The following is a 57,671-nucleotide window of genomic DNA, read 5'->3' as shown; positions in this document are numbered from 1 at the left end:
TTTGATATATAATTTTTCTAACCGCAAAAACAGAAAGGCAAAACGAATTAGCAATCTCCTCAATTGAAGAACCGGAAGCGTGTGCCTGCAAAATTTCAAGATTTCGCTTGTCAATTTCTTCCCGATAACCGGAGCGCTGCCCCCAGCGTTTGTGCTGATCTTTTTTTGCTGGAATATAAAGATATTCGCCTTGCACAAAATCCTGCAGCTTTTCGACTAAATCCATTGGTAAAATGGTCTCGGCATTAACATATTTCATACAAACTTCCTCCTCTTGAAAATTGAAATAATCAAGAAGCAAAGTCAGCATGGGTGGTGATTGCTTTATATTACTCCATGCAAAGGTTACCAACCACTTCTAACTCTGCATGGAGGCTATCATGTGTGATAGCGTTAGTTGCATTACTCATATCTTTTACCTCGCTTGGTTTCATGAATATAGGGGTAGCCAATATGGATACTACTAAATTTTTGCTTCGCATATAAATAATTATTTATTTATTTTTCAACATACCACAATGGTTAAGTAAATTCAATAAATACTCAGCCCAATAAGCCCCAATATATCTTAAGCCAGCCCCTTATCTAACTTTAGTTCGGGTAAATGTGGCTTGTAATTACTACTTCTTTACCAGCGACACACAGCACCCAACATGGTTCGAAAATGGAAACATTAATGTAAAAAAAGAAAAACGGCATCTTTGCCGTTTGTATTTCATATATGGTGAACCCTATCGGGATCGAACCGACAACCTCTTGACTGCCAGTGTAGCGCTCTCCCTTAGTGGTTAGTTTAATAGCTCAAATAAGAACTATATTTAAATAAATTCAATATCCGTTTTTTACCAATTTATCAACTACCTGACCAAGGGCCTCTAGATTATGGCTAATCTCATTAAAATTGAAATGTTTCGCGAAATCAGCTCGGTGATACGTGAGGTGAATGTCATATGCTGAATCGCATTTGCGGTAGAAATCCGGGGACAAAGGCGTGCCGCTTGCGCTTCTCCAGAACGATTCCGCCCTCTCCGCTATTTTTTCACCGGACTTCTAATGCTTCGCTTAAGGCAGCATGTGTGAATATATAAAAACAGCAGTTCAAAGTTGCCTTTGAGCTGCTGTTTTTATTAACTCATATTTTCGCATAATGAAATCCATCACTTTTTGCCGTTTCAGGCATGTTCCTTATACTGTTCATCGATGATTTCATAGAGCTTCGCCTGCTCCAAATAATGCTTTGGCGCTTGAAAGGTTACGGTGACGACGCCAGGGTGGCGGCCAATCTCAATCGAGCCGGTAATCGTGGCGCGGTTCATAATCTCGGGCACCGTTACGTTAAACAGCCTCGCGGCGCGGGCGAGCCCGTTTTCGGTAGCTGCATTCAAATTTGGAGCCGTTCCGACTATAGACAGCGGAAGCGAGGTTTCAATCTCCTTCAAGCCCCACTTGGCCGCGAGGTTTCCGGCAATGCGCTTCTCTGCAGCGGACAGCGGTTTGGCCGTGTAGGGCAAATCTTCCACGTTCGGCAGCAGAATCGGCCCTTCAAGTTTAACGTTCTTCAGCACTTTGACCTGGAGATGGACGATCCCCGCAACGTCGGCCGTGTGACCCGCAATTTCTCCGTCGCCTTGCAGCGCATGCATGTCGCCCAGATAGACACCGCCACCCGGAACTTTGACCGGACAGATTAGTGCTGCGCCTGCACGAACACGGCTGATATCCATGTGCCCATCCGTACAATGCTCGTCCAGTTCCTCTTGGGTCACGGCATACGAATGCGGCGCCCCGATCAGGAACGTGCCGTAATCGCCGGCATTGTGCGAATCGGGCAACGCTTTGGAAGGAGTAGTGCCGAGTTGGCCCAGAAACGGCCGCATGCGCGCGACGACGCCGACCAGATCATGCGGGGCAAACGTCACAATCGGATTCTGCACCGACGCATCCGGTGTCCGCATATAATGGCGGCCTTCATGCGCAATTTGTTCGGCTGCTTCCTTCGGCAAGGTGAGTCCCACTTGACCATCTTCATCAAACGTAATAGTATAACCATTCGTAAAAATAAAAGGAGTGATGTCGACACCGCAGTTGGCACAGCGGATCGCTTCTTGTCCGATGCCTTTAATGACCGTATCCGGGTTCAGCGTGCTGCACTCGGGGCATTTCACGGCTACGAAAGGATCACCAAGGAAACGGCCTTCAACCGGCTTGTCATTCCCCGAGGAAGTTGCGATAGAGGTTACGTCGATTGATTTGATTTGAATAACAATTGCATCGCCTATTTCCGCTCCTTCCACAAAGATCGGCTTCGTAACCTCATGCCCGCCTTTCAGGCAAGGCGTAATCATCGGTCCCCAACAGCCGGGTGCCGTATTGGCGACAATATGACCGCCATCCTTGACAGGGCCAAGCATTTCTATGTCCGGGTCCAAAATTCCATCCGTAAAGGTATTGACGAACAACGTTTCAACAGCTTGTTTCATAGTTGATTCCCATCCTTTATATATGTTTTTTATTAAATGCACATTGTAGTTACAATATTTTCGGCCTGTCATATATTCCGTACACTTAGAATATCAAATACCTTCGTAACTCACTTTACACAAAATGCCTCTGTATCGTTTTGTATAAACAAAATAATCCGAGGGAACGACTCTATGTTGTTCCCTCGGATTATTCATCTTTGTTATATAATTTTTCTAAATATAGGAAAGGACCGGATTCCGGTCCTTTTTTTCATATAAGGGCATGGATAGAAAAACGGCTTCAGGCGAACTCCACATGTGTTGTACTGGTTTCACAGTCACAATACACAAAACGAACAACCTATCATTTCGATGTGTGTATCAAAACTAAACTTCAATCTCCATTAATGCTTCTGCACATTTTATGCCGTCAACAGCACTAGACGTGATACCGCCAGCATAACCCGCACCTTCTCCACAAGGGTATAGCCCTTTTATGTTCGACTCAAAGGTCAGCGGATTTCGCTTAATTGTAACTGGTGATGAACTTCGGCTTTCTACAGCTGTTAAAACTGCATCATGTTTGATAAAGCCAGCTAGTTTTTTATCCATTGATCGCAACCCGTCTTTTAAACTATCAACGATAAAATCATCAAGACATTCTCTTAAGTCCGTTGGTGTAACACCCGGGCTATAAGTTGGTACAACATCTCCAAGTTGTTTACTGCCCTTATCCGCTAAGAAATCGCCAACCAATTGTACGGGTGCAAAATAATTTCTTCCACCTAGTTCAAATGCTTTTCGCTCAAGTTTTCTTTGAAACTCTACTGCCGCCAATACATCCCCATTCATATCATTTGGAGTTATAGAGACAAGTATGGCACTATTCGCATTTTCACCACTCCTTGCGCTATAGCTCATACCATTTGAAACTACCGAATTTTTTTCCGATGCGGCAGCAACGACATGACCTCCAGGGCACATACAAAAAGAGTATACACCTCGACCGTTTGGAAGATGCGCGTTCAACTTATATTCAGCTGCACCAAGGAGTGGATTAATTGTACAACTGCCGAATTGCTGTAAATCGATGTCTTTTTGATGATGTTCTATGCGCACACCTACAGCAAATGCTTTCGGTGTCATTTCAACCCCTAGATCCTTTAGCATATAAAAAGTATCTCGAGCACTATGTCCAATCGCCAATACTACAGCATCAGTTTCAATTGTCTCTGTTTTTCCTTGTCCTTCTAACAACACGCCTCTAACTTCACTATTTTCGATGATAAGTTCCTTCATTTTCGTTTCGAAACGTACTTCCCCACCAAGTCGTTCTATTTTTTTACGAATATTTCTAACAACTGTTATCAAAATGTCAGTTCCTATATGCGGTTTTGATAAATAAGCTATCTCCTTAGGAGCGCCAGCCTCTACTAATTCCTTTAACACTTTCGGAATTCGGGTATTTTTTATGCCAGTTGTTAATTTTCCATCTGAAAACGTACCTGCTCCACCTTCACCAAATTGGACATTGGTATTGGTATCGAGATCACCGTATTTCCAAAATTTTTCAACAGCTAATTTTCTCCGATCGACGTCCATTCCTTGCTCTACTACAATTGGGTTTAAACCATGCTCTGCCAATAGCAACGCACAGAAAAGACCAGCAGGCCCACTGCCTACTACTACAGGACGAGTGGTTCTTTGAGCCTTCTTAATTACATATTCTATTGGTTCACAGAAAGAAACATCCTTAATTCCTAAATAGGACTTCTCGTTTTCAATTTCAACATCAACTGAATAAACAAGTAAGACATTATTCTTTTCCCTTGCGTCGATCGACTTCTTAGAAATACTAAAAGACATTATTTTGTTCTGTTTGACCCTTAATATTTTTTGGATTTTCTGAGCTAAAAGTTCATTTTCCTTACCTAGGTCAAAATCAGCACGAAGCTTAATATTACTTATTCTTAACATGTGACATTCCATCCTAAATTTATTTTGTTGTATCAAGTAAAAAGCCCAGCCCAGACCACATGAGGTCGGGCTTTTGTCACATCTCATCTATTCTTTACGAACCATCAATATTATACACTCCACATGTGTTGAATACGAAACATAAATTCAAAACAAAAAAACGACATCTCTGCCGTTTCCTTGGTGGTTAGTTTCACTGCCTATTCAAATATTAAGGATTATCATCATTAAGGTAAATGTGTTAGGTTAAGCCCAAATCGGCATTCTTAACTCAGCTTCATTCTTATGCTCGTTATTTAGCGTCCAAATCCATTGTTGCTGTTTCCAGCATAGATTTCCAATCAGCAAAATCCGTCTCCCTTGCAACATGCCGATTAAAAAGCTCGTCAGGAATGTTAGTAATATCTTCTTGCGTCTTTATTTGAAAGTTGCCTTTCTGAACAAACTCTCCAAAGCTCTTAAAGTTGGAATGCTTACTCATAAATGCTTCATTAAACAACTTCTCTAATGAAATTTGAGTCGGATCTTCTTGAATCTTTCTCTGGCCTTGTAAGTCCTTCAGCAGTTCATCAAACGACATTGGCTTTTGCTTTCTCAGAATACCACCCCTATATCTGTTTTATCGATTCCTTGCTACCTTGTCGACAACGATGCCCACGTGTTTTCAAGCCACTTCTCAAAGTCAGCGCCTTTTTCACCTTCGTAGCTATCATATACATCGAGTCTCATCTTTTTTAATTTCTCTTTAAACTCTTCAAAGGAATGACCTTCTGGCAAGCTCTTCTTAATTCTTACCATGGCTTTAGTATCTCCTTTAATCAAGTCGCCTTTTTTCCTTGGCGGTAGTTGAATATCTTCGCCAAATTCTTTGAGCTTACGGAATGCAGCTTCTTGAACTTTATACACGGCATCGTTCTTCATTCTATTCGTGAGTACAGCGATGGTTTGTTTGTTTTTCCACTGACCCAACTCTTCTACAGCATCTAAACGTTCTCTCCAATTGGATGCTCGACTCGCAGATACTTTTAATTGCTCATAATTTGAAGGTAACTCATTTTTAAATTCATTTTTATCCAAATGATCCCATCCTGTTCTGTTTTTATTGCCTACATTTCAGGCTTTTCCGCCTTTTTGATTACCGGAAGTGGTTCCGCCATCCTGATTCGTGCCTTTGCTTTTATAGGGTTTTGGTGCGTTTTTTGCTCTTTTGTCACTAGCTTGCCAACGGTTCCAGCCTTTTTTGTCTGTTCCCCTGCCTGTTCCCTTGCCTGTTCCACTCTTGGCCTTAGCTTTACTCAATTAATCACCCCATTATGGTTTATGGTTAACTTCTCACTACTAACATACGGCACTCCACATGCGTGATATACATGAAGGAAACCATAGCGACTTCTTCGACTCAGAAGAGTACAATTTAAATATTAAAAAAAACGACATCTCTGCCGTTTCCGTAATTGTTCTTATGGTGGACCCTATCGGGATCGAACCGACGACCTCTTGACTGCCAGTCAAGCGCTCTCCCAGCTGAGCTAAGGGCCCATAAAATTGTAGTGACAAGTATTAGAATAGCATACTTGCCACCAAATATCAATACCCTATTCCCCACCAAACTCCCAGCAGGTCAAGCTAAGCGAACCCAGCTGATAGCTTTGGTACAGTTTCCTTGCAGTCCGCTTGTCATCTGCAGCTCCCATGGCCAGTAGCAAGGGCACAAAATGCTCAGGCGTCGGTACAGCTTCTCGGGCGTACGGCGCCAGTGTCTCATACTGCCAAAGCTCTTCCACATCCCACTTCTCAATTCTTTCACCCAACCAGCCGTCAAACTCCTTCGCCCAGCTAACCGCTGTCGTGCTGTCCCAATCCAATCGTCTCAGGTTGTGGACAGTCCCTCCGCTTCCAATGACTAGAATATCCTTTTCACGCAAGGAGGCTAGTGCTCGGCCAAGTTGATATTGTTGTTCTGCTGTTAAGAAGCGATTGACGGATAAAGCAATAACGGGGATGTTGGATTCAGGATAAACCAGATGAAGCGGAACCCACGTGCCATGATCGATCCCCCGCTCTGTATCAATAGAAGCCTGAATTCCTTGGGCTTCGAATAATTGCTGAATCTCCTGCGCCAACGTCGGGTCTCCCTTTGCCGGATACTCGACTTGGTACAGCTCTTCCGGAAAACCGTAGAAATCATAGATCATGCTATGTGACGGTGCACCGCTAATGAGCTGCTTCTGCGCTTCCCAGTGGGCCGAGAATACGACGATGGCACGCGGAGTTGGATAGTTGGCGGCCAGTTGTTTCAAGAAATCGACATATGTCCCTGTCTCAATCGCCAAGGTTGGCGCACCGTGAGCAATAAATAGTGATGGTAGCATGCGAATTCCTCCATTATTGTACCTATTTTCATATGATAAACGGCTTATTTAACTACCACCGTGTCGTTCTGTCCTTTGCCAAACAATTTCGCAAGAGTAATTTGTCCGCCACCGACTAAACCTAAGAAGACCGTCACAGCCAATAGAACAAGATCATATTCGTACCCAGCCATTTGACCATTGCCCATAAAGCCTACCGCCAGTTTCACTTTGACGATGGCACCTACCAAGATACAAGTTAACAGCCAAGCAATGAACCGAGTGCCTACTCCCAGTATTAACAGGATACCACCAAACAGTTCTATTGTTCCTACAATATAGGCCATGAATCCCGGAAGCCCGATGCTTTCGAACCAACCTGCAATGTTTCCAAGTCCGCTTTGATATTTATCCAATCCATGGATGAAAAATACGAGACCAACAACCAGTCGAAGAAGCAATGCTCCTGTTTCTACTTTCTTACTCATTATTAATAACCTCCTGATGTTTTTGTTATTAACTTACTTTATGTAAGACTAAAACAACAACTTACTTTTGTCAAGTAGCTATGTTACAATGTAGGTATGGAGATGATGTAAAAATGAGTAATCACCATTTGTGCCCTAAATTTGAATCTGCCTTTGAACTGCTTGGCAAACGTTGGACTGGCTTGATTATTCACGTATTGCAGGAGGGTCCGAAGCGTTTTAAAGATATCTCTTCTGTGATCCCCGGCATGAGTGATCGAATGCTGACAGAGCGGTTTAAGGAGCTGGAAGCGGCAGGAATTATCCACCGACATGTTTATCCGGAAACTCCTGTACGTATCGAATACGAACTGTCAGAAAAAGGAAAAGCGTTAGAACCAGTCATGGCAGAAGTCCAGAAGTGGGCGGAAACCTGGGTCAAAGGATGTTAAAAGCGAAACGACACAACACATGGATTCGAGCCCTTCTGCTGATTGCTGTCGCAGGGCTGATCTGGAGTGCGTATGTCGTTCAACACATCTGGAAGGTAGCCCATTCAGCCGTTCCTCACAAAGCAGACGTCGCGATTGTGCTCGGTGCTGCTGTCTGGGGAGATCAACCAAGCCCTGGGTTAAAAGAGCGATTGAACAAAAGCTTATGGCTCTATCAACAAAAATTCGTTCCAAAGATTTTGGTGAGTGGCGGCCTTGGCAATGGGAAACCGATCTCAGAAGCTGCCGCTATGAAGCAGTATTTGTTGGCTAAAGGTGTTCCTGAGGAAGCCATTCTTATCGAAGACCAATCACACGATACCTATCAGAACTTGTTGAACTCCAAGCAAATTATGGAGCGGCACCAGCTACAAACGGCGCTCATTGTGAGTCATGAATTCCATCTGGCTCGGGCCGTGGATATCGCCAGGACACTTCAGATGAAAGCTGATCCGGTTCTGGTCGACAGCCAGGTTCTGTCCATTCCTTACTATTACGCGCGAGAAGTACTAGCTTATACCTATTGGCAGTTTAACAAGACAATAAAAGGCACCCTTCAAGCAGATAACTCGCTTCAGGGTGCCTTTTATGTGTTTCAACTCATTGCGTATAGGAAAGCTGATTAAGCGTTTAGCGCAGCGCGTCTGGCATCTTCCTGGGCCACGTCACGTGCTATCGCCGCTTTTTCTTCGTCCGTCAGAATAGCTGTGAACATCGGGAACAGGTAGTGATCCTCTTTTTCAATGTGTTTTTTCAACAGGTAGGCAAGCAGGTTAATTTTTTGCACCAGTTCTTTGGACGGAGCAGCCGGATCATGCTCGGCGAACAAATAAATCGTCTCTTGATGGTGCTTGCGAATCAATTGATGCTCTTGAATCAACTTGGCGGCAGGACCCACTTGACCTTCTGCGATATGAGAGCGAAGTCTCGGCAGAATGAAGTCCTCCTCATAAAGAAAATGATGATCCAGCTCTGTTCCAATCACATTGAGGGCTTGCTGGTAAATGGCTTGATTGTATCCTTCTCTAACAATATCCATCAGCATAGCGACGTCTGCGTGCTCATCAATAAAGGAATGCAGCTCAGGGGCTACAATTCGCTTGATTTGGTCTACTTCGTATCGATTGGCTTTTTGCCAGTCTGTTAAATCGAGCTTGGGTTGGTAGGTTGGTTTGTTCATCTTCTTCTCTCCTCGTCGCACAGGTAACTAATTCTTTCCTCATTGTACCTATTACGACGAAAACAGCTTGTGCGCAAAGTCACATCAGTCGTATTTTCTGCGATTATCTCCCTCGATCAGATAAACCTCTACGAAATGGTGAATGCGCTCCATGATCCGTCTAGCCTTGGTCACTTCAATCCGATTCCCATTACTGATCGACAGATGTTCTTCCAGCTCTTCGAATGAATAGTTAGAGGTAAAAAGTGTCGGAAGATGATTGTTAATCCGCTGATTGAGGATAACCCCCAATACCTCGTCTCGAATCCATGGGGTCAAACTCTCTGCTCCAATGTCATCGAGAATGAGCACCGGCACTTCTTGCAGCAATTGAAGCTTGTTGGTATACGAACGATCAGCAATCGAATCCTTCATTTCGCGAATAAAATCGGGAACATATACCATCAAAGACGCCACTCCACGATTTGAAAGCTCACGCGCAAGTGCTCCCATCAGATAGCTTTTGCCAACACCGAACGGGCCGTGCAGATAAAGCCCCTTAATCTTCTCGCCCACTTGATATTCACGACAAAAGCGCATCGCCGCCGCAACCGCCGAACGATTGACATCATCAATGTTCATCGATTCAAAGGATGCCTGGAACGTCTCTTCAGACACGTAGTAGCTGCGCATCAGCTTGCGTGTTTTGGTCTCTTCCTCGTAGGCCATCTGTTTGGCGCACGGTGAGATCGCGCTGACAATCTGTTCATTTTGGACGTCCAGTTTGGCTACATGTCCTTTTACCAGGTTCGGACATTCCTTGAGCCCCGGACAGTTCTGACACCAATAATGGTCTTTAACCGCCTCGTACACCGTTGAGAGCGAGCGTAAATAATCCTCTCGGGTCATTTCAGGATTCGCTTGTTGAAAGTTCTTGAGATAGGCGGAAGAGCGCATCATTTTATCCAGCTGTTCATCCAAGCTAAGCAATTGCTTGGGTCGGCGCTTCGCTAATTCATCCATAAACTGTGAAATTGGCTCCATCTATTGATCCTCTCCCCCCGGTGATTTGCGTAGCGACTCGAGCAACGCACGCAATTCTGGATCATCCATTACGGTTTTCTTCGGTTTCTTGTTCGTATCTTGAACAGTCTCGGTCGACTCTGTTTCTTGTTCGCGTTTTAACTGCCGTTCGATCGACGCAGGCAGTTTGTCTTGCAGAATTCCTCGTCCCGTCTTCCGAGTGGCCGGTACCGTTTCTCTTTTGGCTGTTTTCGTTTTTTCCTGTGCCTGGGTTTTGGCTTCCGAGCGCTCCAGTATGACTTTTACCGCATCATCCACCGTGGAGATCTGCTTGGCTTTCCAGCTGTCGCGAACCGTCTCCACATAGGATTTGGGCAGCTCCATCTTGGTCTCCTTAAGAGCATACAAGAGCAGCGCGTTCACCACCTCAGGAGATAGTCGATCGGTAAAAATCAGCGATTCAGCCCGCTCCAAATACGTCTTGTTAATTCTGCCGCCAATGGCTTTCTCCAATAGATCAAGCGGGGAAAGCATCTGACAAATCCGCCTGAACGAGGCATTTCCCGGCTCTGGCAGAACAGATGGCCCCAGCTCTTCTTGCGGGATTTCGATGGCTTGTCTGGTGAGACGTCCATCCACGTATTTTTCACGGAAACGTTTGCGAACCGCTTGCCTGTCCAAATTGCCCTGTGTATCGTAAAGACTCCAATCGTTCAGCTCTTGTCCCAACAGCCAGCTGCTGATCTGATAGAAATGGAGAATCACAAAGAAAAACTCCACATTTTCCTTGGTCAACACGAGCGAAGCGTCTACGTGTTTGGGCAAATTCAAGCGAATAAAGGATAAATCCAGCGCGGGATTGGCTTCCGCTTCAAACTCGCTAACCAGCGGATTCGCCGGATATTGCTGGCTGGTCCGTTGCATAAACTGCTCCGTCTCAGTCCCTTGACGCACTTGAATTTCGGATTGGGAAAGCGAAGAGAACACTTCATAGAAACGCTTCGTCAAATTCTCCTCATACGGGTACTGCTCATCCAGCTCGTGAAAGGCGGTGTCCGCGTAACGTCGGCGAATCTGCTCATACTTGGGCTTTCCTACTTGATTCAACAACATGACCGGCCAGATATCTTCTTGAAAAAACTGATAAGGCGACAAGGGCGGCCTCACGATATATTCATAGAAGGAGTCTCCATCCCGATTCTCGCGGCGGCGCACATCCAGCAATCCCATCGCTTCCAGCCGTTCTCTAGCTGCCAAAAGCCGATCCAAAGGAAGCGAAGTCACTCCCATCAAGCTGCGATGCGTTCCTTCCGCTGCCGCACTGCTGACTTCCTGTATATCATGAATAAAATATTGATAGAGAGTATAAGAGGCAATTCCGATCAACGGCAAATAGAGATGGGCCACATACCCCATCTCGGCAATACTAATTGGTCGAATGGTACGAACCAAATATCGATCGTTAGGTGTAAGCTCGTTCCATACTACACGCATCCTAGATAATTCCTTCCTGCTTCGTAATCGTCCCTCTATTATACCATCACAGGCGATTCGGAAGTAGGGAAGCCTCTGGAAGAATCATAAACTCTTTATTCCAGAAACCATTGATGGATGTTGTCAAAAGGCTGCGCCCCAAGCGGCTCAACTACTCCCTTCAGCTTGCCTTTCGCAACATAATAGGGGTTAGCGGCCTCCACAAGCGGAAAAATTGGCAAATCTGTCGAGAATCGCTGCTGCCACTTTGTGAGGAGACGTTTACGTTCTTCATCTGGTAGAAACGCCTGACTCTTTTCCAGCAATTGATCCGCTTCCTGATTGACATAACGGGAGGCGTTCAACCCCAATTCCCCTACCTTCTCTCCACTGTGAAAAAGAGCCCGAAACTCTGAGGGGTTACGCGGGTACCGCCAAGCGTACAGATAAAGATCAACCGGATTTCCGCCAAAAACATGTTCTGTGAATTGCTCGGCTGGCAAAGATTTCGTCACGATATTCACAGGAAGAGCCTCCCAGGATTTCACGACAAACTCTGCCATTCGCTTGCGTACGGGATCATCCGGGTAATGAAGCGTGAGCACAAGCCGCTTCTGACGGGTATAGCCGTGCTGCGCCAAGATTTTCTTCGCTGTATTCGGATCGTAACTCGGAAGCTGATCTGTCGGATAAGTTGACAACTTTCGTGGTGAAAGACTCTTGGCTTGGACAGCAAAACCGTAGAAAACCTGCTCGGCCATTTGCTTGACGGGTATCGCTTGAGCCAATGCTCGTCGAACCGACACGTCCTTTAATTGAGCGCTCGCGGTATTAAATCCGAGAAAGTGATAGCCATTCCCTCTCGCCATCAGGATCGCCGCATTGGAAAAAGGCGCAAGTGAACGGGCCAAGTTAGGCGGAATCCAGCTAAACAGGATTGCCGGATTCTGATTGTTACCCGGTTCTAGATGTCCCTGATCAATCTGAACAACCCGTAAATAATCAATGTGCGGCTTCCCTTGGTAGTAGTTTGAATTGGCTTCAAACTCCCACTTCTTCTCGTCTAATCGCTCTGCTTGATAAGGGCCCGCTCCGACCAGTTTGCCGGTTTGAGACAATCGCGTGATCTCTTCCAGCGATTTATCCGCTACTTGATGCTGGGGAAGAAGTGGCGCGCTTAAAGCATCCAGAAACGAAATTCGTTCCTCTGTAAGCGAAATCTGTACTTTTCGTTTACTTTTGTCACAGGTTATCCCTGCAATCCCTGGCGCTTTTCCGCTGCGATAGTCGGAGACGCCAGCAATTAGGAACATCTGGTTTCTCCAGACTCCATAATAATCAGGTCGCGCATACATCTGGTACGTAAAAAGCACGTCATCCGTTGTAATCGGTTGCCCGTCGGACCAGCGCATCTCAGGTCTCAGGGTCAGTGTAATCATTGGTTTTCCTTGATTTCGATTGATTTGAACATCCGAAGCCAGACTCGGGTCAAACAGCCGCTTCGATCCGTAGGTGACAAGTCCCCGGTAGCTTAGCGATTCATAAGCTGTGAGCAATGCCTCCTGTTTGGAAGTGCCAAACGGATCAAAGGTGGGCATCCGATCCAGACTGCCGATAGTCAGCTCATTTGAAGGATACGAGGTTAGATTTCTTACTTGTTCTGTTGGATGGGAAGATAAAGGGTCTGGTGCATCAATCGTTTGCTGCCGAATGGAGGCGCATCCACTTAGTACGCTGAATAGGCTAAGTACACAGATTGCCAACAAAGACAGCATTCGCCTTATCATTCTTCTTCCATTCCTCCCTTAAAGGTGAACTTGTGAGGATGGCTGCGCGCTTGTCCCAACAATTCTTCCAATTCCTTCATGAACACGTTGATATCACGGAATTGTCGGTACACGGAGGCAAAGCGTACATAAGCCACTTCGTCTACGTAGTATAACCTCTCCATTACCATTTCTCCCACATCTTTGCTGGGAACTTCTGATTTGGCTAAGCTTTTGAGTTCCTTCTCAATTTCGCCAACGACATTTTCCAATACTTCAAGCGATACAGGGCGTTTCTCGCAGGCCCTGATCAGTCCACGCAAAATTTTATCACGGCTAAATTCTTCCCGTGTTCCGTCTTTTTTTATGATCAGCAAGGGAGTTTCTTCCACCACTTCAAAAGTCGTGAATCTTCGACCACATTCTTCGCACTCTCTTCTGCGACGAATGGACCGATTATTATTAAAAGGTCTCGAATCTAGGACTCTAGTCCCGTTATACTCACAAAATGGACATAACATATACCATCAGCTCCAGTAAAGTCAATGCTTTTTTTCAGTCTCGCTCATCTTAAATGCCTAGTCAAGTCAAATCCTTGTGCCTATTCTCTTTAATTTGCGAAAATCCTACAATATAACTAAGAAAGGTTTGTTAATTTTTCCAACACGGTGAACATAAACGAGGAGGGACTTGCTATGCGCTTAGTTTCAATCAGACAAGTCCAATCTGGGATGAAGCTGGGGAAAACCATTTTTACCCCGGATGGAAAAGTTCTCCTTGGTCAAGGAATGGTTCTTAACGACCGCTTGATTCAAGGTCTGATAAAAAGCAACATCGATTCCATCTACATTGAAGACGACCGTACTAGTGATATTATTGTAAAAGACGTCATTCGTCCACAAACTCGTCAAACCGCTATAGAAACGATCCAGTCAACGATCAAACAAATCACCAACACCAATAAGCTGGCGCGACGGATTTCCGTGAAGGATATGGGTCTTCACTTCCAACAGGTTTTTCATGCGATCCTTGGCGACATTATGGGCAATGAAGAAATCCTGACCCATTTATCTACGATCTCCACCTATTCTGGCGGCATGTATCATCACTCGGTCAACGTGGCCGTATTGTCAACCGCTGTCGGGATGTCGCTCGGCTACAACAAGCAGCAGCTCACGGAGCTGGGTATCGGCGCTCTATTGCACGACATCGGAAAAATAGACTTGCCCAAAGAAATGCTGGACAAAGAGACCCAATGGACCGCTGAAGAAAAAGAAATTGCCAAACAGCATTGCATGAATGGATTCAACATTTTGCGTAAGCAACACGATCTCTCCCTGCTCTCCGCTCACGTAGCCCTTCAACATCACGAGCGTCTGGATGGTAGCGGTTATCCGCAAGCCCTGAAGAAAAGTCAGATTCACGAGTACGCCCAGATTGTTGGCATCTGTGACATCTATGATTCCTTGACTACTCCTCGACCATGGCGCAAACGCTTCATGCCACAGGACGCGTTGGAGTATCTGCTCGGATCAGGCGGACATCTTTTCTCGCATCATCTCATTGACTCTTTCCGCCGTCACATCGCCATTTTCCCGTTAGGAAGCGGGGTTGTCTTGAATACCGGAGAGACCGGTGTTATCTGTAAGGTGGATCCCGATTATTGTCACCGTCCAACCGTACGCGTTTTAAGAGACGGTCGCGGGAATGATGTACGATTGCCGTATGAGATCGATCTGAAGCAAGAATTAAGAATGTTCATTATTGGCTTTGAAGATGAAGATTTGTTCAACTATAAACAAACAGCCGCGAACCAATAATCTCATAGAATGAGAAGCCCCCCTTTCATTTTGGAAGGGGGGTCTTCGTTCTTATATTTAGCGTCTACCAAACGTTTTAAACAGTTGCTGATACATCACAGCGACGTCTGCGCGGGTCATGGCTTGCTTTGGTTTAAATTCATGCTGATTCGCTTTTACCGGGAACAATCCACACGAGTAGGCAAGGGCTACCGATGGGATATCGGCTGGGGCTAAATCCGTGAAAGGAACCTTGAAAACCTCTTCATGTTTAAGGACTGGGCTTAAACCAAGGAAACGAATGACCATCTGGGCAGCTTCTACGCGAGTAATCGGTTGGTCTGGATTTAGCTTGCCACCGTTAGCAATAAGGTCATATTTCACCGCTTGCTGGATTGCGCCATAATAAGGATGCTTCTCGGTTACATCCTGATAATTGACCTTCACAGGTTCTTCATTATCACGATATTCATCAAACCTGAAGGATCGTAGCTCGTACTGACCACTCATTTTTATAAGTGAATCGATGAACTCCGCTTTGGTTACAGATTTATCGGGTTCCAGTTTTCCGTCCTGGACGTCGAGAAGGTTTTTGGAGATCGCAAAAGAAAGCGCCTCTTTATCAGGGTGATTGGCAATGTCCTGCGGTACCTTCATCTTACTTAACTCGTCAAAATTGATCCATTTCCCGGAAGCTGCATCGACCACTCCATTACTTCCCACTAAACGGTAGACAAGAATCGGAGTCGATTGCTTAACATCCATTGGGCCATACCGATAATCAAAACCTGGCTGGAAATAGGTGAGCAAGACTTTCTTCTCCTGAAGTTCTACCTCGACAGCCTGCTTTGCGTCTAATTTCGGTTTTATTGGGTTTATTACTGGTGAATTCCCTTCAATAAAATTGTGCATGCCGATGACTTCCCCATCTTTGGGATCCACCTCTACTTCGACTCCACCAAATGGACCTTCAACAGGAATCCCGTCGCATAACCAACCAAAGGAAATCGAATAGCCTCGACTGTTATTCTCCAGCATGGATTGGAGCATCTCTTTGGATGGCTCCTTGCTTAGGAGGTATAGCTCTCCTAACCGGTCAGGATACATTTTTTTCACCAGGTCGATGGCGTTCTCTTTTGCTTTACTCCAAGGAATCGGGGAATCAATTTTTTCTGCTGTTCCACCGAATCGATAATTTTGTTTCGCTTGATTGTCATACCCGATCTTTTCTCCTCGATCACTAATCGTCAGCCTAATTCCGGATTCATACCCTGATTTCTTAGAATCAAGAGGGACAAAAGAAAATGACCAAGACCGGCTCACGGTTCCATCCGGGTCAGTGGATGTTCCGCTACCCTGGTTGCCCTCAGATCGGAATTGCCCAGGGAACTTTTTGATCCATTCTTCCGCGATCTTTTGTGCTTCATCCATTCCAATCAGCTTGGCTGCTCCCGATTGGGCATGTACTGTGCTTCCCAGTGGTTGGATCGGGGTCCCTTGGGTAACGGTTTTTCCTGCCGAGTTCATTATTTCACCCGAATTGGCGTCTACCATGCTCGGGTCGTCCTGTGTGTATTTATAGACAAGTGAAAAAGATGCTCTGCCTGCGCCCGGTCTGGGGATTACATCACCGACTCGAGAGTATTGGAGAGAAGGTTTGATCCCTTCCTGCAGCTTTTTCTTGGCATCTTCAATTGAAAGTTTCGCCTTTCCATCCAGCAAAGGCTCTTCCGTCCAATTTCGACTGAAGCTAATAATGTTCAGGGAAGAATCGACTGTAATGTCAAACCCATTCTCCAGGAAAGGGATTCCATTCTCCACTCGTGTGTAATGAAAACCGATTTGCCCCAGTTCGTTCGCGCCGGAGTAGCTATTCCCTGTGAATTCATTCGCCTTGGACAGCTTGCCCACTTCATCCTTCGCTACCTTGTTCAGGAATGCTTCAGCTGCCTTTTGCGCAGCTTCAGGGGTCAGTTTTTGAGCTCCTGCTTTCAGAGCTTGATCTCTATTCCACAAGTAGTAATTGATAAGCTTGCCCGTCTTCGCATCTAACGAAACGTTCATTCCGTCATCCGCAGAGATGTTCCACCCCAGATTCCAAGTCGAATTTCTCTGGCCCCATTCCGGATGTGCGGGTTCGTATCGGATCTGTTCTTTTTTAGCCGATGCTGGTATAGCAATCAGCGATTTGGCGATTTTCACCGCTTCCTCCTGAGTAATTTCATTCTGCTTTTGTTCCGCGGCGTGAGCCACATGACTTGTCATCACACTAGATGGCGCCAAGCATCCCCCCATCAGCACAAATAGCGCGAGACTGACTTTAGCCGCATGGCTTGTTCTCTTTTTCATCATTTACACCTTCCCTCTCCCTTTGTCCTAAATATTGGACTTCTTTTATTCTACCAAAATTTTCAAAATGGTCAAAACTGGGAGAGAAGGGCTTCAAACTTATGCGTTGGTATCCAACATCGCTGGCATTTGAATTTCTTTTACACAAGATGCCTTGGAAAGGTTCATGACACACTTAACGATTGAAACGACATCGTGAAGTGGAATCTGTGTGCCCTGATGATCTGCCAAGACTTTTTCGATCCCGTCTTCATAGGGAATTTGGGTGGCAATTTCCCCTGGATGGATGCACGTAACGCCTATTCCATACTTCTTTACATGCTCCCGTAACGAATTGCAAATCCCGCGCAAGCCAAATTTGGAAGCCGCAAATGAAACCTGCGTAAATTCATTATGATCAAGGCCTGCTGTAGAACCGATTAAAAAGATTTTGGCATTGTTCGATTGTTTCAGATTGGGCAACAGCTTCTGGATACACGTAATAGTTGATGTTACATTCACCTGAATTATTGTAGAAATTTCGTTGGGATCATCTTTCTCAAAGTCGTAATCATCGCGAAAGCCTTTGCTCTCCCAGATGCCCACATTATAGATCAGAACATCAACGGTAACTCCCTGTAATGCGTCTGCGATTCTTTCACCTGCGTCAGCCAACGATAGATCCGCTTCGATCCAATGACGATGGACGCCGTCGGTAAGCGTTACGCTCGTGGGGCAGCTTCTGGAAACCATCCAAACGTGATCACCTACATCAGGCAAACCTTTGACAAATGCGTCACCCAATCCCTTGCTAGCTCCAAAGATCACAATGTTTCGCATCAATTCCTCCAAGCTGTTTTGTCATTTCTTACATTATAATTCTAAACTTTATAAAATAATATATATAATAACTAAAACTGGAATTTCCATGAAATCATGCAAACAAAACAAGGAGCCCTATTGCATACAGAATGACGGCAGAAAAAAAGCCGAAATTCCTCCTTCGTTGGTTGAAGGAATCTCCGGCTTTGATCGTTTTACGCTTCGTATTTATTCCAGGATAAAACATCGTCGAGCGGCAAGCGGTTCTTCTCGAAGCCTGCTTTGGTTCCTTTACCGAGGGCGATCAACATCAAAATAAAAACCCCCCAATCGAGCCTATACTCGATCAGAGGGTTAATCATACGTTTATGCGCGCACAGCTTCTGCGGTTACTGCTTTTTTGCTATTGGTTTGCTCGGATACATGGCGAACCAAGTCAACAACACGGCAGGAATAGCCCCACTCGTTATCGTACCAAGCCAGTACTTTGATTTGCTTCTCACCCATAACCAGAGTGGACAAACCATCTACGATGGAAGAATTGTCATCGCCGTTGAAATCACTGGATACGAGAGGTTCTTCACAGAATTCCAGGTATCCTTTCATTGAACCTTCCGCAGCGTTTTTCAATACATTGTTTACTTCTTCCATGGTCACTTTCTTGGATACATTCACAACCAAATCTACTAATGACACATTCGGTGTTGGTACACGAAGCGCGAAACCGTTGAGGAGGCCGTTCAATTCAGGAAGTACTTTTCCTACTGCACGAGCAGCTCCTGTGGAGGTTGGAATAATCGACATTCCGCATGCGCGGGCACGTCTGATGTCTTTATGTGGGTTATCTAGATTCTTCTGATCATTCGTGTAAGAGTGAATTGTTGTCATCAAACCATGTTCGATGCCAAATGCTTCATGCAGAACTTTGGCTACTGGTGCCAAGCAGTTGGTTGTACAAGATGCGTTGGAGACGATATGGTGCTTCTCATGATCGTAAATTTGATCATTCACGCCCATTACGATTGTCGCGTCTTCGCCTGTTGCTGGAGCGGTAATGACTACTTTTTTAGCACCGCTTGTCAGATGCTTGCTTGCGCCTTCACGATCCTTGAACTTGCCAGTTGCTTCTACAACGATCTCTACACCCAGTTCTCCCCACGGAAGTTTCAACGGGTCACGGTCGGAGAGCACCACAGTTGGTTTGCCATCGACCAAAATTTTGTTGCCATCTACTTCAACTTTATTCGAAATACGCCCATGTATGGTGTCATGTTTCAATAAATGCGCCAACGTCTCAGGAGGATAACTAGCATTTATCGCAACGATTTCCATATTGGGGTCTTGGATAGCCCGTCGGAATACCATACGGCCAATTCGTCCAAATCCATTAATTCCGATTTTGATAGTCATATATTTATGCCCCTCTCAGCAAATGAGTTATCCTTTATCGCTTATCTATATTATAATAAGTATAACACAATTATCAATGTGTTTTACTAAAAAATAAATATTTGGACTTTTCAACGGTAATTATAGTTTTTTACGTTAGAAAACTTGGTTATTACCCTAAGCCTTAACCGCCCCCCACTAAAAAAAGCACCCTAATTGCAAGGATGCTTCCCATCATTCTTATCAACATTCTTCTGCGTCATCCTGATACCAGAAAAGAGCGTATTCGGTCATCGTAGAAGCGTGACCCAATTGGCGTAGCATAGCTGATACGTTCCCCCGGTGATAGGTTCCATGATTGACCACTTGCATAAGCATCTCCGCCAAAGAGGTAACCCTTTTTCTCGTGTAGGGATTATCAAGGATGACCTTTCTCTCGATATCCGGTTCCTGGCTGAAGAACGCTTGATACTTCTTGGACAAGTCGTCAAACATCGCTTGCAATTCCTCAATGCTTGCGGACTCCGCTGCTTCCTTCACTTGATTCGACAATGGAAATGCTTCTGTAAGGCTCTTCCCACAGAGAACCTCAATCCAAAGGGTATCCACCATGTAAATGTGCGCCATTGCTTTAGATATGGAAGGAAAAACGCTTTGAACCTCTTGCTTGTATGTATCGGGCGGCAGCTCCTTCAAATAATTCAGCATCGTTTGGTTCGCCCAGACGTGATAATCGTACATTTTGATAGGAGTGGTCATTGATCATCTTCTCCTTTTTTATTTTGTGAATAGTGAATAAATTCAAAGAAGCCTGCTTTCCTATTTTTATTCATGCTTGGTTTTGGTATAACACTTTTCGCAGTACTGCGTGTTGAAACAGTGAAATATTTGCAATCACAATACTTATTCCATAGCTTAACTTTCTTTCCTTCTAGAAAAGGTTCCCAGGACAAATAAAGCAAAAAAGGAATAGATCTGTCCTTTGCAGCGGAAGATCTATTCCTTTTCTTTAAGAGCAGTGATAGCTTTGCCTAAACCGCGCTAACCTCAACGCTTATTCCCCAGAGACAAGAGCTGCGACGTCCTTGATCGCTTGTCTCCCTGCTTGGCTGATCCCGGCAAGCTGAAAGAAACCGTGGTTCACACCGAGGTACCGACGGCATTGCGCCTCCACTCCAGCTTCCAACAATCGGCGGTAAAACGTTTCTCCCTCGTCAACCAGCGGATCAAACTCAGCAGTCAGGATGTACGTCTCAGGAAGACCTTGCAGATCATCCCGGAATAACGGACTTGCTTCTGGATGATCGTTTGATAGGTCAGCTAAATAAGCCTCGAAGCCGCTCTGAAGCGTTTCCCGAGTAATTACGTAATCATCGCCGTATTTCTGATAGCTTTCACTTGAACCGCTCGCATCCAGCATCGGATAAATGAGAATTTGTCGTTTGGGAATCCAATTCCCTTCCGCCTTGAGCCTCAAACAAGTAACGAGCGTCAGATGTCCCCCTGCACTATCTCCTGCAAGTGTAATATCATCCGGGTTGCCACCCCAAGACAAGGCATGTTCTTGAACGATATGAGCAGCTTTGAGCGCATCATCATGTGCCGCTGGATATACATGCTCCGGTGCCAAACGGTAATCAACCGCGATGACGAGTGAGCCACTTAAATTCGCTATTTGTCGTAATTGACGATCATGCGTTTCGAAATCACCGCTTACAAAGCAGCCCCCGTGATAATAGAGGAAAACAGGCAGATTCTGTTGATCCAGAGGCTTATAGACCCGTAGCCGTATGCCGTCAATTGTCTCATCAACAACCTTCCATACAGGTTCTGACTCTCCTGCTAGAGCAATCGAGTTCAGGTATCCCTCACGACGCTCTTGAAAGCTCTGAAGTCTTGCGGAGGGACGTCCCGCCTCAATGAACTCGACAACCAATTTTCGAATGCCTGGTTCCAATTGGCTTAGATCCTTCACGAATATTTCCCCTTCCTTGTGACCTGTTGAATATCAAGTAATCCACCGCCAAAATTATATCATTTTCGCTAAGGATTTACGTTTCCCTTGAACTTTTTTCTGTAAATGTATACCACAGTGGAGTATGCTAATAGTTGAAATTATCCAACAAAACGGTGGTGTGCTTGTGGCTATTTTTCGTGAGTGGGTGGATTATCTTCATGGTTACAGCCGTAACGTCAAGCTGTTTTTTTGGTTTAATATCCTGTGGAACACGGGATTGGGTATGTTTGGCGTTATTTATAATTTGTATATCAAGTCACTGGGGTACGGGCAGGAAGCAGTCGGTAATGTTGTCGCGATGACGGCATTGGGGTCAGCCATTAGCTTGATTCCCGTTGGTATCCTAAGTGATCGTTATGGCCCAAAAAGAGTGGCTCAGATTGGCCTCTTGTTCGCCATCGCTGCCCTTGGACTTCGTGCTTGTGTTTCGAATATCCATAATCTTGGGACAACTGCTTTCATTAGTGGACTTTTTCTCGCCATGGTTCAGGTAACCGGTATTCCTTTTCTGGCTGCTAATTCCCGGATGGATCAGCGGGTTCATCTCTTCAGCTTCAACATGGCTCTCATGATGATTGCCAACTTTGTTGGTAATATCGGCGGGGGAATCCTTACTGACTTTTTGAACGGTTCCATCGGCTTTTCGGAGGTGGCTAGTTTACGTATTACGCTTTTGATTGGTGTGGGGTGTGCCGCGATTGGACTTATTCCCGTCACTATGTTTCAACCATCTGTAGGTGATGGGATAGAAAAACAGACCAAACAGCCCTTGCGTGTACTCTTGAACCATCATCGAAAATCCCTTGCCGTAATTGGCTGGTTTACCTTGTTGTCTCTTCTGACAAGTTCAGCGGGTGGCCTAATTGTTCCATATTTGAACGTCTATTTCGCTGATCGATTTCATTCCTCCAAAACATCGATAGGAATTATCGTATCTCTGGGACAGGCGGCTACAGCAATTGCTTATCTGATCGGACCGGCAATCGCCAGAAAGCTCGGGGAGGTACGCGCGGTGATCGTGCTGCAGCTTTCCTCTATCCCGTTCTTACTGCTCACCGCCTTCACGATGAACTTTCCTCTCGCCTGTGGCGGATATCTGTTCCGGCAAGCGTTGATGAATGCCGCCAATCCGTTCCAGACATCGATTAAAATGGCGCGTGTTGATCACTCTCTGCGTGGATTGGCTAACAGTATGGGAGATGCTGCCTTCAATCTTGGATGGTTCCTGGTTGCTCCGGTGAACACATTTCTTGTCCACACGTATGGCGCGTACTGGGGTTACGCCTACGCCTTTAGTTTGACGGCGATTATGTATTGCATGGTTTCAGTGCTATTTTATATCCTGTTCCGAAAAGGAGCTTCCTCCCCACAGGAACAGTCTTAATCACAAAAAGCAAGCAAGAGTCGAGCTCCTGCTTGCTTTTTTCAGTAAGTAAATTCTGATTGATAAATCTCTTGGTAGCGCTTGTGATAATAGAGGACACGCTGTACATAATGTCGGGTCTCACCGAATGGAATATCTTCAAGTGTCTCTTTTCTGCCATCCCACCGCTGATTCTTGATCCACGTATTCACACTGCCGGGACCGGCGTTGTAGGCGGCGATCGTTAGCACGAGATCCCCATCGTACCTCTTCATTAGATAGGACACATACCAGGTTCCAATGTCGATGTTTACTTTTGGAGTGTCCAAGTATTCTTTCGCCATGGGATCAAAAGACGCTTGTGAAATCACCCAGTCCGCCGTTTTGGGCATGACCTGCATGAGGCCAATTGCGCCTTTTTTGGAGGTTAGATTACTATTAAAGTTACTCTCTGTACGGATAATGGCCAACAATAAGAAAGGATCCACTTGAAAACGTTTGGCAGCCGTTTGAACCTCCGCCTCATACTTAATCGGATATACCCACTTCCAGATGTACGGCGTGCTCATAAGCAAAAATACTCCCATCAGAATCAAGAGAAGTATCGCTGCTGTTTTCCGCTTTTTCATTGATTCAACTCCGCCTGCAAAGTAGCAAGCAACCGATCGACTTGCTCTCTAGTCTGTTCACGTGAACCCGAATTATCGATGAGATAAGTCGCTTCCGCTTTCTTCGTTTCTATCGGGAATTGTGCTCGAATTCGCTTCATGGCCTGCTGCTCGTCAACCTCGTCCCGCTCAATCAACCTGGCTAATTGAACATCAGATGGAACGTAAACCAGCACAATGCGATCCACCATATACTGTAGCCTGCTCTCAAACAAAAGAGGAATATCCATGACAACCAGCTTGTTTCCCGCCTTTCCAGCATCACTGGCTCGCTCCACCATTTCTTTGCGTATCTGGGGATGAACGATTGTGTTCAACACATGCCGTTTCTCGTCATCACTAAAAACGATGTCACCCAACTTCTTGCGATCAAGTTGTCCGTCCCAATGAAGAATCTCTTGACCGAAGTACTGGACAATCTGCTCATAAGCAGGCTTGCCTGGCTCCACTACCTCGCGAGCGATTAAATCGGCATCGATAACAGGAATGTGGTGCTCTTTGAATAGCGAAGAAACAGTGCTTTTACCAGTGGCGATCCCGCCTGTAAGTCCAATAATCATGTCTTCCCTCCTTTCTACAGCTTCTGGCATTTCGGGCAAATATGAGTACCTCTTCCCCCCACCACGAAACGGATGATTTCTGTATGGCAGCTCGGACAGGCCTCTCCTTTTCGCCCGTACACATTCAAAGATTGCTGGAACATGCCCATCTCTCCTTGGCCGTTCACATACGATTTTACGGAGCTGCCGCCTTGCTCAATCGCCTCATGCAGCGTGGTGACAATCGCTTCATGCAGACGATTCATCTGTCTTGGCGTCAAATCGCCCGCGCTCTGCTCTGGATGAATGCGCGCTTTAAATAGTGCCTCGTCCACATAGATATTCCCCAAGCCCACCAGAAATTCTTGATTTAACAAGAGCGGCTTGATTTTCGTTTTCTTGCCGGAAAGCATTCGCCTTAACATCGCAGGCGTAAATTCTTGGTCTAATGGCTCAGGCCCTAAATTCTTTAACGGTTCGTTGTGATGCTCTTCTCCCAAAGGAAGGACATCCATGGTCCCAAACTGTCGCACATCTTTATAGCGCAGCTCAGTGCCATCCGTAAAATGAAAAATGACGTGCGTATGCTTCTCAACCTCTTCCTCAGACTGATACAGGCCATATCGACCTTCCATGCGCAGATGAGAAATCAGGACGTCTCGATCCAGCACGAATTTGATGAATTTGGCTCTGCGCTGGATTTGGTGAATGGTTTGTCCGATTAATTGGGCTTTGAACTCCTCGACATCATCGGGACGTCGGATAATCCGTGGGAGTAAAACACTGACTCGCTCGATGGTTTTCCCGATGACGAGCTGACGTAACGTGCGGACGACCGTTTCAACCTCTGGTAATTCAGGCATGGTGATCCTCCCTATTTGGCTTCGTTCCAGGTCCGTCCATAATGAACGTCTACCTTGAGTGGAACGTCTAGTTGCAAGGCTTCTTCCATCACTTCTGGCACGATTTGCTGCATGGTCGCAAGCTCATCCTCCGGTACTTCAAAGACCAGTTCGTCATGCACCTGCAGAAGCATTTTACTTCTCAGCTTTAGCTCTTCCATTCGCTCCTGCATACGGATCATCGCAAGCTTGATGATATCGGCGGCAGTACCTTGAATCGGCGTATTCATTGCCGTACGCTCAGCAAACGAACGAAGATTAAAGTTACTGCTCTTGATATCCGGCAGATAGCGGCGGCGATGCAGCAAAGTGGTGACATAGCCATCTTTTTTGGCTTGCTCCACAATCTCTTCCATGTATCGTTTCACGCCGGAGAAGACAGAGAAATACCGTTCAATGAATTCTCCCGCTTCTTTACGTGTGATGTTCAGGTTTTGCGAAAGTCCGTAGTCACTGATCCCGTACACAATCCCGAAGTTAACCGCTTTGGCTTGGCGACGCATCAGAGAGGTTACTTCGCCCTCTTCTACACCAAATACGTCCATTGCCGTGCGCGTATGAATATCCATACCCTTCTGGAAGGCGTCAATCAGGTTGGCATCCTGCGAGATATGGGCAAGAATTCTCAGCTCAATCTGTGAATAGTCGGACGCCAGCATGTACCAGCCTTCCTCAGATGGGACAAAGGCTTCACGTATTTTGCGCCCTTCCTCCAAGCGAATCGGGATATTCTGCAAGTTTGGCTCTGTACTGCTCAAGCGCCCTGTTGCGGTGGTTGCCTGATTAAAACGCGTATGGATCTTGCTTGTTCTCGGGTGAATCTCTTTTAACAAGCCTTCAATATAAGTAGAGCGCAGCTTGCCAAGTTGACGGAAGTGCAGGATTGTTTCAATGATCGGATGATAAGGCGCTAGTTTCTCCAGAACATCAGCACTGGTAGACGGTCCTGTTTTGGTCTTTTTGAGTACGGGTAAAGCCAGCTTGTCGTAGAGAATCTCCCCTAATTGCTTTGGTGAATTAATGTTAAATTCCTGTCCAGCCAGCGTGTAGATCTTTTGGGTCAAATCTTCCAGCTGAAGATCCAGTGATTCGCCCATTGCGACTAATCGGTGGCTATCTACCTTCACGCCGGTATATTCCATTTGGGCCAACACAAGACTAAGCGGCTCCTCAATCTGAGACAACAGCTCATCCAGCTGATTGGCTTCAATTTCATGTTTCATGACCGTCACACTTTGCCAGATCGCTTTGGCTTTGCGAGCCACATGTTCAGAGAGCACCGTTAACTCAGGCAGTGTACGTTTCGCGCCTTTGCCGTACAAATCCTCGTCGCTGGCTAATTGAACGGAAGCATACTGAGCGGCAACATCATGCAGACTCGGATTGCTTTCCGTCGCATTTAAAAGGTAGGAAGCCAGATAGCTGTCAAAGCGGATTCCTTTGATCTCAAAGCCATGCCAGGCAAGTCCGGCAAACGCCCGCTTCCCGTCGAACACCCACTTGTCTTGCTTGTCGTCTGATAACCAAGCCTGGAACTCCTTCCATTCCTTCGCCACTTCATACGACACGAAGAAGGTTTGTTCCCCACTAGCGAAGCCGAATCCAAGCAGTGGAGCATGGTGGTAGTTATCACCGTCAAATTCCAAGCTAAGTCCCATCGGGGAAGTAAGTTTATCGTTGTATGCTCCGGTTTGATCCGCCTCTATCACTTCAAAAGAAAACGCTTCTTTTGGCTGATCCTCCCCATGCTCTTTGGAGTCTGAAGAAGATGTCTTTACTTTAGGAATAAGCGATTTGAACTCCATCTTCTTGAAAAACTCGACCAATGCGGAGGAATCGTAGCCATTGTACACGGTGTCGTTCAATTCAACTTCAACTGGAGCATCCCGCAGGATCGTCGCCAATGATTTGCTCATCTTGGCTTGCTCCACGTTGTTGCGCAGGTTTTCTTGTAGCTTTTTGCCTGAGACCTTGTCGATATTAGCCAGCACTTCTTCCACAGTGCCATACTCGTGAAGCAGCTTAAGAGCGGTCTTCTCGCCAACTCCCGGCACCCCCGGAATATTATCCGAGGTATCGCCCATCAAGCCTTTGAGATCGATGATTTGAGTAGGCGTAAGTCCATATTTCTCAGAGATTTCCTTGGTCGTGTACAACTCAATCTCACTTACCCCTTTACGAGTAAGCGCGACAGAAACCCGATCCGAGACAAGCTGAAGCATATCCTTGTCTCCCGTAATCACCGTAACCTTCCATTCATCCGCTTGATCTGCGCGAAGCGTCAACGTTCCGATAATATCATCCGCTTCATAGCCTTCCAATTCAAAGCGTTGGATCGAAAAGGCATCCAACAACTCACGAATCACCGGAAATTGCTCAGACAGCTCTGGTGGAGTTTTTGCCCGTTTCCCTTTATATTCCACAAATTCACTGTGACGAAACACCACCTTGCCAAAATCAAAGGCAACAAATAGGTGGGTCGGTTTCATTTCTTCCATTACTTTTAACAGCATAGTCGTAAAGCCTAAGACGGCATTCGTATGTAAGCCCTGTGACGTTGACAGGAGTGGCAAAGCGTAAAACGCACGATTAGCAATACTATTTCCATCGATAAGTATCAAATGATTCATGGTCCGATCCCTCTCTTACTTTCACTAACTTTCATCATACCATAGGCTTGTCGAGAGTAGCAAAAATCACTGGAGTTAAACATTTCTTCATTGTAGATTGACCGAAAGCTGGTACAATAAAACGATAGTGTCAAATATTCTGCAAAAATATTAAGGGAGATTCACATGGAAAAGCCGACATTTCCACCGTATCTGGCGTTATTTATTGGTGTCGCCGCGGTGTCAACTTCTGCAATTTTTGTCAAACTGGCTTCTGCTCCACCTGCGATTATTGCGACGTATCGACTGATTTTCTCCGTGCTGTTGACACTTCCCTTCCTCTTTTTCACCAAGGGTGTGTTTCAAGAAATAAGACGCTTGCAATGGCAGCAATGGGCATGGGGCTCCTTATCAGGCGCATTTCTGGCAAGCCACTTTGTCCTGTGGTTTGAGTCGCTTAATTATACGTCGGTTGCCAGCTCTACTGTGCTCGTCACACTTCAGCCGTTATTCGCCTTCATCGGCGGGTACTTCTTTTTCAAAGAAAGAGTGAACATAATTGGAATACTGGGCGGATTGTTAGCGATAGGGGGTAGCTGCGTCATCGGCTGGGGAGACTTACAGGTAGGGGGTAAAGCCCTGTTTGGAGATATTCTGGCGCTGCTTGGAGCATTAACGGTCACAGCCTATTGGCTCATCGGCCAGCACATTCGTCGGGATGTTTCTATGCTGACGTACACCTTGCTAGTCTACAGCACCAGCAGCTTCTTCCTGCTGCTCTATGATGGTTTCATGGGATATCCTTTGCAAGGCTATCCGGCAAGCGATTGGGGCTGGTTCTTCTGTCTCGCGCTCATTCCAACCTTGCTTGGCCACACGATCTTCAACTGGGTGATCAAGTGGTTGAATACCTCAACGATCTCGATGAGTATCCTGGGTGAACCTGTTGGAACTTCGATTCTGGCTTACTTTATCCTTGGCGAAAAAGTAACCCTTCCACAGTACCTAGGTGGTGCTATCATTCTGTCGGGCATTTATCTGTTTATCCGCTTCAACTCCCATTCGAAAGGAGAAGAAACTGATGAATCCGCAACCTATGAAACGTAAAACGATCAAGGAGTATATCACAGGTCTCACGGTCTGGGGCAAAATCGGCTGGGTGATCGTACTTGGCTATATCGTTGGTCGATTGATTTATTGGGTTTCCAAACTGTAGAAGAGTAATCTTAATTAAAACGTGTCTGTAAGAAGGAGGTATTATGAACTCCCATTTTGTTCACCATATCTGTATCCAAACCAATCATTATGAAGAATCCTTACAATTTTATACGAAATTTCTTGGCTTTGAACTGATTTCGGAATGTCCTAATTTCCACAATCGTCATTATAATACTTGGTTGAAGTTAGGGAATTTTCATATTGAGCTACAAACTGGAAAAATAGGAGAGAGCCTTAGTAACTTCAATCCCAATTCGCAGGGAATCGCCCATCTTTGCCTTTGGGTAGAAGACTTGGTTAACGAGGTTGAGAAATTGAAACCATTAGGCGTTCGTTTCCTGTTAAAAAACGGAAAAGAAATATATCAGGTTGAAAATGGGAGTTTGTGTAAATTAATAGCTCCCGAAGGTACAATTATAGAACTGCGAGATAATCGAGGGATATAGAAACTTAAACGTCCATGAAAAGGCCATGCCTTCTTCTGTGAACAGCGCATTCCTGCCATAACAGGATAGCGCTGTTTTTTATGTCATCACAATACCAAATCGCTCTTTCAAAGCTTCGATTCCTTTTTCTGTGAGGTGAACGGCTCGATTCTTCTCATTTTTGGTGACCCATCCTTGTTCGAAAAAACGAGCTGCGATTGCTGAACCTAACCACCCGGAAATATGGTAACGTCTTTCACTCCAATCAAGACACGGCTTGGCAAATATCCTCCTTTTCGAATTGGCCTCTTCGGTATTGATTCCAAGTTGGAACAACCACTCTTTCCCTTGTTCCGTTACGACATATTCCCCATCTTCTAGGGTGAATACATTCTTTTGAAGCAGTGCTTCGGTCATTTTTACTCCGAGTTCCCCTGCCAGATGATCGTAGCAGGTTCGAGCATGGCGAACTTGCTTCAGCTGATCTGACTGTCGTAATGAACGCACTTGAACAGGGGGAGCAATTGTCCCTAGTGCTTCAAGAACCTCCGCGATCTCTGCGTTCGCCAGTCGATAATAGCGATGCCTTCCGTATTGTTCCGCTATCAGGAGGTTGCCTTCAACCAATTTAGCGAGATGGGAACTGATTGTCGCGTTCGAAACCTTGGCCACATAAGCCAGTTCACTTGCCGGTACGGCTTGGCCATTCATTAAGTAGTCCAGAATGATTGCTCTTGTCGGATCGGCGATTAGTTTTGCGATATATGAAATATTTGGGTATACATTCATATTTCGATGATAACCTAAATGTATTTTTATTACAATTGCCTTGATACTAGTCGCAAGGAGGCAATTCCTATTGAACGCAATTGATCTTAGCATTTTGAATTTAAAAGAAACCCGTCGCCGCTCCATCAAGTTATGGAGGTCTCTTCCTGATAGTTGGTTGACTTGGCGGCCTGACAAAGAAGCGATGTCCTTCGGAGAAATGATCCGTCACGTTTGGAGTGGGAGCTATTACTATCACATGGTGTTAATAAACAACGGGTCACTCCAAACACAGATCCCTCCCCCGTTTGAAGAAGAACCGATTCTTTCGGTTGAGAGTGAAATCGAATTAGCGGAACCGTACTTCGATGATTTTATCGCCTATGTTCAATCTCTCACAGCAGAAGAATTAGAGTCTCGGCTAATTGACCAAAGTGATGTTGACTATCAACGATATGTAGGAGACATGCTTTTGCGAATCGCTTACCATGATGCGGTTCATGCGGGTCAATTTTTACAGCACATGCGTATGGTCAATCTGGAAAGACCTCTGATATGGGACTGAAATGGAAATCCTCCAGTTCTTCTGTTATCTCTTCCACCTCTTGTGGCAACAGCTTGGTCGCTTCAGGTACAATTCTTGGTTCATACTCCAGTTCCTCAAACGAATAGACAGAAATGACGATCTGTCCCTGGCGTGAAAATGATCGGATGAGAACGGGGTGCGAGTACTCATTGCGAAACGAAAAATCGGGACCGCCCCAGCTCACCGTCGCATCACGTCCCGGGGGAACATAGGGCACTTCACGACTGTGGGAGTAGCGGTTGATGATCTTTAGCCCTGCGCGATCTACAGCATTAAACAAGGTGGAGGATACCTGACAAATTCCTCCCCCTATGTCTTCGGAGAACTCTCCTTTTACAATAATCGGCGCTGGCTTATACCCTTTGGCAGGGGTACGCCTGCCAACCACCTGATTAAACGAGAATGTCTCTCCTGGAAAGACCACGTGACTGTTAATCGCTTGTGAAGCGAGATGAATATTATGCGCTCGATTCTCGTTGTGTTGCCGATAATACGTCACGTACGACCCAATTTGTTTTTGCCCCAGCTGCCGAAGCAACGAACGATCCACCTTGGGATAAATCGGCGTCACAGGTGCTTGAATCTCTTGGTTGCTTTGCCCGTAATAGAAGGCAAGCACCCGTTGGAGCATCGCTTTTTGATTGAGCTTCAAACCCGCCTGTTCAGGGATTACGATTCCCATCTTGTCAAAACGCGCGTTCCTAGGAGCCTTATACATCCTTTGGGCTAATCGGTTCAGCCGTTTCAGGAGCTTGTCTTCATCATAATGAGGCCACCCTAACACAGATAAAGTGATTTCTTCTCGGCTCAGCTTGCCAACAGGCTGTTGATTCGCATAGATCACCAATTCATCTCTAGACGGAACAACCGGAGCCGTTTGCGTGTACAATAAGGCAGCCAACATCATCTCAAGCATACCAGACTCACCTCCCCGAATAGTATGGGCGAAGAGGCAGAATTACTTTCAGAAAAAAAGAGCAGGTCACAAGACCCACTCTTCTGCTGGCTTATACGGAGCACTTTCAATTTCCTGGCGTTTTTGTTCCGCCAATTCACTTGTCCACTGGAAAAAGTAAAGCTGGCTGTTCACGGCTTCCTGGCCTTCTTCCGGAGATATCCGGTGATAGGTTCCTGTTGAATCAAGCACTCTTGCTTTGGTGTTGTCTCTCAGATAGACACGCAGAATTTGAGTGACTCGTTCCACCAGGTTAGGCTGCTCGATCGGGAAAAGAAGCTCTACGCGACGATCCAGATTACGAGTCATCCAATCCGCGCTGGACAGATACACCTCAGGTTCTCCACCGTTTCCAAAATAAAAGATTCGGCTATGTTCGAGGAACCGATCAATAATACTGCGAACCTGAATGTTTTCGCTAACACCGGGGATGCCAGGCCGCAAGCAACAAATTCCTCTAATAATCAAATCAATCTGAACACCTGCACATGAAGCCTCATACAGCGAAGAGATGATTTTCTCGTCCGTCAGTGAATTCATCTTGGCGATGATGCGCCCCGGTTTCTCTGGTGTGTGCTTCTCGATTTCGCGACGGATCATTTCGCGGAACTTGCGGCGAAGCCCTTTAGGCGCAGCCTCCAGCTTATGCCATTCCGGCGGCTCTGAGTAGCCGGACAAGTCATTAAATAACGCCGACGCATCTACACCAATCTGCGGGTTGCTCGTAAAGAGTCCAAGGTCGGTATACAATCTAGCGGTACTATTATTGTAATTTCCCGTGCTTAAATGCACATACCGGCGAATGTGATCCCCTTCTTTACGGACCACAAGCGTAATTTTACAATGCGTTTTCAACCCAACTAAACCGTAAATGACCTGACAACCGGACTTCTCCAGTTGACGGGCCCAATGAATATTATTTTCTTCGTCGAATCGAGCCTTCAGTTCAACCAAGACCGTCACTTGTTTGCCGTTCTCGGCGGCTGTCGCAAGCGCCTTCACAATTGGTGAATCTCCACTGACTCGATACAGTGTCTGCTTGATGGCCATCACTGAAGGATCTACCGCCGCCTTGGTAACAAAATCAACCACACTATCGAACGATTCGAACGGCAAATGGACGAGAATATCCCGTTCAGCAATTGCTTCAAAAATATCCTCTTCCCCGATTAAATCGGCGGCAGGCTGCGGCACCATGGTCTCATTACGCAAATGGTCATAGCCTTCTAATTGGGTGAAACTCATGAATTTAGTCAAATCTAGCGGGCCATCAATCGGGTAAATATCACGGGGGTGAATCTCCATCGCCTCTTGGAGAATCTTCCGTACATCGTCATCCATTTGCGCGTCGATTTCCAAGCGGACAGCCGCTCCCCATTTGCGTTTCTTCAATTCTTTTTCAATTTCCTTCAGAAGGTCTTCTGCCCCTTCTTCATCCAGCGTCATATCCGCGTTGCGGGTAATTCGGAATGGATGGACGGAACAAACATCATTTCCTTTAAACAGACGATTGCTGTACATCTTGATGACATTTTCCAGCAAGATAAATTCTTTTTCGTTCTTGCTCGGAAGCTCAATATATCGGGAGAGCACGGCAGGCACTTGCACGACCGCAAACACCTTTTTGCTAGACTTCGACTTCTTACGCTCCAGCATAACCGCTAGATTCAAGCTTTTGTTCAACAATAAAGGAAAGGGTCGGCTTTGATCGACAGCCAACGGAGTAAGGACCGGATAAATATGATAATCAAAATAATCGCTTAAAAATAACTCCTGCTCTGCCGTCAGCTGATCAGCACCTAGGAAATGAATTCCTTTTTCTGAAAGAAGCGGGATAATCTCACGGTTGAAACATTGATATTGTCTTTGTACCATCTGATGTCCCCGTGAGTTGATCATGCGCAGCTGTTCTTTCGGTGTATATCCTGAGGAATCATGCTTGTTGAAATTCACTTTTACCTGATCCTTCAAACCAGCGACACGAACCATAAAGAACTCATCCAGGTTAGAGGAGACGATTGCCAAGAATTTCAATCGCTCCAGTACTGGATTGGACTCATCTAAGCCTTCCTCCAACACGCGAGCATTAAACGCGAGCCAGCTCAATTCCCGATTAATAAAATAGTCCGGATGAAGAAGATCTCTTCCTTCCACCGGTTCTCCCCCTTTTTCCGTACCATATGTGTCCTACTATATATAATACCCTTCTGCGAATTTTGATCAAACACCTTCTTTTTTCACTCAATTCGTACACGCTATTGGAGAAATAAGCAAAAATAGGCATCCCGATTCACGGTTAGCCTATTTGCTTCGCTCGCTACTTATTCAGATCTGTCATTTTCCCTGTGTCCAAGTAGATTATTCGCTCACAAATGTTGGTAACATGATCAGCGATTCGTTCTAGATATTGCGCTACCAAAAGCAGATGGGTTCCTTGCGAAATCGTCTGCTGCTGTTTGGTCATGACCGAGATTAGATCGGAAAAAATCTTGGAGTAAAATTTATCCACGATGTCATCTCGAAGAGCAACGACTTCTGCTAATTGCCTGTCCTTTGCAATGTAAGCATTCAAACTATCACGCACCATCGCTTTTACGTGATTGGCCATCTCAGGAATATCGATCAATGGTTTAGGATAGGCTTCATTCATTAGTCTACGAGTCGTTTTTGCGATAGAGACGGCGTGATCACCCATTCTCTCCAGATCGGTTACCAACTTCAGCATGGTACCCAATCGACGCAAGTCAGAACCGACTGGTTGCTGTAGCGCGATTAGTTGCATGCAGCCTGTTTCAATTTCTTGCTCCAGCTGATTTATTACGCCATCATGGCTAATAACTTCTTCCGCAAGCGTCAAATCGCGATCAACAAGGCTCTTTATGGCTTTATGAATCGCTTCTTCCACGAGTGTACCCATCGAAAGAAGCTTACGATGCAAACTGTCTACTTGAACCTCAAACGCATGTCTAGCCATGTAAAGGCCTCCTCTCGATGCTACTTTGAATTCACCAAACAATCTTACATCGTTTATATGTACCTATTTTTAATATAATGTTATCTTTTTGTAAAATTTGCTTAGAACCGGTGATCCAGATAGTTCATTGGTAGACGTACGGTAAAGGTTGTTCCCTCTCCCTCGACGCTTTGCACGCTGATATGCCCGCGCAGCAGCTCACATAGATGTTTGACGATCGCAAGACCCAGTCCGGTCCCCCCAGAATCTCTGGACCTTGCCTTGTCTACTCTGTAGAATCGCTCAAAAATCCGCGAGAGGTCCTTCTCTGGAATCCCAATCCCTGAATCGCGAATGATAATCTCCACCTCATCCTCACGCTTGTTAACCTCAATGGCGATCAGACCATTCTCAGGCGTATAGGCGACCGCATTGGCCACCAGATTTAATAGAATCTGCCTGAGACAATCTTTATCTGTGGTAATGAGTACAGGGTCTTTCATCGGAAGCTCTACGGTGTGTTCTTTTCGCTGAATTTGCTCTTGGACAAGAGCCACTACCTCTCTCGCTACCTCTGTCACATCTACCTTGCCCTGAGATAAAGAGACTCGCTTCTGCTCAATTTTGGACAAGTCCAGAATATCGACAATTAAGCGGAACAATCGTTCACTCTCATCATAGATAATTTGTAAAAAGTTGCGGCAGACTTCTTCATCCTGCATCGCCCCATCCAACAAAGTCTCTGTAAAGCCTTTAATGGATGTAATCGGAGTTCGCAGCTCGTGCGACACATTGGCGACGAAATCACTTCGCATCTTCTCTAAACGACGGATTTCTGTGATATCGTGAAGGACCGTGACAACCCCTTTGGCTTCTCCTTTGATATTGATATAAGGGGCAATATTGACGTCGAGTATGCGTTCCTGCGGATAATAGATGTGTACTTCCTCACGTACTTTTTGACCGGTATCGATACATTTATCAATGTATTGGCTCAGTCCAAAGTTGCGCCCCGCTTCAATATGAAGTTTACCTACCAATTCACTTTGATGAGTACCTAACAGCTGCTCCACTGCCGGATTCACCAGCATGATTCGCCGGTTCTCGGTCACAACCAGTACACCGCTCACCATATTGGTTAAAACCCCAGTCAGCCGCTGTTGATTCTCCGAAATCTCGTACATTTGCTGTTCCAAGCTGGATGCCATAAAATTGATCGCGGCCGCCAATTGGCCGATCTCATCCTTAGCTTTCAGTCTCACACGGCTCTCGTATTGACGCTGGGTAATGTTTCGCGCAACCCGTGTAATCTCTTCAATCGGCCTTGTAATACTTTTTGCGATTTGAGAACTTACCAGTGTGCCGAGGATCAACGTGATGAACAGTCCGGTTGCCAAGCTGTACCACATATGGTGGATCGTCTGGACAATGTATTCCACAGACATAGCCGAGCGTACAGCACCGATAACTTCGCCATTCGAAAGAACCGGGACCGCTATATACATCATATCGTAGCCCAATGTTTCGCTAAATCGAATAGACGTGCCTTTGTGTCCGCTAAGCGCACTCTCAAACTCCGGTCGATTCCGGTGGTTCTCCATATGTCCAGGATCGCTATTCGTATCCAGCTTCACTTCCCCAAGTCGATTAATAATCGTGATTCTCGATTCGGAGGTTTGGGCTATGCTTTGCACTCTCCCATGTAATGCAACCTGATTGTTAAAAATCTCGGGATCATGTACCACTTCCGAAACCATTTGAGCTTCCTTGCCAAGCAGATCGGATAGATTTTGCATGTAGGATTGTTCCAGGATCTTGGCAAAGTAGACGCCCATCAGCAATAGGACAACAGAGATTAGACCGAGAATAGTCAAATTAAGCTTTAGCCGAAATCGGTACATATCTCTCCTCCAGACAAATTAACCTTCCAATTTGTATCCTAAGCCACGTACCGTTTTAATATAATGCGGGTTCTTGGTGTCTTCTTCAAGTTTTTCACGCAGATGACTGATATGCACGTCCACAATCCGAGAATCTCCAATGAAGTCATAATTCCATACCGCATTCAGCAATTGGTCACGAGTCATGACTCTTCCTTGATTGGAAGCAAGATGCTGCAGGAGTTCAAATTCTTTAGGAGTAAGCTCTACTTTATCCTCGCCGCGGTAAACTTCGTATTTCTCTGGGAACAGACGAATCTTACCGAATGAAATCATAACCTCTTCGTCTACCGCGCTTTTCTGAGGCATCGGCTGAATGCGTCGTAAAATGGCTTTAACGCGAGCCACCACCTCACGAGGACTAAATGGCTTCGTCAAATAGTCATCGGCTCCCAGTTCCAGTCCTAAAATCTTGTCCAATTCATCATCTTTTGCTGTAAGAATGAGAATCGGCGTTTGAACCTTTTCCTGTCGAAGGGTTTTACAAACATCCATGCCATCCATTTTCGGAAGCATCAGATCAAGAACAATAAAGTCGGGCTTTTCCCGATGGGCCATTTCTAGCGCCTGAAGTCCATCGTGAGCAACAATACACTCATATCCTGCTTTTTCCAAGTTAAACTGGAGTAGTTTGGAGATAGACAGTTCATCATCAACCACTAAAATTTTTGTCACGTCAGAGGTTCCCCCTACTTACGAAATGGATCAATATCTTTTTGAATTTTGCGCAAATCCTCAATAGACTCCGCTATTTTAGCATCCGCCGCAGGCTCTTTGCTCGGATCGTTCTTATCGAACGCGTCAAATAATGCTTGATAACCCTCTTTCCGTTTATCCAAAGCCTTCATTAATCGGTCACGGAACGGTTCGAGTTCTGATGGAATATGAGCGGATACCACATCGGCATAGATATTATCGTTAATACCCATTCCATTCGAAATGGTATTTTGTACCTTCGTCCGTTTTACTTCTCCTTTTTTGTACATGTCGCGGACATCTGTCAACACCTTGATGCCGTTAGGAGCTTCTACGTTCACTTGATCAACTATTTCGATGAAATCTTTCTTCGCTTGAGCCACTTCCTCAGAGCTTGCTTGCAAACTACAACCGCTTGCAACCATAAGCAAAATGGCAAAGAAAAATGGCAATAATCCCAGCTTCATATACTGCTTCAAATTGAAAGGCCCCTTTCCCCATCCTATCAATAGTTTGTTCAATTGACAGAATTCTACTATTTTAGTCTGCCAGAAGCAAATATGTGTGACAAGTAATTTTTCTGTTAAGAAAAGACTTCGTCCCTTCCCGCTCTGTTTAAGCTCGCTTGAAGTATCTACTGTCCGCTCCGTTCACTTCGCTATGTTTCGCTTAAAATGAGCTTCGAGCGGACGAAGTCTTTTCTTCGGTGGGCTTACGCGAGTGGACGGAATGTTTAACTGCTTTATCTCTGTAATGCATTAAACATTCCGATATTAAAAAAAGGTGTCCTGCTTTAAGCAGAACACCTTTGAAGTTGTTAACTTACGCCAAAACTTTCATGACGTTGCGTACGGAGTCAGCGGATTTATCAAGCGCCGCTTTTTCTTCTGGAAGCAATTCAAGTTCCATAATTTTCTCGATACCGTTAGCACCCAACAAAGTTGGAACGCCAAGGTAAAGATCGCTATAGCCGTATTCTCCTTCAAGGTAAGCGATGGAAGGCAAGATGCGTTTCTTGTCCTTCAAGATCGCTTCAGCCATTTGAACGAGAGAAGCCGCTGGAGCGTAGTAAGCAGAACCATTACCCAACAAGTTAACGATTTCGCCGCCGCCTTTGCGGGTACGTTCTACGATGGCATCCAAACGATCTTGTGGGATCAAGCTTTGGAGAGGAATACCGCCAGCATAGGAGTAGCGTACTAGTGGAACCATGTCATCACCGTGTCCACCCAATACGAAGCCAGTTACGTCCTCTACAGACACCTTCAACTCTTCTGCTACGAACGTACGGAAACGCGCAGTATCCAATACGCCGGATTGTCCGATTACGCGCTCTTTTGGGAAGCCGGACGTTTTGAAGAATGTGTAGGTCATAGCGTCTACTGGGTTAGAGAGAACAAGAACGATGGAGTTTGGCGCATAGGTTTTTACTTGCTCAGCTACAGAACGCATGATGCCAGCGTTGGTGTTAACCAAATCGTCGCGGGACATACCAGGTTTACGGGCGATACCTGCTGTGATGATAACAAGGGCAGCATCTTTGATATCCTCGTAGTTTGCAGTACCTGTGATGTTCGCGTCAAAGCCAAGAACTGGGGAAGATTCCATCATGTCAAGAGCTTTACCTTTGGTTGGGTTTTCCAATTGCGGAATATCAACCAATACTACATCGCCAAGCTCTTTTTGTCCGAGGATGAACGCAGTTGTTGCACCAGTGAATCCACTACCGATAACCGCGATTTTTTTACGAGCGTTTGTCATCGTAATTCCCCTCCAATTTTTACTTGTTTATTCTATTCAATTAGGTGATTCTTACAGGTTTTTGATCAAAGCGTCGCCGAACTCAGAGCATTTGAGTTCAGTTGCACCGTCCATCAAACGAGCGAAATCGTAAGTAACGGTTTTATCGGAGATGGTTTTCTCCATTGCGTTGATCAACAAATCAGCCGCTTCATTCCATCCAAGGTGACGAAGCATCATTTCACCAGAAAGGATCACAGAAGATGGGTTTACTTTATCCAAACCAGCATATTTCGGAGCTGTACCATGAGTTGCTTCGAAAATTGCGTGACCAGTCAAGTAGTTAATGTTTGCTCCTGGAGCGATACCGATACCGCCAACTTGAGCAGCAAGCGCGTCGGAGATATAGTCACCGTTCAGGTTAAGTGTCGCTACTACATCGTATTCAGCTGGACGAGTCAAAATTTGTTGCAAGAACGCATCCGCAATGACATCTTTCACGATGATTTTGCCTGCTGCTTCCGCTTCTTTTTGTGCTTTGTCAGCGTCGCCGCCTTCAGCTTTAATGCGATCGTATTGTGCCCAAGTGAATACTTTATCACCGTATTCAGCTTCAGCTACTGCATAACCCCAAGTTTTGAACGCACCTTCAGTAAACTTCATGATGTTTCCTTTGTGTACAAGGGTTACAGATTTACGCTTGTTGTCGATCGCATATTCAATCGCCGCACGAACAAGGCGCTCAGTACCATCTTTGGAAACAGGCTTGATACCGATACCGGAAGTCTCAGGGAAGCGGATTTTCTTAACGCCCATTTCTTTTTGCAAGAACTCGATTACTTTTTTCACTTCAGGTGTACCTTCTTGCCACTCAACACCCGCATAGATATCTTCAGTATTCTCACGGAAAATAACCATGTCAGTCAGTTCAGGGTGTTTAACAGGAGATGGAACGCCATCGAAGTATTGAACTGGACGTACGCAAGCATACAAGTCCAACTCTTGACGAAGAGCTACGTTGATGGAACGGATACCGCCGCCAACTGGAGTAGTCAAAGGACCTTTGATTGCGATCAGGTATTCGCGAATTGCGGTTAATGTATCTTCAGGAAGCCATTCACCATATTGGTTGAACGCTTTTTCACCAGCAAAAACTTCAAACCAAGCGATTTTTTTCTCACCTTTGTAAGCTTTTTCTACAGCAGCGTCCAATACACGAACAGATGAGTTCCAGATGTCTGGTCCTGTACCGTCTCCTTCAATGAAAGGAATAATCGGGTTATTAGGTACGATCATTTTACCATTATCTACTGTAATTTTTTCGCCAGTTGTTGGCAAGGACAAGTTCTTAAACAAAGTAATCACTCCAGACGGTTAGTATATTACTGCTAAGTATATAGTGATAACCTCGGTAACAGCAGAAGGAGAACTACTATGAAGCGCCAAGAGTCCAGCGCTACAGTAGTAGTTCACCTTACTTTCTGCAATGAAGTTTATCGTTGATCGATTGGAACATAATGTTTATTAACCGGTCCTGTATAATCTGCGCGTGGACGGATCAAACGGTTATTTTCATATTGTTCCATAATGTGAGCTGTCCAACCCGACATGCGGCTGATGGCGAAAATCGGAGTGAACAAATCAATTTCTAATCCAAGAGAGATGTAAACAGATGCGGAGTAGAAATCAACATTTGGTTTCAAACCTTTTTCACCTGTTACCATTTCTTCGATTTTAACGGACATTTCATAAAGCTCTTCGCGCCCGATTTGCTTAGTCAATTCTTTAGACATTTGACGAAGCCATTTTGCGCGAGGATCACCGTCTTTATACACGCGGTGACCGAAGCCCATGATTTTCACTTTGTTGTCAAGCGCTTCACGAACCCAAGATTCTACACGATCCATAGAACCGATTTCGGTAAGCATTTTGGCAACCGCTTCGTTAGCTCCCCCGTGAAGTGGACCTTTCAACGTTCCGATTGCGGATACAACACCAGAGTACATGTCAGTCAACGTAGCAACCGTTACGCGGGCAGCGAAGGTAGACGCGTTGAATTCATGGTCAGCGTGTAAAATGAGAGCGGTGTCAAAAGCTTTTACTGCTGTTGCGGTTGGCTCTTGGCCTGTTAGCATGTAAAGGAAATTTTGAGCAACCGTAAAGTTAGGATTTGGAGCTACTGGCTGCAATCCTTTGCGGATACGCTCAAATGCCGCTACAATTGTTGGGGTTTGAGCCAACAAACGGATGGCTTTGCGATAGTTCGCTTCTGACGACATATCTTGTGCTTCCGAGTCGTAGAGAGCTAGCGAAGAGACAGCTGTACGCAGGGCTGCCATTGGATGCACTCCATGCGGATAAGAACGGATGCTATCAATTACTTCTTGTGGAACAACGGCGTTGGCACCTAACTCTTTTTGTAGCTTTTCCAGCTGATCGCGCTTCGGTAGCGCTCCATGCCACAGTAAATACACCACTTCTTCAAAGGTAGCGTTTTCAGCTAATTCATCTACATTGATACCGCCATAGCTTAATACACCGTCAACGATAGCGCAGATAGATGATTGAGCAGCGACGACTCCTTCTAGTCCTCGAGTTGCTGTCATAAGAACTCTCTCCTTTTCCGTAAAATGGTCTCTCTAGTAGGTTGTGAGGCCATCTTCCTTTTACCACCAATTCGTATGTTACGCGCTTTATAAAGGCATCTTTCGATATTTCATCTGTATGGTGGAAGAAGGGATGAAAGCGAGAGACACCTTTTCTTGCAGCAAGGGAGAAGATACATCGGATAAATGTATTCTCTTTTCACATGGGATAAAAAGAAGAATTAAAACGTTATTTCGACAATAATTATAAAAGATATTTACGATTTTGTGAATAAAAATCGTATAAACTGTCACATTTATACCTGATCTTGCCTATGCAACTAAGCTTACGGCATAATAGTTACAATAAGGTTACACAACTTATGCGTTAAAAATTTTGCTTAAGTGGCGTTTTTTACCAAGATGGGAGTGGTTACCCTGGCTCAAGAAATGTTGGTACGTTTACTTCAACGTATCTTCCAAATCTCAAGGTTGTTGTTCGTCATCCTAATTACGTATGCTTCGTTCAAGCTCATCCATTTTCTAACACCATTACTGTTCCCATTTCTCATTGGGTTAATCATTGCGGTCATGGTCAATCGGCCCGTTACCTTTCTCTCCAAAAAGGGACGAATTCCAAGGTGGCTATCTGTTCTGATTGTTCTTCTATTATTATTGGGGATTATCGGCGGTTTGCTTACACTCGTGATTACGGAAACAGTTTTAGAAATTGGACAGCTCATCACAATGCTTCCTACATTTACGGATGAGCTTACGCATTACCTGCAACGAACAATTAGCCAAGACTTTTTGATGGGGATCTATAATCAGCTGACATTCTTCTACCAACAGCTAGATCCAGGCTATAAATCAACCATCGACGCTAATGTGGGCAGTGCGCTCAAAACGATCTCGCAGGCCGGACAAGATATCGTCCTCGGTTTCTTGCAAGGGATCAAAAATCTGCTGGTTTCGCTTCCAAATCTGGCAACGATTTCGGTGATTTCACTCTTGGCCGCATTCTTCATCAGTAAAGACTTTTACCTGTGGCGCACCCGTGTAAGAAGGATTTTACCCAACGTCCTAAATAGTCGGTTGGATACCATCATTCTCGATCTGCGCAATGCGTTGTTCGGATTCGTCAAAGCTCAAATGACCATCATCTCCATCACGGCTGCCATTGTGATCGTTGGACTTCTTATTTTACGCGTCAATTACGCGATTACGATTGGGCTTTTGACAGGGATCGTGGACCTGTTGCCGTATCTGGGAACAGGAACCGTCTTCGTACCGTGGATCGTCTACTTGTTCTTTAAAGGGAACTATTCACTGGTGATTGGTTTGTCCATTCTGTATGCGGTTGGCATTATCGCTCGCCAGATCATCGAACCAAAAGTACTTGCCGATAACGTAGGACTTGAACCGCTGCTTGCCCTGATTGCCATGTTCACCGGACTGAAGCTGTTCGGATTCCTCGGTTTGATCATCGGTCCTGTCTCGCTTGTGTTGATCAACGCGCTGATTCGCGCAAGGATCTTTCAGGACGTGTGGCGCTATATCAAAGGAAACCCCCTTACGCCTTAGCGAAGGGGGTTTTTCCATAGGAGGATTTATCTTCGGAAGAAAAACTGAATCTTGCCCGTTGACATCATGTTCCACAGCCATTTTTTAAAGAAATAACGGATGATCATTCGGGTGTAAGGAATAAGAAAAAAGATTCCAAACACATCCGTTACAAATCCTGGAGTAATCAACAGAATGGCACCGATCATGACTAAAATCCCATCGATAATGGAATCGGTCGGCATTTGTCCACGTGATGTCTGCATCTGAAAGTTGCGTAATACCTGTAAGCCTTCCTTCTTGGCAAGCCAGGCCCCCAATACACTTGTGAAGATGACCAAAAGAACCGTCCACCAAGGACCAATAACCTTGCCAACAGAGATTAATCCCCATAGCTCTATAGCAGGAACGATAATAAATAATACCAGCAAAATACGAAACATGATGATCACACCCTTATCACTTGTCTCTTGCCTAACGTACTTATTTATTCTTACGTGAAAGGTTCCATTCGGTTTCTAACATGGCATACATGTCTGGAAGGCTTCGATTCAATCGGATGGGCCTCAATGCCGGGTTCGTGAAGACATGCTGGGTTTGACCATGCACAAGCAGTGTGTCGGTGTCCAAATTGACAATCTCATATCGGAAATGAAGACGTAAGGGAGTCAACTCTTCGATGATTGTGCGCACCTCCACCATATCGTCATAACGAGCAGGTGATTTAAAAGAAATCGCAGCATCTGTCACAGGCAACAAAACACCCTGTTCCTCCAGTTGCCGATAGGAAAATCCCAAATCCCGAATAAACGAGGTTCGTCCAATCTCAAACCAATTCAAATAATTGGTATGATAGACCACCCCCATCTGGTCTGTTTCCGAATAACGTACCCGAAATTGGATGGTTTTATAGTCAGTCAAGCGCATGGCATAATCTCTCCTTTTACCCAATCAATCTCTTGTCCCTATTCATTTATTTTACCACATTCACGAAAAGGCTTCCTCGACACCAGATTATGAAATAAGAGCAGGCCGTCTGATCCAATCAGACAGTCTGCTCTAGTTCGTTCTTCACACTATTAGAGTACGCGGGTAGCTCCCGTGTAAATGTGGCCTCTTTCTGAATCAACTGTGACAATTGTTCCTTCTTTCAGCTTGCTGGTTGCCCGTTCAACACCAACAATGACAGGCACGCTAAGGTTCAACCCAACGATTGCCGCATGAGAGGTGAGTCCGCCTTCCTCAGTAATGACGGCACCTGCGCGTTTAAATGTCTCGATGGTGTCGGAGTCCGTTCCATATGTCACCAAAACGGCTCCATCCTCCATTTTTTCAATCGCTTCAGATGCGGAGCGGGCAATAATGACTTTGCCGGTTATGACTTTGCGGCCAATTCCTTGTCCTTTGGCAACCACATCGCCGATCACGTGAATTTTCATCAGGTTGGTTGTGCCTGTTTCACGAACAGGTACACCAGCAGTGATCACTACCAAATCACCATGACGAACAAATCCTGCGTTCAAAGATTCACGCACAGAAATTTCCAGCATCTCATCGGTTGTCTCGGCAACTGGTCCAATCAGTGGATATACGCCGTTGACCAGAGAAAGACGGCGAAGTACATCCTCGTGAGGGGTTACGGCAATGATTGGTGCTTTTGGACGATATTTCGCAACCATACGAGCGGTATGACCGCTTTCAGTCGCGGTTAAAATCGCTGAAGCCTTCAAATCAAGCGCAGAATTGGCTACAGCTTGACTGATCGCATCGGTAATCGTCATTTGTTGGCGCATTGTATGGCTATCGAGGATTTCACGATAGTTCAGTTCCTGTTCCGCGCGCATAGCAATGCGGTTCATGGTTTCTACAGATTCAAGCGGATATTTACCGGCAGCTGTTTCTCCAGACAGCATAATCGCGTCTGTTCCGTCAAAAATAGCATTCGCCACGTCGCTTGCTTCCGCACGAGTCGGACGAGGGTTACGCTGCATGGAATCAAGCATTTGAGTCGCCGTAATAACTGGTTTACCCAGCAAATTGCACTTCTCGATCAATTTCTTCTGAACCATTGGCACTTCTTCTACCGGGATTTCTACACCCAAGTCTCCACGCGCTACCATTAGGCCATCAGAGACAGCGAGAATCTCGTCTACATTCTGTACGCCTTCTTCATTCTCGATCTTAGGAATGATGTCAATCTTGGCATTATGACGCTCCAAAATTTCACGGATCTCTAAAATATCCGCGGCCTTGCGCACAAAAGACGCGGCAATGAAGTCTACATTTTGACGAATACCAAATTCAATATCCGCCGCGTCTTTTTCGGTTATGCCCGGCAGTTTAATTTTAACCCCTGGAACGTTGACGCCTTTTTTATTTTTGAGGATCCCGCCATTCTTGATTCGGCAATAGATTTCGGTCCCCTCGATCTTTTCAACGGTAAGTCCAATTAAGCCGTCATCAATGAGGATTGTGCTGCCAACTTCAACATCCTGCGGCAAATCTTCGTACGTAATGGAGACGCGCTCTACTGTTCCAAGAACATCTTCAGTGGTAAGGATGATCGTGTTGTTCTCCACTAATTCAACGTAATCTGTGGTTAAATCCCTGGTGCGAATCTCTGGGCCTTTGGTATCCAACAAGATGGCAATGTGCTTGCCTGTCTCTTTACACGCTTGACGAATGTTCACAATTCTAGCCGCGTGCTCCTCATGGGATCCGTGAGAAAAATTCAGCCGGGCTACGTTCATCCCTGCTTCGATCATTTGTTTCAACATCTCAACCGATTCACTTGCTGGTCCGATCGTACATACGATTTTTGCCTTCCGTAACAATTGAATTACCTCCCGTATATGTAAGTCTAAAAAGTTGTTGGAGAATTGCTTTAAATGGACAATGTACGAGCAAGCTGATAAACAGATAAATCCAAGGTGTGTTTCTTCGCAAGCGCTTCGTCAATATCAACGTCAACGATTTGGTTGTTGGAGATACCCACCATTCGGTCAGCTTTACCTTCCAAGAGCAAATCTACAGCGGCTGCACCCATACGGCTTGCTAGCATTCGGTCGTTCGCGGTAGGTGAGCCCCCACGTTGGATATGACCAAGTACGGTTACCCGGGTCTCCCAGCCGGTACGGGATTTAATCATCTCAGCATATTCTGTAGCGCTACCCACACCTTCCGCTACGATGATGATGGAATGTTTTTTACCACGACGATGACCCGCATGCAAGCGTTCCACAATATCATCCATATCCTTATCAGCCTCAGGAATAATGATGGATTCCGCTCCCGCAGCCAGTCCTGCCCATAAAGCCAGGTCGCCCGCGTCACGTCCCATTACCTCGATAATGTAGGTACGTTCGTGTGAAGTTGCCGTATCCCTGATTTTATCGATTGCTTCCACGATGGTGTTGAGCGCTGTATCAAAACCAATCGTGAAATCTGTGCATGGAATATCGTTGTCAATTGTGCCTGGGATTCCGATGGTTGGGAAGCCTTTTTGGGTCAGCTTCTGCGCTCCGCGGAAAGATCCATCTCCACCAATGACGATTAATCCTTCAATGCCATGCTTCTTGAGTTGTTCAATCGCTTTTTGCTGACCTTCTTCTGTTCTGAACTCTTGGCTGCGCGCTGTGTACAGAATCGTTCCTCCACGGTGAATAATATCCCCTACGGAACCGAGGGTCATTTCTTTAATGTCTCCTCGGATTAGCCCATCGTATCCATGATATACTCCATACATTTGAACCCCGTGATAAACAGCGCGTCGTACCGCTGCGCGGACTGCCGCGTTCATTCCAGGTGCGTCTCCTCCACTCGTTAAAACCGCCATTTTTTTCATTACAATTCACCTCATTATTAATTTCTACAATTAGCATGGCTTGAATCTTGAACAGTATGTAATATACCGAATCTGTTCGTCTTGCTTGTGTCATACTGTTATAATTAATAATAATTTCTGTTACACCTATTCAAATAATGTGCCATGCTGTTAAACAAATGCCTCCAAGCCTTGATACGACTCGATTGTAACAGATTTCACGTAAGAAAAATAGTGCAAAAAAAATACTCCCCTGTATTACAGAGAAGTATATTCACCCATCTTTTTAAACTTATCATACCGATCCTGTACTAATTCTTCAGGCGACATCGTCATCAGTTCACGCAGTCCTTGTACAAGCTGCTCTTTCACGAGGTGAGCTTGCTCATTCACGTCACGATGAGCACCGCCAAAAGGTTCTGCAATAACGCCATCAATAACCCCTAATTCCAGCAAATCAGGCGCGGTAATTTTCATGGTCTCCGCAGCTCGCATCGCAAGGCTCGAGTCTTTCCACAACAAAGCTGCTGCACCTTCAGGAGATATTACGGAGTAAACCGAATTCTCCAACATATAGATTCGGTTACCTACGCTGATCGCGAGCGCTCCTCCGCTTCCTCCTTCTCCGATAACCACGCAGAGAATCGGAACTTGGAAGCTTGCCATTTCTAATAGATTGCGCGCGATCGCTTCACTTTGTCCGCGCTCCTCCGCCGCTTTGCCCGGATAGGCTCCTTGCGTATTGATGAAGGTGATAATCGGACGACCAAATTTATTGGCTTGCTCCATCAAGCGCAAGGCTTTGCGGTAGCCTTCCGGATGCGGCATTCCGAAGTTGCGAGAGATATTTTCCTTGGTATCTTTCCCTTTTTGATGCCCAATGACCGTTACCGGTAACCCGTCCAATTTGGCGATACCACCGACAATCGAGGAATCGTCACCATACAGACGGTCTCCGTGTAATTCCAAAAAGTCAGTAAAGATTCTCTCAATATATTCAAGAGTAGTCGGTCTCTCTTGATGACGAGCGATTTGGACTCGTTGCCACGGCGTTAAATTCCCATAGATCTGATCCGCCAAATCCTTGGCCCTCTGCTCTAATCGAACCACTTCATCCGAGAAATCGATCCCTTTCTCTTCGGTAAAACGTCGCAGTTCTTTAATTTTGTCTTGCAGTTCGACTAGCGGTTTCTCAAACGCTAATTCTCCCGCCATGTTACACTACCTCCCGATCCGCGTGCATCTCTACAATTTTGGCTAATGTTTCACGCATTTCTTTGCGATGCACGACCATATCGAGTTGACCATGTTTGAGCAAAAACTCTGCCGTTTGGAAATCCTTTGGCAGCTCCTGGCGAATGGTTTGTTCAATAATTCGGCGACCAGCAAAGCCAATCAACGCTCCCGGCTCGCCAATGTTGTAATCGCCTAAGGACGCAAAGCTTGCTGATACACCACCAGTTGTTGGATTCGTCAACACGGAAATGAACAAAAGCTTCGATTCACTTAATTTGGCAAGCGCGGCGCTTGTTTTGGCCATTTGCATCAAACTGAGCACACCTTCTTGCATGCGCGCCCCACCCGAGGCACTGAACAAGATGAAAGGAAGCTTTCGTTCAATGGCTTGTTCGATGGCTCTGGTAATTTTTTCTCCGACAACCGATCCCATACTTCCCATCCGGAATCTGGCATCCATGACCCCAAGCACAACCCGATGGCCATCCAGAAGTCCTTCTCCGGTAATAACCGCTTCATTCAAGTTGGTTAGTTCCCGATCCTGTTGCGCTTTTTCTGAATAACCTGGGAAATTGAGCGGATTGGTTGAGATCAGATCCGCGTCGAATTCTTCTACCAACTTGCCCTCATCCAATAAAGCCTGTATTCTCTCCGGCGCACTCATCGCAAAATGATGATTGCAACCGCGGCATACTCGCAGGTTTTTATCAAGGTCTTTGGAATAATGAATGTTTCCACATTGAGAACATTTATGCATCAGACCTTCTGGAACTTCCTTAGGCTCTTTCAACTCTTTACTTTCTTTAGGTTCTAAAGAAGGCGTACGCCCTATGTTTTCAGTTGGAATCGTAGCGAATTTACGCTTCTTACCAAAAAGATCTTTAAGCACAGAAACACCCCACAATAATGGTCAGTGAAGGATGGTGCTGAGTACCTCTTGGACTTCAAGAAGTTCGCTTCCTGGTACAAGAATCTCGTATTGCTTGGACACTCTTGCTTCGCGAACCTTCACCAGGAATCCTTCATCTGTCAAGCGCTGCTGAATTCGTTCGGCTATCTTGGCGCTAGGAGCGATGTAGATGACAGTCCACATGATGCTTCCTCCTCTTAATATCAACCCATAAACACTGTAATCTGCATCATCATATCACAGTGCCGATTGTTGCCGCAAACCGATAAAGGGAATTACAGTTTGCTATTGTCGAGGTGGGCGCGCATATGGGCTACTGCCTTCTCTTCTTCACCTTCACGAATCGCAAGCATAATCTCTCGATGTTCCTCCAGTGCCACTCGGGCCCGCCCTTCTCGCGACAATGAACTGTTACGGACACTTTCACTGTATTCGATAAGGGGTGCCCAAATCCGGTGCAGCACCGAGTTGCGACTGGAGCGGCAAATGACGCGATGAAACTGGTAATCTTCCTCCATTGGAATTTCTCCGCGTTCCACTCTTTCCCACGCCACTGCCAAAATTCTTTCCATTTCTTCAAAATGCTTGGCCGAAGCCCTCCGGCATGCCAACCGCACAGCTTCCAGCTCCAGGATTTTACGCATTTCGACCAGATCTTTCTTGGTCTTGGCATCCCGCAGAATAAAGTAACCTAAAATATCAATTAATCGATTTTGCCGATAGTTTCGTAAAAAAGTACCTTCCCCGCGGCGTGTTTCGATCAGCCCCAAAAGCTCAAGCGCCCGAAGCGCCTCACGAACGGATGAACGTCCCGCTCCAAGCGCTTCGGATAAATCGCGCTCGGAAGGGAGTTTATCGCCGGGTCGCAGGTTCTCACGCTGCATAATCTCGTGAATTTGTAACAGAATTCCTTCGTATGCTTTCCGTTCCTGCGAAGAGTCGAGCATACTCTACACCTCCTATTGGGAACACTCGGTAATTGCCGAGCCTTTTGGTGAGAGTAGAACCGTTATTAGGATTGTTGGTAGGCAATAGATGCCAGCTTCTCTGTTTTGACACGTACCTCTTCAGGGTCTACCTCTTTACGCGCTACACCGCTCTTCATTGCTGCTTTCGCAACCTCATACGCAACAAGTGGAGCTACGCGCGGGTCAAATGGAGATGGAATGACTTTATCCGCATTCAATTCTTCAGCGGAAATCAGGCTTGCAATGGCATGTACGGCGGCCAATTTCATCTCTTCATTGATGCTTGTGGAGTATGTATCCAACGCACCACGGAAAATTCCTGGGAAGGCCAATACGTTATTAACCTGATTCGGGAAGTCGGAACGTCCTGTACCAATGACAGCCGCACCCGCTTGCTTCGCTTCGTTTGGCAAGATCTCAGGAGTCGGGTTCGCCATGGCAAAAATAATCGCGTCACGATTCATGGATTTCACCATTTCTTGTGTTACAGCACCAGCAGCGGATACACCAACGAATACGTCTGCTCCTACCATCGCGTCTTTCAACTCGCCAGAAATCTTGGAGCGGTTTGTTACTTCTGCCACTCGCTCCTTCACCGGATTCATACCGAAAGGACGACCTTCATAGACAATCCCTTTGGTATCGCACATGAGAATCTCTTGTACGCCCATGCTGAGAAGCAATTTGATAATCGCAATCCCGGCAGCGCCTGCACCATTGACTACCACGCGGATTTGGTCGATTTGTTTGTTGACTACTTTCAGGGCATTAATCAAGCCCGCAGCCGTAACAATCGCTGTTCCGTGCTGATCATCATGAAATACTGGAATATTGGCTTCTTTTTTCAGGCGTTCTTCAATAATGAAGCAAGCCGGTGCCGCAATATCCTCTAAATTCACACCGCCAAAGGTAGGCTCAAGAAGCTTAACCGTCTCGATGATTTTTTCAATATCCGTTGTATTTAAGCAAATCGGGAAGGCATCTACACCTGCAAACGCTTTGAACAGAAGTGCTTTTCCTTCCATAACCGGCATCGCCGCTTCTGGCCCAATGTTGCCAAGACCAAGTACAGCTGTTCCGTCACTTACAACGGCTACCAGATTACCTTTAATGGTATATTCGTATACTTTGGTTGGATCATCAAAGATTTCTTTGCAGGGTTCCGCAACACCTGGAGAATAGGCGAGGCTCAAATCATATGCACTGCGTAAAGGGATCTTGGAAACTGATTCCAGTTTTCCTTGATGCTTTCTGTGAAGTTCAAGTGCTTCGTCTCTTAAATTGGACACCATAACCACTCCGTTTCATTTTTGCGGATGTATATCTTGCTAAGTGGTCTGACCACTAAAGAAAAATTATGTACTCATTATAACAAAACCGTCACAACTGTAAAGTCAGCGAAAAAGCGCAAAAAGGGAGGACATTTCCTATCCTCCCCAGTTTATTGGCATTTCTTTCAGGATTACGCTCTCTCTTCCCACTATTTCTCTCGCTTGCTCCAAAAATGACTCGTCTGGGTCAACGCAATATTCGGCAGGAAGGCGGATCGTCTGCTTTTTGCCCTCATAATAAAGCAACACAGAAATCGTTCCTCTTCTTTCGACAAGCAATTTTTTTAAGCGAGTTAATGTCGAATCCCGTTCTTGCTTGGCAGAGATTTTGACGAACGCAACCGTCTCGGTCTGAACCTTTGATTGCGAATGAGTTTCAGGCTGCTGTTGGACTTCAATCTGTGACTGTGCTTCTATCTGTGATTGAGATGGAGCTTGAGGCAGCGGCAGCGTCGTCACATCCCAGAAGCGTGAGGCGATCAGCTTGCAGATATCCTCCTGCACATCCACGCGTCCTTCCACGACAATCAGCTGTTCCTTTTGCAACAAGCTCTGATGCTTCTGAAACACCTGCGGGAAGACGACGACTTCGATGGGAGCCGTGCGATCCTCCACGACGAGAAAAGCCATGGGTTCCCCTTTTTTCGTCTGAATCTGCTTGCTCTCCAGAACCATTCCCACCAGTTTCACTGTCTGATTGCGTTGATTCTCTTCAATCCGGGCAATACGAATGACCCCAGGATGATTGCTCAGATGGCGATAATCGTCTAGCGGATGACCCGATACATAGACGCCAAGCATGTCTCGCTCTTCTTTTAGACGCTGGATTCCGGTGAAATCGGGTACCTCAGGATAGGAAGAGACCGGAATAACTGTCTGATCGGTTGTTGAGTCTGTGTTCGAATCGGCTTGTAACGGAGCAAACAGATTCAATTGAGCTTCGTCCCGCTCCCGTCGACGCAAAAGGCCTTTCTCGAGCGCTTCATCCAGTATGACCAATAATTGAGCGCGTGAACCCGGCAGCGAGTCCAACGCACCGCACAGAATCAAGGATTCAATCACTCGGCGATTCACCAGTCGGCTGTCCACTCGGGAACAGAAATCAACGATATCTCGATAAGCGGCTTTCTGGCGCTCCCGCACGATGGATTCCACCGCGCCATACCCGACATTTTTAACGGCCGCTAGTCCAAAGCGAATCTTGTTGTTTTGTACGGTAAACAGCGCTTCACTGTGGTTTACATCGGGCGGAAGAACCTCCACCTGCAGTCTGCGGGCCTCGTCGACGTACTCGGCTATCTTGCCTTGGCTGCCAATCGAGAGTGACAAGAGTGCTGCCATAAAAGCGACGGGATAGTTGGCTTTGAGATAGGCCATCTGGTAAGAGATCATAGCGTAGGCCACTGAATGGGCTTTGTTATAACCATAGTCGGCAAAGCGAACAATCAGGTCGTATATTTCATTCGCCAATTTCTCGTCGTATCCCTGACGGATGCTTCCTTCCACAAAACGCTCGCGCTGCTCTGCCAGCAATTCACGCTTCTTCTTCCCTACTGCCCTTCGCAAAATGTCCGACTCTCCCAACGAGAAACCAGCCATCTTGGAGGAAATCTGCATGATTTGCTCCTGATAAATCATAAAGCCATGCGTCTCACAAAGGATCGGTTCCAGATCTGGATGGGCATAATGTACCTTTTCCTTACCATGCTTGGCCTGAATATATTGCGGAATGATCTCCATTGGCCCCGGTCGATACAAGGCAAGAACGGCGATAATATCGTCAATCGTGGACGGTTTCAATTCTCGCAGCACATTGCGCATACCCGACGACTCCAATTGAAAAACACCCGTGGTCTCTCCTCGGCTAAGCATCCGAAAGCTCGCCTCATCATTCATGGGAATCTGGTTTAAAGACAGCTCAATTCCAATGGAACGCAAATGATTCAATGTTTCTTGAATAATGGTCAGGTTGCGAAGTCCCAGGAAGTCCATTTTCAACAAGCCTACTTGTTCCAACACTTCCATCGGATATTGCGTCAGGCTTAAGCCTTCACTGCCAAGCTGCAAGGGTACATACTCCGTTAATGGATCACGGGAGATGACGACACCTGCGGCATGTGTCGAAGCGTGGCGCGGGAGCCCCTCCAAGCCTTTGGCTGCCTGAATCAGCTTGGCCACTTGCGGGTTATCCTGCGTCAACTTCACCAGATCAGGGTTCATCTGCATGGCTCGGTCAATATTCATTGAGTGGGATTGCGGGATCATTTTCGCGACACGATCAACCAGTCCAAGTGACAAGCCTTGCACCCGTCCCACATCTCGAACAGCCGCTCTTGCTGCCAATGTTCCAAAGGTAATGATTTGGGCGACACGGTCATGTCCGTATTTGTCTGCTACATACCGGATTACTTCATCCCGCCGCTCCACGGCAAAGTCGATATCAATATCTGGCATGGTGATCCGCTCGGGATTCAGGAACCGCTCAAACAACAGGTTAAACGCCAAGGGGTCAACATTGGTAATATGAAGGGCATAGCTGACAATACTTCCAGCTGCTGAACCACGTCCCGGTCCTGTCGGAATCCCATGATCATGCGCGTATCGCATAAAGTCCCAGACAATCAAAAAATAATCGGTAAAGCCTGTTCCAGTAATAATCGTTAGTTCGTGATCTAATTGGGCGGTAATCTTCGGCGTCAGCTCACCATATCGTTCCCGGCATCCTTGCAGGCAAAGCTTCCGCAGATATTCATTAGGATCAATGTCATCCGGCAAAGGAAATTTCGGTAGGATATGCTGATCAAACACAAGCTCCAACTGACATCGCTCAGCGATGCGAAGTGTGTTCTCCAGCGCTTTGGGCGCAAAAGCGAAGTTTCGTGCCATTTCTTCTCCGCTTTTGAGATAATATTGATCGGTCTCATAGCGAAATCGCTCGGGTTCATCCAATGTTTTGGCTTCCTTGATCGCCAAGAGGACGTCGTGAAGCTCATGGTCCTCTTGATTGACATAGTGCACGTTATTGGTCACGACCAACGGAATTCCCAGCTCCTGATGCATCTTCACAACTCGTTGGTTCAGTCTCCGCTCAATCTCCAGACCGTGATCCTGCAATTCCAGATAAAAATGCTCCGGTCCGAACAGCTTCTGATACCACTGGGCTGTCTGGGCTGCAGCTGTGATATCGCCAGCCAAAAGCAGTCTTGCGATCTCACTTTCTCTGGCGTCAGCTATAGCGATCAGACCGGCTGTGTGCTTCGCGAGAATGGTCCTATTAATTCGTGGCAGAATCTGTCCGCCTTCCGTTTGAGCAATCGTCGTAAGCTTTAAGAGATTGCGGTAGCCTGTGTGATTCTCTGCCAGAAGCACCAGGTGAAACGGTGGAGCTGACTTACGGGTAATACGCTCGTCTAATGAACCATCTACCAAATTGACCTCAAGCCCGATAATCGGTCGGATACCGGCTTCTTTACACGCCCGATAAAATGGAATGGCTCCATATAGGTTGTTATGATCCGTAATCGCGAGAGCCTTCATTCCCAGCTCTACCGCTCTTGGTATCAATTCATTAATCCGCGCTGTGCCGTCAAGCAAGCTATATTCAGTATGAACATGTAAATGAACGAATGGTGTACTCACCTAACTCGTCCTTTCTATTCGTCGTTAGTTCTTGAATCATACTTTCTATTATAGCGCAAATGTTTGCCATGCGAACGTATAATCGCTCTAATTGACCACTTTGGCTAATTTTAGTAGGATGAGAGGGTACTTAATTGTTCGGTACGGAAAGGAGCCTCTCTTATGTGGTTCGCTACGTATGTAACAGGACTTGCGGGTTCTTTGATGGGCTGGGTCTACTACAGTATTTCTGCGCGCCGACGTGGGATTCACCCGCTGGAATCCAAAATGATCCTTGGAAAAATGAATGTCATGCTTGGACTTTTACTCCTCTTTTTGGGAGCTAACCAATTCACATTCGACAATTTGGACGCGACTCGTATCATCGTTGCCTGTCTATTTCTTGGCGTTGGAGGCATCAACCTCATTCTGGGCTTGCGCAATTATCTTCGTTTTAAGCGTGAGTGGTTGTCGGCAACACGGAATAAGAAAAGCGCCTAACCCTTAGTACTTAATAAATGCTTTTAAGGAATTGCTTGTAGTTGTTTGCAAAGAACAGGCACCTATCGAGTGTAGGCGCCTGTTCTTTTTAGTCTATGCCCAGGTTACTGACAGCACAGTTTACCAGCCGGATAGTCTGCCTTTCCTTGAAAAGCCGTTTCTAATGCTTTCATAACAGCCAGCACCAGATCTTCACGATAATGGGGAGCGACAATTTGCACGCCAACTGGCAAACCTGCACTCTCCCGCTCATTATGCGAGAGTGTTTGAATCACTCGATCCTTACTCTGCTGACGTTCTCGAGCTTCTTCTGTACGGACTTGGGAAAGAGAAACAACACCCGCTGGCATCTGCAAATAGTTAAACAAGCACCCGTATGAACCTTCAAATGATAAATTCAGTGAGGCATCATGTCCCAAGGCAGTCGTAATAAATGGTGGACAGATTAGCACATCAATCTGCTGGTTCCTCCATTCTTGTATAAAAGTCTGTTGATGCAGAGCTCTCGCTTGTACCAGTCGATCTATCATCTCTTCTGTTTTTGCCCCTACATGCGGAAAGATTAGCTCACCCACCGTTCGCTGGCCCAGGAGACGGAGAATACCACTAATGATTGGGCGGAGACTGGGTTTGATGGATTGTACTTTGTGGACTTTTTGCAGGTGAGGGCTCTCAATCTGTTCATGCAGTGTCCGACGCAAGCCTTGTCCGCCATCAGCCAACAGGATGGAATAGAAACCTGTGAACATCTCACGAATATGCGGAGGTTTAAATTCGACCACCTCTGCTCCACTTGCTTTAAGTGCCGCTGCCGCTTCCTGAATGGTGCGTGCGATGGCGGGTGCTACCGGAAGTATCCCATCATCGAGGATGTAGCCCACCCTCAATCTGGATAGATCAATCTGCTCAGGAGCAATTGGATACTGCTCAGTTTGTTCTGTTTGTTCCGTAACAACCTGAAGGGCCAACGTCAAATCATCGACAAATCTTGCCATTGGTCCGATTGAGGACATGACATTTCCCGCTTTTTGGACATGATAGATTCCCTGTGGAGGTCTTGTTGCGATACGTCCGGGGGTAGGTTTGATCCCGTGTATCCCGCAAAAATGAGCTGGTGTTCGAATGCTCCCCCCGATATCAGTTCCCATCCCAAGCGGAGAACCCCCATACGCAATGATCGCTCCCTCTCCACCTGAGCTTCCCCCTGGTGTCTTCGCATGATTCCAGGGATTCAGACTCCTGCCATAGACCGGGTTAACACATTCACAGCCCATCAAAAGCTCCATGACATTCGTTTTCCCCAATAGAATCGCACCATGATCTTGCAATTTATCGATAACAGGATCATTTTGATTCGCTAGGTGATCGAGACGACTGCGCACTCCCCATGTACAAGGCGTTCCTGCTACTTCAATAGACTCTTTTATCGTGACAGGAACCCCATGCAGACGACCGATTCGACTCCCGCTTCGAACCTCCCGATCCAGCTTGGTAGCAGTTCGTCTTGCTTGATTAAATAAAGGAACAGCGACAGCCTTAATCAGTTGGTCTCGCTCTTCGATTCTGGCGATGAGCGCTTCGACAATCTCTTGGGAACTAAATAAGCCAGATGCAACTCCCCCTGCCATCTCTGCAGCACCCATTTGAAAAAAGGATCGGTGATGCTGACTCACCATAGCTCCATCCCCCTGACTTAGTAGGTATATCGGCAATTCGACCAATATGATCCAAGATCATCATATACCAATTGTGAAAATTATGAAAATACATTCTCCTTGTATGTACAGGGTTTTCGAGACTTAAGCCACTTGAGTTAAGAATTTCTTAAGAATTATGGAATGGTTTACTTAAGATCTATCCGTTAGTATATGAACAGTTGTTTGGAAGAGGTTGCCAATTGTTCAAGGGGTGATATAGTAAAAAACATGTCTGTTCTATTCTACGATACGGTGGTTCAAGGAGATAACGTTCATGGTAAAAGAGAGAATTCTCGTAATAGACGATGAGGCAGATATTCGTCAGTTAGTGGCAATTTATCTTCGAAATGAAGGGTATGACGTCATTCTGGCAGCAGATGGTCTGGAAGGATTAGAATTGCTTGATAAGCAATCGGTTGATCTGGTCATCCTCGATATCATGATGCCAAAGCTTGACGGAATTGATGTATGTATCAGAATGAGAGAGTTTCATAACATGCCGATCATTATGCTATCCGCTAAAAGTCAGGAAATGGATAAAATACACGGACTC

54 protein-coding genes and 1 tRNA gene (2 of these 55 cut by a window edge) are annotated in these 57,671 nt (G+C 45.9%); 11 read left to right on the top strand and 44 right to left on the bottom strand.

Annotated features, from left to right (window positions below; translation table 11 throughout):
• From ACQCN2_RS00570 to ACQCN2_RS00530, 9 genes are all read right to left on the bottom strand, one after another.
• Positions 1-259 carry the 5' portion of a CD3324 family protein gene (locus ACQCN2_RS00570; protein ID WP_426926939.1) on the bottom strand. The gene continues 5 nt to the left of window position 1, outside the view, so only the first 259 of its 264 coding nucleotides appear in the window; the start codon lies at positions 257-259; the stop codon falls past the left edge of the window.
• 913 nt (positions 260-1,172) lie between these two features.
• Entirely contained in the window at positions 1,173-2,480 is a 1,308-nt protein-coding gene (locus ACQCN2_RS00565) for an acetamidase/formamidase family protein (protein ID WP_426926938.1), read from the bottom strand.
• 369 nt (positions 2,481-2,849) lie between these two features.
• Positions 2,850-4,439, bottom strand: a complete 1,590-nt coding sequence (locus tag ACQCN2_RS00560; protein ID WP_426926937.1) for an NAD(P)/FAD-dependent oxidoreductase — start codon at positions 4,437-4,439, stop codon at positions 2,850-2,852.
• 292 nt (positions 4,440-4,731) lie between these two features.
• Positions 4,732-5,019 (bottom strand): hypothetical protein, encoded by a 288-nt coding sequence (locus ACQCN2_RS00555; protein WP_426926936.1) that lies wholly within the window; start codon positions 5,017-5,019, stop codon positions 4,732-4,734.
• A gap of 53 nt (positions 5,020-5,072) precedes the next feature.
• Positions 5,073-5,516: a HEAT repeat domain-containing protein gene (locus ACQCN2_RS00550; protein WP_426926935.1), complete on the bottom strand. Its 444-nt coding sequence runs from the start codon at positions 5,514-5,516 to the stop codon at positions 5,073-5,075.
• Between the two features lie 36 nt (positions 5,517-5,552).
• A complete protein-coding gene (locus tag ACQCN2_RS00545; protein ID WP_426926934.1) occupies positions 5,553-5,738 on the bottom strand; it encodes a DUF3934 family protein in 186 nt (61 codons plus the stop codon).
• 164 nt (positions 5,739-5,902) lie between these two features.
• Positions 5,903-5,978: transfer RNA gene (locus ACQCN2_RS00540), tRNA-Ala, on the bottom strand.
• Between the two features lie 56 nt (positions 5,979-6,034).
• Positions 6,035-6,811, bottom strand: a complete 777-nt coding sequence (locus tag ACQCN2_RS00535) for a dioxygenase family protein (protein ID WP_426926933.1) — start codon at positions 6,809-6,811, stop codon at positions 6,035-6,037.
• Positions 6,812-6,855: 44 nt separating this feature from the next.
• Positions 6,856-7,278 (bottom strand): DoxX family protein, encoded by a 423-nt coding sequence (locus ACQCN2_RS00530; RefSeq protein WP_426926932.1) that lies wholly within the window; start codon positions 7,276-7,278, stop codon positions 6,856-6,858.
• 113 nt (positions 7,279-7,391) lie between these two features.
• Between ACQCN2_RS00530 and ACQCN2_RS00525 the strand changes: the two genes are divergently transcribed.
• Both ACQCN2_RS00525 and ACQCN2_RS00520 read left to right on the top strand, forming a co-directional pair.
• Complete coding sequence (locus ACQCN2_RS00525) at positions 7,392-7,709, top strand: winged helix-turn-helix transcriptional regulator (RefSeq protein ID WP_426926931.1); 318 nt, start codon at positions 7,392-7,394, stop codon at positions 7,707-7,709.
• A complete protein-coding gene (locus ACQCN2_RS00520) occupies positions 7,703-8,374 on the top strand; it encodes a YdcF family protein (RefSeq protein ID WP_426926930.1) in 672 nt (223 codons plus the stop codon). The genes ACQCN2_RS00525 and ACQCN2_RS00520 overlap by 7 nt, the downstream gene beginning before the upstream one ends.
• Here the strand turns inward: ACQCN2_RS00520 and ACQCN2_RS00515 are convergent.
• The 5 genes from ACQCN2_RS00515 to nrdR form a co-directional block, all read right to left on the bottom strand.
• Positions 8,371-8,928 carry a hemerythrin domain-containing protein gene (locus tag ACQCN2_RS00515; RefSeq protein WP_426926929.1) on the bottom strand — a complete coding sequence of 186 codons (558 nt, stop codon included), beginning with the start codon at positions 8,926-8,928 and terminating at the stop codon, positions 8,371-8,373. The genes ACQCN2_RS00520 and ACQCN2_RS00515 overlap by 4 nt on opposite strands.
• A gap of 84 nt (positions 8,929-9,012) precedes the next feature.
• On the bottom strand, positions 9,013-9,951 hold the full coding sequence (dnaI, locus tag ACQCN2_RS00510; protein WP_426926928.1) for a primosomal protein DnaI: 939 nt from the start codon (positions 9,949-9,951) through the stop codon (positions 9,013-9,015).
• Positions 9,952-11,424, bottom strand: coding sequence for a DnaD domain protein (locus ACQCN2_RS00505; RefSeq protein WP_426926927.1), 1,473 nt, complete (start codon positions 11,422-11,424; stop codon positions 9,952-9,954).
• A gap of 95 nt (positions 11,425-11,519) precedes the next feature.
• A complete protein-coding gene (locus ACQCN2_RS00500; RefSeq protein ID WP_426926926.1) occupies positions 11,520-13,190 on the bottom strand; it encodes an ABC transporter substrate-binding protein in 1,671 nt (556 codons plus the stop codon).
• Entirely contained in the window at positions 13,187-13,690 is a 504-nt protein-coding gene (nrdR, locus tag ACQCN2_RS00495; protein WP_426926925.1) for a transcriptional regulator NrdR, read from the bottom strand. Before nrdR ends, ACQCN2_RS00500 begins: the two co-directional genes overlap by 4 nt.
• A gap of 174 nt (positions 13,691-13,864) precedes the next feature.
• On the opposite strand from nrdR, the gene ACQCN2_RS00490 reads away from it, so the two are divergent.
• Positions 13,865-14,989 (top strand): HD-GYP domain-containing protein, encoded by a 1,125-nt coding sequence (locus tag ACQCN2_RS00490; RefSeq protein WP_426926924.1) that lies wholly within the window; start codon positions 13,865-13,867, stop codon positions 14,987-14,989.
• Between the two features lie 57 nt (positions 14,990-15,046).
• Here the strand turns inward: ACQCN2_RS00490 and ACQCN2_RS00485 are convergent, their stop codons facing one another.
• The 5 genes from ACQCN2_RS00485 to ACQCN2_RS00465 all read right to left on the bottom strand — a co-directional run bounded on the left by ACQCN2_RS00485 (position 15,047) and on the right by ACQCN2_RS00465 (position 21,482).
• Positions 15,047-17,320: an S-layer homology domain-containing protein gene (locus tag ACQCN2_RS00485; RefSeq protein WP_426926923.1), complete on the bottom strand. Its 2,274-nt coding sequence runs from the start codon at positions 17,318-17,320 to the stop codon at positions 15,047-15,049.
• A 96-nt stretch (positions 17,321-17,416) separates the two neighbouring features.
• Positions 17,417-18,136: an SDR family NAD(P)-dependent oxidoreductase gene (locus ACQCN2_RS00480; RefSeq protein WP_426926922.1), complete on the bottom strand. Its 720-nt coding sequence runs from the start codon at positions 18,134-18,136 to the stop codon at positions 17,417-17,419.
• A gap of 348 nt (positions 18,137-18,484) precedes the next feature.
• Positions 18,485-19,528 (bottom strand): glyceraldehyde-3-phosphate dehydrogenase, encoded by a 1,044-nt coding sequence (locus ACQCN2_RS00475; protein WP_426926921.1) that lies wholly within the window; start codon positions 19,526-19,528, stop codon positions 18,485-18,487.
• 222 nt (positions 19,529-19,750) lie between these two features.
• Positions 19,751-20,266 carry a DinB family protein gene (locus ACQCN2_RS00470; RefSeq protein ID WP_426926920.1) on the bottom strand — a complete coding sequence of 172 codons (516 nt, stop codon included), beginning with the start codon at positions 20,264-20,266 and terminating at the stop codon, positions 19,751-19,753.
• 295 nt (positions 20,267-20,561) lie between these two features.
• Positions 20,562-21,482, bottom strand: coding sequence for an alpha/beta hydrolase (locus ACQCN2_RS00465; RefSeq protein ID WP_426926919.1), 921 nt, complete (start codon positions 21,480-21,482; stop codon positions 20,562-20,564).
• Positions 21,483-21,606: 124 nt separating this feature from the next.
• Here ACQCN2_RS00465 and ACQCN2_RS00460 point away from each other — a divergent pair, with 124 nt between their 5' ends.
• Positions 21,607-22,908 carry an MFS transporter gene (locus tag ACQCN2_RS00460; protein ID WP_426926918.1) on the top strand — a complete coding sequence of 434 codons (1,302 nt, stop codon included), beginning with the start codon at positions 21,607-21,609 and terminating at the stop codon, positions 22,906-22,908.
• A 41-nt stretch (positions 22,909-22,949) separates the two neighbouring features.
• Here the strand turns inward: ACQCN2_RS00460 and ACQCN2_RS00455 are convergent, their stop codons facing one another.
• From ACQCN2_RS00455 to polA, 4 genes are read right to left on the bottom strand one after another with little or no spacing between them, the layout of a single operon-like run.
• On the bottom strand, positions 22,950-23,516 hold the full coding sequence (locus tag ACQCN2_RS00455) for a lytic transglycosylase domain-containing protein (RefSeq protein ID WP_426926917.1): 567 nt from the start codon (positions 23,514-23,516) through the stop codon (positions 22,950-22,952).
• A complete protein-coding gene (gene coaE, locus ACQCN2_RS00450) occupies positions 23,513-24,115 on the bottom strand; it encodes a dephospho-CoA kinase (RefSeq protein WP_426926916.1) in 603 nt (200 codons plus the stop codon). The genes ACQCN2_RS00455 and coaE overlap by 4 nt, the downstream gene beginning before the upstream one ends.
• Positions 24,116-24,129: 14 nt before the next feature.
• Positions 24,130-24,957 carry a DNA-formamidopyrimidine glycosylase gene (gene mutM / locus ACQCN2_RS00445; protein WP_426926915.1) on the bottom strand — a complete coding sequence of 276 codons (828 nt, stop codon included), beginning with the start codon at positions 24,955-24,957 and terminating at the stop codon, positions 24,130-24,132.
• Between the two features lie 11 nt (positions 24,958-24,968).
• Entirely contained in the window at positions 24,969-27,626 is a 2,658-nt protein-coding gene (gene polA / locus ACQCN2_RS00440; protein ID WP_426926914.1) for a DNA polymerase I, read from the bottom strand.
• A gap of 165 nt (positions 27,627-27,791) precedes the next feature.
• On the opposite strand from polA, the gene ACQCN2_RS00435 reads away from it, so the two are divergent.
• From ACQCN2_RS00435 to ACQCN2_RS00425, 3 genes are read left to right on the top strand one after another with little or no spacing between them, the layout of a single operon-like run.
• Positions 27,792-28,712, top strand: a complete 921-nt coding sequence (locus ACQCN2_RS00435; protein ID WP_426926913.1) for a DMT family transporter — start codon at positions 27,792-27,794, stop codon at positions 28,710-28,712.
• Entirely contained in the window at positions 28,687-28,821 is a 135-nt protein-coding gene (locus tag ACQCN2_RS00430) for a hypothetical protein (protein ID WP_426926912.1), read from the top strand. The genes ACQCN2_RS00435 and ACQCN2_RS00430 overlap by 26 nt, the downstream gene beginning before the upstream one ends.
• 43 nt (positions 28,822-28,864) lie before the next feature.
• Positions 28,865-29,269, top strand: a complete 405-nt coding sequence (locus ACQCN2_RS00425) for a VOC family protein (RefSeq protein ID WP_426926911.1) — start codon at positions 28,865-28,867, stop codon at positions 29,267-29,269.
• Positions 29,270-29,347: 78 nt separating this feature from the next.
• Here ACQCN2_RS00425 and ACQCN2_RS00420 read toward each other — a convergent pair whose 3' ends face one another.
• Positions 29,348-30,037, bottom strand: coding sequence for an ArsR/SmtB family transcription factor (locus ACQCN2_RS00420; RefSeq protein ID WP_426926910.1), 690 nt, complete (start codon positions 30,035-30,037; stop codon positions 29,348-29,350).
• 70 nt (positions 30,038-30,107) lie between these two features.
• Here ACQCN2_RS00420 and ACQCN2_RS00415 point away from each other — a divergent pair, with 70 nt between their 5' ends.
• Positions 30,108-30,581: a DinB family protein gene (locus ACQCN2_RS00415; protein ID WP_426926909.1), complete on the top strand. Its 474-nt coding sequence runs from the start codon at positions 30,108-30,110 to the stop codon at positions 30,579-30,581.
• Here the strand turns inward: ACQCN2_RS00415 and ACQCN2_RS00410 are convergent.
• The 9 genes from ACQCN2_RS00410 to citZ form a co-directional block, all read right to left on the bottom strand.
• Complete coding sequence (locus ACQCN2_RS00410) at positions 30,550-31,518, bottom strand: VanW family protein (protein WP_426926908.1); 969 nt, start codon at positions 31,516-31,518, stop codon at positions 30,550-30,552. The genes ACQCN2_RS00415 and ACQCN2_RS00410 overlap by 32 nt on opposite strands.
• A 66-nt stretch (positions 31,519-31,584) precedes the next feature.
• On the bottom strand, positions 31,585-33,711 hold the full coding sequence (locus ACQCN2_RS00405) for an RNA degradosome polyphosphate kinase (protein WP_426926907.1): 2,127 nt from the start codon (positions 33,709-33,711) through the stop codon (positions 31,585-31,587).
• 163 nt (positions 33,712-33,874) lie between these two features.
• Positions 33,875-34,531 carry a phosphate signaling complex protein PhoU gene (gene phoU / locus ACQCN2_RS00400; protein ID WP_426926906.1) on the bottom strand — a complete coding sequence of 219 codons (657 nt, stop codon included), beginning with the start codon at positions 34,529-34,531 and terminating at the stop codon, positions 33,875-33,877.
• A gap of 101 nt (positions 34,532-34,632) precedes the next feature.
• Positions 34,633-36,411 carry a two-component system histidine kinase PnpS gene (gene pnpS / locus ACQCN2_RS00395; protein ID WP_426926905.1) on the bottom strand — a complete coding sequence of 593 codons (1,779 nt, stop codon included), beginning with the start codon at positions 36,409-36,411 and terminating at the stop codon, positions 34,633-34,635.
• Positions 36,412-36,429: 18 nt separating this feature from the next.
• Complete coding sequence (locus ACQCN2_RS00390; protein ID WP_426926904.1) at positions 36,430-37,125, bottom strand: winged helix-turn-helix domain-containing protein; 696 nt, start codon at positions 37,123-37,125, stop codon at positions 36,430-36,432.
• A gap of 14 nt (positions 37,126-37,139) precedes the next feature.
• Positions 37,140-37,625, bottom strand: coding sequence for a hypothetical protein (locus ACQCN2_RS00385; RefSeq protein WP_426926903.1), 486 nt, complete (start codon positions 37,623-37,625; stop codon positions 37,140-37,142).
• Between the two features lie 343 nt (positions 37,626-37,968).
• Positions 37,969-38,907: a malate dehydrogenase gene (gene mdh, locus ACQCN2_RS00380; protein WP_426926902.1), complete on the bottom strand. Its 939-nt coding sequence runs from the start codon at positions 38,905-38,907 to the stop codon at positions 37,969-37,971.
• A 51-nt stretch (positions 38,908-38,958) separates the two neighbouring features.
• On the bottom strand, positions 38,959-40,242 hold the full coding sequence (gene icd, locus ACQCN2_RS00375; protein ID WP_426926901.1) for an NADP-dependent isocitrate dehydrogenase: 1,284 nt from the start codon (positions 40,240-40,242) through the stop codon (positions 38,959-38,961).
• Between the two features lie 137 nt (positions 40,243-40,379).
• Positions 40,380-41,492 (bottom strand): citrate synthase, encoded by a 1,113-nt coding sequence (gene citZ / locus ACQCN2_RS00370; protein WP_426926900.1) that lies wholly within the window; start codon positions 41,490-41,492, stop codon positions 40,380-40,382.
• Positions 41,493-41,894: 402 nt separating this feature from the next.
• On the opposite strand from citZ, the gene ytvI reads away from it, so the two are divergent.
• Entirely contained in the window at positions 41,895-43,055 is a 1,161-nt protein-coding gene (gene ytvI, locus ACQCN2_RS00365) for a sporulation integral membrane protein YtvI (RefSeq protein WP_426926899.1), read from the top strand.
• Between the two features lie 26 nt (positions 43,056-43,081).
• Here ytvI and ACQCN2_RS00360 read toward each other — a convergent pair whose 3' ends face one another.
• The 10 genes from ACQCN2_RS00360 to ACQCN2_RS00315 form a co-directional block, all read right to left on the bottom strand.
• Entirely contained in the window at positions 43,082-43,477 is a 396-nt protein-coding gene (locus ACQCN2_RS00360) for an FxsA family protein (RefSeq protein ID WP_426926898.1), read from the bottom strand.
• A gap of 40 nt (positions 43,478-43,517) precedes the next feature.
• Positions 43,518-43,961, bottom strand: a complete 444-nt coding sequence (locus ACQCN2_RS00355) for an acyl-CoA thioesterase (protein WP_426926897.1) — start codon at positions 43,959-43,961, stop codon at positions 43,518-43,520.
• Positions 43,962-44,113: 152 nt separating this feature from the next.
• Complete coding sequence (gene pyk, locus ACQCN2_RS00350) at positions 44,114-45,868, bottom strand: pyruvate kinase (RefSeq protein WP_426926896.1); 1,755 nt, start codon at positions 45,866-45,868, stop codon at positions 44,114-44,116.
• A gap of 50 nt (positions 45,869-45,918) precedes the next feature.
• Positions 45,919-46,878 (bottom strand): 6-phosphofructokinase, encoded by a 960-nt coding sequence (gene pfkA, locus ACQCN2_RS00345; protein ID WP_426926895.1) that lies wholly within the window; start codon positions 46,876-46,878, stop codon positions 45,919-45,921.
• 237 nt (positions 46,879-47,115) lie between these two features.
• Positions 47,116-48,072 (bottom strand): acetyl-CoA carboxylase carboxyl transferase subunit alpha, encoded by a 957-nt coding sequence (accA, locus tag ACQCN2_RS00340; protein WP_426926894.1) that lies wholly within the window; start codon positions 48,070-48,072, stop codon positions 47,116-47,118.
• Between the two features lies 1 nt (position 48,073).
• Positions 48,074-48,982, bottom strand: a complete 909-nt coding sequence (accD, locus tag ACQCN2_RS00335) for an acetyl-CoA carboxylase, carboxyltransferase subunit beta (RefSeq protein ID WP_426926893.1) — start codon at positions 48,980-48,982, stop codon at positions 48,074-48,076.
• Positions 48,983-49,003: 21 nt separating this feature from the next.
• On the bottom strand, positions 49,004-49,186 hold the full coding sequence (locus ACQCN2_RS00330; protein WP_426926892.1) for a glutamate decarboxylase: 183 nt from the start codon (positions 49,184-49,186) through the stop codon (positions 49,004-49,006).
• A 92-nt stretch (positions 49,187-49,278) separates the two neighbouring features.
• The gene (locus tag ACQCN2_RS00325; protein WP_426926891.1) at positions 49,279-49,950 is read right to left on the bottom strand and encodes a FadR/GntR family transcriptional regulator; all 672 of its coding nucleotides are present in this window, start codon (positions 49,948-49,950) and stop codon (positions 49,279-49,281) included.
• Between the two features lie 65 nt (positions 49,951-50,015).
• Entirely contained in the window at positions 50,016-51,260 is a 1,245-nt protein-coding gene (gene ystJ / locus ACQCN2_RS00320) for an NADP-dependent malic enzyme (protein ID WP_426927498.1), read from the bottom strand.
• Positions 51,261-51,398: 138 nt separating this feature from the next.
• Positions 51,399-54,941: a DNA polymerase III subunit alpha gene (locus ACQCN2_RS00315; RefSeq protein WP_426926890.1), complete on the bottom strand. Its 3,543-nt coding sequence runs from the start codon at positions 54,939-54,941 to the stop codon at positions 51,399-51,401.
• A gap of 162 nt (positions 54,942-55,103) precedes the next feature.
• Here ACQCN2_RS00315 and ACQCN2_RS00310 point away from each other — a divergent pair, with 162 nt between their 5' ends.
• Positions 55,104-55,421, top strand: coding sequence for a YtpI family protein (locus ACQCN2_RS00310; RefSeq protein ID WP_426926889.1), 318 nt, complete (start codon positions 55,104-55,106; stop codon positions 55,419-55,421).
• A gap of 104 nt (positions 55,422-55,525) precedes the next feature.
• Here the strand turns inward: ACQCN2_RS00310 and ACQCN2_RS00305 are convergent, their stop codons facing one another.
• Entirely contained in the window at positions 55,526-57,097 is a 1,572-nt protein-coding gene (locus tag ACQCN2_RS00305; protein ID WP_426926888.1) for an amidase, read from the bottom strand.
• 295 nt (positions 57,098-57,392) lie between these two features.
• Between ACQCN2_RS00305 and ACQCN2_RS00300 the strand changes: the two genes are divergently transcribed.
• Positions 57,393-57,671: the 5' portion of a response regulator transcription factor gene (locus ACQCN2_RS00300; protein ID WP_426926887.1), read on the top strand. Its footprint extends 417 nt past the window's final position; only the first 279 of its 696 coding nucleotides appear in the window; it begins with the start codon at positions 57,393-57,395; the stop codon falls past the right edge of the window.

The organism is Brevibacillus ginsengisoli, from assembly GCF_050113715.1.
In the GTDB taxonomy this organism is placed as follows: Bacteria; Bacillota; Bacilli; order Brevibacillales; family Brevibacillaceae; genus Brevibacillus_H; species Brevibacillus_H ginsengisoli.
Note: the sequence above shows the minus strand (reverse complement) of the source record. Positions and strands in the feature narration are given on the sequence as shown.

Bases quoted from the DNA above. Each gene is read 5' to 3' on its own strand.
- ACQCN2_RS00565 (WP_426926938.1), bottom strand. From the start codon at position 2,480: ATGAAACAAGCTGTTGAAACGTTGTTCGTCAATACCTTTACGGATGGA.
- ACQCN2_RS00560 (WP_426926937.1), bottom strand. From the start codon at position 4,439: ATGTTAAGAATAAGTAATATTAAGCTTCGTGCTGATTTTGACCTAGGT.
- ACQCN2_RS00555 (WP_426926936.1), bottom strand. From the start codon at position 5,019: ATGTCGTTTGATGAACTGCTGAAGGACTTACAAGGCCAGAGAAAGATT.
- ACQCN2_RS00535 (WP_426926933.1), bottom strand. From the start codon at position 6,811: ATGCTACCATCACTATTTATTGCTCACGGTGCGCCAACCTTGGCGATT.
- ACQCN2_RS00530 (WP_426926932.1), bottom strand. From the start codon at position 7,278: ATGAGTAAGAAAGTAGAAACAGGAGCATTGCTTCTTCGACTGGTTGTT.
- ACQCN2_RS00525 (WP_426926931.1), top strand. From the start codon at position 7,392: ATGAGTAATCACCATTTGTGCCCTAAATTTGAATCTGCCTTTGAACTG.
- ACQCN2_RS00520 (WP_426926930.1), top strand. From the start codon at position 7,703: ATGTTAAAAGCGAAACGACACAACACATGGATTCGAGCCCTTCTGCTG.
- ACQCN2_RS00515 (WP_426926929.1), bottom strand. From the start codon at position 8,928: ATGAACAAACCAACCTACCAACCCAAGCTCGATTTAACAGACTGGCAA.
- dnaI (WP_426926928.1), bottom strand. From the start codon at position 9,951: ATGGAGCCAATTTCACAGTTTATGGATGAATTAGCGAAGCGCCGACCC.
- ACQCN2_RS00505 (WP_426926927.1), bottom strand. From the start codon at position 11,424: ATGCGTGTAGTATGGAACGAGCTTACACCTAACGATCGATATTTGGTT.
- ACQCN2_RS00500 (WP_426926926.1), bottom strand. From the start codon at position 13,190: ATGATAAGGCGAATGCTGTCTTTGTTGGCAATCTGTGTACTTAGCCTA.
- nrdR (WP_426926925.1), bottom strand. From the start codon at position 13,690: ATGTTATGTCCATTTTGTGAGTATAACGGGACTAGAGTCCTAGATTCG.
- ACQCN2_RS00490 (WP_426926924.1), top strand. From the start codon at position 13,865: ATGCGCTTAGTTTCAATCAGACAAGTCCAATCTGGGATGAAGCTGGGG.
- ACQCN2_RS00485 (WP_426926923.1), bottom strand. From the start codon at position 17,320: ATGATGAAAAAGAGAACAAGCCATGCGGCTAAAGTCAGTCTCGCGCTA.
- ACQCN2_RS00480 (WP_426926922.1), bottom strand. From the start codon at position 18,136: ATGCGAAACATTGTGATCTTTGGAGCTAGCAAGGGATTGGGTGACGCA.
- ACQCN2_RS00475 (WP_426926921.1), bottom strand. From the start codon at position 19,528: ATGACTATCAAAATCGGAATTAATGGATTTGGACGAATTGGCCGTATG.
- ACQCN2_RS00470 (WP_426926920.1), bottom strand. From the start codon at position 20,266: ATGACCACTCCTATCAAAATGTACGATTATCACGTCTGGGCGAACCAA.
- ACQCN2_RS00460 (WP_426926918.1), top strand. From the start codon at position 21,607: ATGCTAATAGTTGAAATTATCCAACAAAACGGTGGTGTGCTTGTGGCT.
- ACQCN2_RS00455 (WP_426926917.1), bottom strand. From the start codon at position 23,516: ATGAAAAAGCGGAAAACAGCAGCGATACTTCTCTTGATTCTGATGGGA.
- coaE (WP_426926916.1), bottom strand. From the start codon at position 24,115: ATGATTATTGGACTTACAGGCGGGATCGCCACTGGTAAAAGCACTGTT.
- mutM (WP_426926915.1), bottom strand. From the start codon at position 24,957: ATGCCTGAATTACCAGAGGTTGAAACGGTCGTCCGCACGTTACGTCAG.
- polA (WP_426926914.1), bottom strand. From the start codon at position 27,626: ATGAATCATTTGATACTTATCGATGGAAATAGTATTGCTAATCGTGCG.
- ACQCN2_RS00435 (WP_426926913.1), top strand. From the start codon at position 27,792: ATGGAAAAGCCGACATTTCCACCGTATCTGGCGTTATTTATTGGTGTC.
- ACQCN2_RS00430 (WP_426926912.1), top strand. From the start codon at position 28,687: ATGAATCCGCAACCTATGAAACGTAAAACGATCAAGGAGTATATCACA.
- ACQCN2_RS00425 (WP_426926911.1), top strand. From the start codon at position 28,865: ATGAACTCCCATTTTGTTCACCATATCTGTATCCAAACCAATCATTAT.
- ACQCN2_RS00420 (WP_426926910.1), bottom strand. From the start codon at position 30,037: ATGAATGTATACCCAAATATTTCATATATCGCAAAACTAATCGCCGAT.
- ACQCN2_RS00410 (WP_426926908.1), bottom strand. From the start codon at position 31,518: ATGCTTGAGATGATGTTGGCTGCCTTATTGTACACGCAAACGGCTCCG.
- phoU (WP_426926906.1), bottom strand. From the start codon at position 34,531: ATGGCTAGACATGCGTTTGAGGTTCAAGTAGACAGTTTGCATCGTAAG.
- pnpS (WP_426926905.1), bottom strand. From the start codon at position 36,411: ATGTACCGATTTCGGCTAAAGCTTAATTTGACTATTCTCGGTCTAATC.
- mdh (WP_426926902.1), bottom strand. From the start codon at position 38,907: ATGACAAACGCTCGTAAAAAAATCGCGGTTATCGGTAGTGGATTCACT.
- citZ (WP_426926900.1), bottom strand. From the start codon at position 41,492: ATGACAGCAACTCGAGGACTAGAAGGAGTCGTCGCTGCTCAATCATCT.
- ytvI (WP_426926899.1), top strand. From the start codon at position 41,895: ATGGGAGTGGTTACCCTGGCTCAAGAAATGTTGGTACGTTTACTTCAA.
- ACQCN2_RS00360 (WP_426926898.1), bottom strand. From the start codon at position 43,477: ATGTTTCGTATTTTGCTGGTATTATTTATTATCGTTCCTGCTATAGAG.
- ACQCN2_RS00355 (WP_426926897.1), bottom strand. From the start codon at position 43,961: ATGCGCTTGACTGACTATAAAACCATCCAATTTCGGGTACGTTATTCG.
- pfkA (WP_426926895.1), bottom strand. From the start codon at position 46,878: ATGAAAAAAATGGCGGTTTTAACGAGTGGAGGAGACGCACCTGGAATG.
- accA (WP_426926894.1), bottom strand. From the start codon at position 48,072: ATGGCGGGAGAATTAGCGTTTGAGAAACCGCTAGTCGAACTGCAAGAC.
- ACQCN2_RS00330 (WP_426926892.1), bottom strand. From the start codon at position 49,186: ATGTGGACTGTCATCTACATCGCTCCTAGCGCCAAGATAGCCGAACGA.
- ACQCN2_RS00325 (WP_426926891.1), bottom strand. From the start codon at position 49,950: ATGCTCGACTCTTCGCAGGAACGGAAAGCATACGAAGGAATTCTGTTA.
- ACQCN2_RS00310 (WP_426926889.1), top strand. From the start codon at position 55,104: ATGTGGTTCGCTACGTATGTAACAGGACTTGCGGGTTCTTTGATGGGC.
- ACQCN2_RS00305 (WP_426926888.1), bottom strand. From the start codon at position 57,097: ATGGTGAGTCAGCATCACCGATCCTTTTTTCAAATGGGTGCTGCAGAG.